Genomic DNA, 57,671 nt, shown 5'->3' on the forward strand with positions numbered 1-57,671 from the left:
TTGAAGATTAATAAGCCACTTATTGCCAGTAAAAATAAAGGTCTTCTTGACCAACTGCGAGTAGTTTAGCTGCAACGACAGGAATAAAAGAATATTCCTGCAACCCATATTTTCAGTATCATTAAGCTCTTAGACAATTTTAACGAGTAAACGGCGTATTAGTTCTCTAACAGTTCCATCTTCAGATAGTATGGCCATATTGCTAGCAGTAATCTCATAATAAAGTTTTAAAGCAAATTCATATAATCCGTATTTACGTCCAAAAGCATTATAAAGGCTGCCACGTCCTAGGCCAGTGCCCTCTACTAAGTCTTGAATACTTGTTCCAGCGTAGCCTCTTTGCCAAAAAACTTTCATAGCAGCTTCTGCTATATCATTTTTTTCAAACTCTTTTAGTCTCATCTGAAATTCTTTCTGGAATGATCATTCACTCGGATGGCTTTATAATTTTACTAACAATATGTTCATGCGTAGGCACAAGTCCTGCTTTTAAGCCAAGTGGTTTAAACACCTTATCTAACACGACCTGAGTCAGTTGACCTTTATCCTGTTCAATGACTGTTAAAGTACGCCGACTGATTCCAACCATTGCTGCATATTTTTCTTGAGATAGCCCCAATACATTTTTGCGCAAGTGGCTCAGCAGTTGCCCCAAGGTAATTTTACCGAATAAATATTGCGTATATAAATCAATGAGCAATTGCTGACGGTCAAGTGGCTGATTTTCCTTTTTCATAATAGTTCCCATCGACTCAATTTGGCTTCAATAAAGTCATATCCTAGACCTGGCATATCTATAATCGTTTGGGGAACACCTCTATTGATTAATTGCTGTTTGAGACCAATAAGTTTGCTCGCCAATGTTTTCAATGTACTTAAAGATATTTGTGGTTCACACCAATGTGCAAGATTTTGGCTAATACTTTCCCAGCGGTATTCCCCTCCTTCTTCATACGGACTTCCCCATGTTGTTGATCTCGTCACAACTTCTGGATCGGCTTTCATTGGGGCAAAGTCGTAAATTGGAGCAAGAAGTATTCGTCCTGATTTTTTTAAGAATGACGTATTACGGCCGTGATTATCTGAGTTACCAAAAATGATATTCAGCAAATCCCGTTGTAACCACTCACAAACGAATTGCGAAGAATCAAAGTTTTTATCTACCGATTCTAATAAGGTACAAAGCGCGTCTATGACCTCAAAATGATTCAAATGGCTCCCTGATGTTTTATTCAATACGGAATATACTGACTCAAGCCCGAATCTATGCCATTGTTGATTACGCCACTCTGTGTCAAATCTCGGCAGCCATAACGAAGGGTATTTCTGACCCTCAATCAGCTTCATCTGAGAAGTTTCAATTGTTGTAAATCCAAGTTCATTCAGGACATGATAAAAATGATATTCTGCTCTCAATATGTCACAATCTATTGCACTACGCTTATTTCGAGGGAATTTAACTAGATAATGCTGATCTGGTTCATCAAAAGAATTTTGATAAGTATCAATCCAAACTTGCTGATCCTTTGACACGCGAATTAGTAGTTTTGGAGCCTCACCTCCTGCACCAGTTGCACCGCCACTAATTGCACCCATTTGTTGTGCGTATTCGAGAAAATCAATATTTCGTTCTGTAACATCACCAGTAGTGAACTTGCGTAAGTGTAATGTTGATTCTGGATTGATTGGTGGAACTGATTCCTTAACTCTTAGATTCCCTACAGGAGCAATTGTGCCCTTTTCTAATAAAGTAAAATCTTGTTCTGCTGGCGAAAGTTTTTGCAGACCTAGATATTGCACTAAATAACGTCGAGCAGCACCAGATGGAACAATATCATCTAAAAAACTAAACCAGACTTTCGATTCATGTTGAATAAGAATCTGAACAGGAAGTGCTAAGCTACAGGCATGTTCATCTCTCTTATCTAGATAAGAAATGGCATATTCTAATTCGTAGGATAACTCACTCGCACTTGCAGAACCTTTATGTGGCTCTAATATCTTGAGTTCTGCTATATCTAGCCATTCTGTATCGAGAAGAGCTTGGATCGTTAATTTTTCCATAGATATGAATGAGCAAATATTTTCTCAAAAATATCATAAAATAAAAAAAATGAGAATATATTTGCGCATTTTTACGGTAATTTAAATTTAATGAGCAAATATTTGCTCGATCAATAGCTGCAGCTTCTTCCAATACTACAAATATAGAGCTCGTCCACATCAGACAGTACACAAAACATGTGCCTTAAGATCTCTAATAGTAGACTTGATCTGGTAATGGTTTATACGAGCGCGATCCATGGTGAAAAATGAAGCCACGTTGCTGGCGAGCGATTCTGTGAAGTAACCATTCTTGGCTTCAATGGTGAATGAACTGAATAGTTAACAATTTTATAGACACCTTGAAGTTAGATAAAATGACTAATAAACAAGGTGCTTATGAGCAGTAAAAGATACCCAGAAGAGTTCAAAATTGAAGCAGTTAATGTCGCAGAAAGTTTCTTCCAGTTATTAAAGCGGGAACGAATTAAAAAGAAAATTTACACAACTAGGTCTGAAGCGAGGACAGATATCTTTGAATATAATGAGCTGTTCTACAATTCAAAATGCAGACAAGGTTTTAACGGTCAGCGTTCTCCATTAGAGTACGAATTGGAGCAGCCAAATTTAATTGGCTACATTTATCTATTGAATACACATTCAAGTAACCGAATCGTCATTTAAAATATTTATTGAACTATCAATAACACCTTTAGCTTGTAAAGAAGCGAGTTCTTCTCGAGTTTTATACTGTAATAAAATCTTTAGCATATGTTCGGCTTTGTTGCATAAATATGTAAGCATCTGATTTAAATAAATTTAATTTTGGATCAAAAAATAATCAAAACTTTTAAAATCATATAGTTATGAAATCTTTGTGCAACAAAGCCGTTCAATGTACACAATCTCTTAGACGAAACGTACTATGTTGCAAGCTATAGCGATATGTGGATTCAACCCGGCGACCCTTTAAATGCATCTGTCTCGTTGCAATGGAAGTTTTAAGGTTATAAAAACCAGACTTGTCTCGTTATGAGTTGAGTCTGGTAGTCAGAAAATTAAGATTCTGATTAGTTTTTGAAGTATTAGCTACCTTAGTTTTCTTTAGCATTACTATGTACTTACTTCAAAAAGTATTCCCAAATGATAAATCCAAGAAAAAATCCAAGAAACGAATATAAAGTAATGATAAAGAATACAAACCAAGCTCTATTTTTTTTCAGTAAAAAGTTCATTTCCAATACCTCAACGCTCTATCTATATTCATTATTTTAAAGTTTCCTATACGAAAGGACAGATACAGTTCTTTGTGAAAAAAATATAACAGACTATAACAGATTTGCCATTTTTAAATCCCTAAAGCGATCAGACTGATATCAAGTAGTATAAAAAAGTATGAGGAGACTATTTTGCCTCCTCATGCTTCAGCAGATTAAAGGATTAAACTTTCGTTTCTTTTTTTGCATTCATCCAACGATACAACACTGGTAATAGCACCAAGGTCAATAACGTCGAAGAAATAATTCCACCAATCACCACGGTCGCCAGTGGACGTTGAACCTCTGCCCCTGTGCCTGTGGCAAGCGCCATTGGGACAAAACCTAAAGACGCTACACAAGCGGTCATTAAAACAGGCCTTAATCGCAAAATCGCTCCCTGCCAAACGGCTTCATGTAAGCGGTATTGCTCTCTTAGCTCTTTAATGAAGGTCAGCATGACCAAACCATTTAAGACGGCAACGCCAGACAAAGCAATGAAACCAATGCCTGCCGACATTGACAAAGGAATGTCTCTTAAGCACAAGAAAAGCACACCACCAGTTAGAGCAAATGGAACGCCCGTGAACACAAGCAAGCTTTCTTTGATGTTATGGAAAACGGCCATCAGCAAAATAAAGATCGTCAATAATGCCAGTGGAATCACAATCTGCATTCGAGCCTGTGCCGAGGCCAGATTTTCAAACTGACCACCATATTCAATCCAGTAACCACTTGGTAACGAATACTGCTTAAGCTGACTTTGTACTTCTGTGACAAAAGAACCTAAATCGCGCCCTTCCACATTCGCCGTGAGAATTACACGACGTTTGCCATTTTCGCGGCTGACTTGGTTGACGCCATCCATCATTTTTACAGTGGCAATATCGGTGAGCAGAATGCTGCCACCATTTGGAAGCTGTATTGGCAGTTGCGCAATCCCACTGATACTTCGGTCTTGCTCACTGAGTCGAATGACAAAGTCAAAACGGCGGTCACCCTGTAAAATTTCACCGACATTTTGTCCTCCAATGCTTGCTGATACATAGTCTTGTATGGTTTTGACACTTAGGCCATATTGAGCGGCCAAGCTTTTATCAATTTCAACATTGAGTAAAGGTAAACCCGATGTTTGTTCAACTTTAACTGCTGTACTGCCTGAAACCTGTTGAATCAATTTACTGATTTTTTCAGCTTCCGTATTTAATACTTGCATGTCATCGCCAAAGATTTTGACACCGACATCACTACGTACACCCGATATTAACTCATTGAAACGCAGTTCAATTGGCTGAGAAAACTCACTGTTGTTACCGGGCAATGTTGCTAAATAGGCCTGCATACGGCTACGCAGTTCATCGAGTGTTTCTTTTGGATTTGGCCATGCATCACGGGGTTTCAGCATGACGTAACCATCTGAAATATTCGGTGGCATCACATCGGTCGCTACCTCGGCCGTACCCGTACGCGCAAAAATAGCGTGTATCTCAGGGAATTTTTTCAGAAGTAGCTTTTCCGTATTTTCCTGAATACGAAGTGATTCTTCTAAGCCTGTGCTTGGAGAGCGCAGTTGCTGTACAGCAAAGTCACCTTCACTCAGTTGCGGTGCAAACTCACTGCCGATACGCGTTGCAAGTAATCCTGTCAACATCAACAAGCACAGTGCAAAGGTTAAAATCACCGCTTTACTGATAGGCACAGTCTAAAACCCGCTCATATCGCTCTTTTAGCCACAGCATCCAACGGCTTTCAGTTTCTTTGATGTCACCTTTAACAAAAAGTGCGACAGTCGCAGGCACAAAGCTGATCGACAAAATAATGGCCGCAACGAGTGCAAGTACAACCGTCAAAGCCATTGGATGGAACATTTTTGCTTCTACACCAGTCAGTGCAAAAATCGGTAAGTACACCACCAAAATAATCAGTTGACCAAAAATAAGTGGACGGCGGGCTTGGCGCGCTGCCAAAAACACTTCTTTAAAGCGTTCCGACTGGGTCAATGGTCGTTTGAGTAATTGCTGCGCATGGGCTAAACGGCGAATACAGTTTTCAACAATCACCACTGCGCCATCGACAATAATACCGAAATCCAATGCCCCTAAACTCATTAGGTTGGCACTGATGTTCTGCTGTGCCATACCCGTTAAAGTAAATAGCATAGACAGTGGAATAACACAGGCTGTAATTAACGCCGCACGAATATTACCTAAGAATAAAAAGAGGATCACAATCACCAAGATTGCGCCTTCAACCAAGTTCTTCTGCACCGTTTTAATGGCTTTTTCCACCAAAGTGGTTCGGTCATAAACCGTTTCTATTCTAACGCCTTGCGGTAAACTACTTTGCACCTCTTGAATTTTGGCATCTACAGCTTTAGACACCGTTCGACTGTTTTCCCCCATCATCATCATAGCGATGCCGAGTACAGTTTCTTCGCCGTTATAGGTGGCGCCTCCTGTTCGGAGGTCATGGTCAATTGAAACTTGCGCAATATCCGCAACACGGATCGGGCTGCCATTTGGGCTGGCAACTGTTGTATTTTCAATGTCCGCAAGACTGTTGAGTGTCCCCGGAACACGCACTGTGAGTTGCTGACCATTTTCCTCAATATAACCAGCACCACGGTTTTCATTATTTTCCTGTAAAGCGGTTTGTAGCTGGCTCAATGAAATATTTAACTGCTGCATACGGTTTAAGTCGGGAGCAACCACATAGGTTTTATTGAACCCGCCAATACTGTTGACCTCGGCAACCCCCGCAACACGTTGCAGTTGCGGACGAACGATCCAATCTTGGATCTCCCGCAAGTCCATCGCGCTATAAGCGGTACCATCCGCTTTTTTGGCATTCGGTTCAGCTTTAATGACCCATTGATAAATTTCACCTAAACCCGTCGAAACTGGTGACATGGTTGGGGAAACATCGCTAGGTAAATCTGCTTTGACCTCTTGTACCCGTTGATTAATCTGCTGACGTGCCCAATAGATGTCGGTACCATCCTCAAATACGATGGTGACTTGGGACAAACCATAACGTGAAATAGAACGAGTCAGCTGCAAATCTGGAATACCCGCCATTGCAGTTTCAATCGGATAGGTAATCCGCTGCTCAACCTCCAGTGCGGTAAAACCATTGGCTTGGGTATTAATTTGTACTTGCGTATTGGTAATATCGGGCACTGCATCGATCGGCAGTTTTTGATAGCTATAAACTCCGACCGCAATCCACGTGCATACAAATAGCATGACCCAAATTGCATTTTGAATAGAGAACTGAATAATTCGTTCAAACAAACCCTCAGGCTTGGGTAAATCATGATTAGTGTGCATGATCAGCCTCGCCTTTTTCTAGTTCAGACTTAAGCACAAAGCTGCCTTGACTGACATAGCGTTGTCCTGCTGTTAGGCCTGAAATCACTTCTACCCATTGAGCGTCATTTGAAGCTTGCCCAAGTTGAACGGGCTGCGCTTTCAAATGCACTTGTCCTTTTTGTTCAGCGTCGACCACAAATACCGAAGTTTGACCTTCAATGTTTTGAATAGCACTTTTATGGACGCGAAGTGCTGTATTGGAACTGGTATTGTCTAAAAAGATATTCGCCAAAACATTTGGACGTAGTTCAGCCGCTTGGCTTTTTAATTTAGCACGTACCACCAAACGTCCTGTTTGTGCATCGGCTTGAGAAGTTAAGCTTTGAATGACGGCTTGATATTTTTGCTCAGAAGCATTCGGCTTAAATGTCAGACTCTGATTGGCTTGTAACTGACCTGAGTACTGAGCAGGCAGATTAAACTCAAGCCATAACTCTTTAAATTGTTCAATCACAAAAAGCTGATCGGCCAATTGTACGTTTTCACCCACTACGATATCTTTTTGGCTAATCACACCTGAAATGGGTGCTTTAATGGCAAAACGACCATTTACCCCACCTGTTGCTCCTAGGGCGTTTAAGCGGCTTTGCACGGACTGCACAGTAATCTGTGCTTGTCGGTAAGCATTTTCTGCCCGTTGGTAGTCTTGCTTAGCAGAAATGCCCTGTGACCATAACTGCTGTTCACGTTGATAATCTTGACGTGCTAAATTCAAACTGGCTTGAGCCATCCGCAAATTGGCCTGTTGATCGATCAGCTCGGGTACAGACAGTACAGCTAAGGTTTGTCCTTTTTGTACGTTTTGACCAAGTTCAACATTCACCTGTTCCACATGCCCACCAAAGTTTGGCAAAATATGAGCTTGCTGATCGGTATTGACCACAAGCTTTCCGGGTAAAACAGTGACTTGAGATACCACACCTTGTTGAGCTGAAGCGATTTGAATGCCTTGCTCTGTCAGTTGCTGCGCTGTCAGTTGAATTTCACCTTCCTCGGCATGTCCTTTTTCTGCCTCGGGCTCATCCGTATGTTCAGATTCTTCATGTTCGGCATGCGTATGTTCATCGGTGGTTTTATCTTTTGAGCTAAACCAGATCCCTAAAGCGATGAGGAATGTAATGAGGAGCAAAAGCCCAATCATCAATGACTGTGATATTTTTCCAAATTGATTTTTTAGTTGCATATTATTGTGCTCCGCCAAAGATGAGGTCTTGTATTTGTGCTATTGAGTTTTTACTGATTTGGCTATAAGCATCTGAACTACTGATCTGCTCATAGCTAGTACCTAGGCTAAGGGCTTCTGCGCTCAATGCAGTCTGCCAAGCTTGACGTAATAACTGCAATTGCCCAAGGCGTATGCTTTGCAGTTGTAAGTTGGCTTGTTGAATGTCGGTAATGGACAGTTTTCCCGCTTTAAAACCTTGCAACGTACGTAGTTGAACTTGTTCTGCCAAAGTGGTTTGTTTGTTCATTGAACTGAACTGCTGTTTTAGTCCTTTAAGCTCATGCATGGCATTGGCGATATCTAAAATCTGCTGTTTTAACTCGCGCTGTTGCTGCTGATTCAACAGGCTTTGCTGACGCTGGGCCATCGGAATGCTGTATTGCTGACGGTTAAGAATATTCAGCGGAATATCCACGCCGACACCTAATGTGGTATCGCTACTTTCATTCGGTGCTTGACTCCGTTTCATGCCGACATTTAAGGTCGGATTGGGACGCGCCTGCACTTTTAAACTTTCAATGTTTAAATTGGACTGTTGAACGTTCAGTGCATACAGCTTTTCCAACCAACCTTCAGCAATATAGTGCTGTACTGTGGCTTCACTTTGATCTGGCCATGGCATGGTAGTCGCATTAAGTTGAATGTCGGCTTTGGTTTCGTCCCAAAGGTTTGAGAGTTGACGCTGTGCTACTTGTTCTGCCAATACCGCTTGTTGGTATAAGCGTTGCATATCCAAACTTTCGATTTGCGCACGTTCATAGTCAACCAAAGCAATACTGCCCGCCTGATAACGTTTTTTTGCACTGTCTAAATTGTTTTGACTCACTTTGAGTTGTGCTGCGTACAGCGATTTTTCAACTTGTGCCAAAGCCAACTGAGACCATGCAAATTTCACCACCAATTGGCTTTGTGCTGTCCACAGTTGTTGCTTTAACTGCCCTTGTTGGTGCGCTGTTTCTGCGAGTTTTTGATTGAGCTTACGCTGTCCAAACACATCTAAGGGCTGACTGATGGCAATACTGAGCTCTTGATCGGTATTTGAACCAAAACCATCTTGATTGATATTTAAGCTAGGATTTTGCCATAGGCCGCTGTTTTTGATGTTCAGCTCTGAAATGCTTTGACGCTGTTGCCCAATTTCACTTTGGTTTTGATAGCGCTCTACTTTTGCTAAAGCTTCATCCAAAGTCTTGACCGGTTCGGCAAAACTCCATTGCATCGCGGCTGTTGTTATGCCTACAGCAAGGGCTTGGCGTATAAACGCCTTAAATTGATTCGACATGCTTTTTCCCACTAATTTTTAGAAGAAGTGGTGGGAAATGTTTTAGGCTACCCCACCATTAGCAGGGAAAGTTCAGGAGGCGGATGTTGCCCCAATAAGTCAGGAGCTTGATAGGCATTATGCCAAAAAAATTGTGGCGGTTCTTTTATCTCAAGCGCGAGCGGCAATTGATAGTTTTTTTCTTTCGGAATAATCAAATGTGCCATTGAGGGCAAATGATCTTGATGGTCTTCACCCAATTCAAACGGATCATTTACCGTTTGAGTATGGTCATCAACACTGCTTTGCAGGTGTGGCTTATCATCAGACACACACAAGGTGGTTTGATGGTGGCCAAAATGAAAACTTTGTTGTGTCACGACTTGAGCTTTTTGTTCTTCATGGACGCAAAAAGCTGCCGCCACGTTCCAAAGACTTTGGAACATGAATAAAGCAACTAAGACGCTAAGCCACGTGGTAGAACGCATAATGTCGTACTAAAATAAAGTGACGCTATTGTAAAGCCTAGACTAACTCTAAGGTCAAGTCTTTTTAATGACTATGTTCATGTTGGTGTGGATGGCATTCATCTTCTTCAATCTGCAAAGTCACTTGCGTAATCCCATGCTCATGCCCCAATAACTCCACAGCTTGGTAGTATAAAGCTCTCGGATCTACATCAGGTGCAATCAAATGCGCTGTTAAATGCACATTTTTAGAAGTAATGGCCCAAACTTTAAGCTGATGAATGCTTTGTACACCCTCTAAAGCCAGCAAATCATTGCGTAAAGATTCGATATCAATTTCACTTGGTACACCTTCGAGCAAAATATTGATACTTTGTTTCAGTAGCACCCAAGTTCGAGGTAAAACCCAAAAGCCAATCAACACCGCAATAACGCTATCTAACCACATCCAACCTGTGAAATAAATCACCAGTGCGCCTATGATCACACCCACAGAGCCTAAGGCATCACTGAGCACCTCAAGATAAGCCCCTTTCACATTTAAGCTGTCTTGGCTGCTCGACACCAAAATTTTCATTGAAATCAGATTGATGATTAAACCCAAAGCTGCAACAATCAGCATGCCCAAGCTTTGAATTTCGGGTGGCTGACTAAAACGCTGGTAGGCTTCATATAAAATGTAAATCGCCACTACAAACAACATCATGGCATTAAACAAAGCTGCCAAGATTTCAAACCGTTGATAGCCAAAAGTACGTTTATCATCGGCAGGCTTTTTCCCAATTTTGATGGCTGCTAAAGCAATGGCTAAAGCAGCGGCATCGGTAAACATATGCGCTGCATCGGACAGTAAGGCCAAGCTTTGCGTGATAAATCCTGCAACCACTTCCACAATTAAGAAGGTAAATGTCAAGGCAAGTGCAATGGTTAATTTCTTGGCATTTTTTGCAGTCACTTCAACATGACTGTGATCATGGTTATGAGAACCACTCATGTAGGACTCCTTATCATTTTATTTAACGGAATGCTTCACCATTGAAATCGAAGCTTTTTTTAATTTAAAAATTACTCGATTTAGCATACTCGGTTAAAACGATAAAATCATCTTTCATGTGAATACGTCTTTATTTGCGGCGTCTTTTTCCTGTCAAAAAGTTCATGGCCTGCGTATAGCCTGTTGGTGTAATACGCTGTACCAGATCGATAATTTTGGCATCTGTTCCAATTAAGACTCGGCGCTCATCTTTTTTCACAGCCTTTAAAATAGCCTGTGCTGCGACATCTGGCGGGGTTTTAAGCATTTTATTGAAAGAACGACTGGCACGCTCTGGGTTCATACCCAGCGCACGAATACTGTCACTCATTCGAGCACTATTGGCGATATTGGTACGTATACCACCTGGGTGAACACAAGTTGCACTAACGCCACAGTCTTGCAAATCTAACTCTTGACGTAGTGCCTCGGTAAAACCACGGACAGCAAACTTTGTCGCATTATAGGCACTTTGGGTGGGCTGAGCAGTGAGCCCAAATAAACTTGAAATATTCACAATATGCCCAGAGCCACTTTGTTTTAAATAGGGTAAAAAAGCTTTGGTTCCATACACGACACCCCAAAAATTGATGTTGAAAATCCACTCGGCATCTTCATAGCTTAAGCCTTCAACAGTACTCGCTAACGCGACCCCTGCATTATTAAAAACTAAATTGACCTGACCGAAGTCTTGCTGACACTGCTTTGCCCAATCCTCTACTGCCTTACGGTCTGAAACATCCAGTTTTGTGAGCGTGACTGAAACAGGATAATCTTTGACGTGATTTAAGGTTTCAGCCAAACCTTGTTCATTGACATCACTGAGTGCCAAATGTGTACCTTGTTTAGCCAGTTGAATCGCCAACTGCTGCCCAATGCCTGAACCTGCGCCTGTGATCGCTGCCACTTTATTTTCAAAATTTTTCATAATACTCTCTAAATATAGTGTTCTAAATATCGTTTTGCACTTAAACGTCATGCTGAAGGTTCAAGTACTCTAGTCTACGCAGACAAGGTGCTATTTTAGTTAATGTACAAAAATTACAGTCATGAATGAAATGATCATTTCTAATGATTCAGTATGTATAGAATTCATGAGTGGTATTTTAAATATAAGATTATTTTTATTTTTTTTGTATTTTTAAGTGATAGGACTCTAAAAACTAACGCAAGTTAATGATATCTGCATACTGTGTCCCCCACAGGTTTAAAATATAACAGTCATGAGCAATTCTGCTTCATCTGTTATATTTTTTTAATCTTGTTTTGTATCTGTTTCATCAGTCGTTTGCTTTACATAATGTACTCATCACCTCAGTTGAGTGCAGTAACCATGAAAGATCTAGACTCAAAAAAACCAGCAAAATATGCAGATAGTTCAATTTCAGATAAAGCATTTAAAAACATGATTATCTGGTTCGCGATTTACTGTGGGCTTTTTTGTATAGGTGTGATTTTCTTTGTCGGTGCAGATCAAAACTACCTTCTTCAGTAAAAATCTGAAGCTTGTTGCACTAATATCAACATCTAAATTTTGGCTACAGAATTAAATCTCACGAGAAAAACACACTTTAGAGATTAAACCTAGACATGGGTTTAGTCTCTATTTTTTGAGTTGAAGACTAGTAAAACGGCAGTTAAATTATATTTTGAATGGCTAATGTCATTACAAAAGAATGACATTAGCTATGTGAAGATCAGACTTCAAGCCCAAATCACTAAAAACGCTGCAATCACCACCAATACAATACCGAGATGTTCAGCACGTGCCAGCTTTTCTTTAAAGAAGTAGGCTGAAATCAACATACTAAAAATAATCTCAACCTGCCCCAAAGTTTTTACAATGGGCACTGACTGCATACTCATGGCACTAAACCAACCCAGTGACGCCAAAAAACTACATAAGCTGACACGAAATGTAAGTCTTATACGCTGCCACATGGCCCATAATGTTGCACGGCGAAATATACCCAAATACATTAAAAGTAAAAAGCACTGTGTCGCAATCACCATTAAAAGCACCCAAGCAGCACGGTGAATAAAGGGTAAATTATCTAGTTCTAAACTTGCCTCACGTACCAAGAGCGAGGTAATGGCAAAACATAAACCACTACCGATACCTATACATAAGGTTTGTACTGAAAAATCAGAAAAGCCCGGCCCTTTAGACATTAAAAATACCGCAAAGCCTCCCACAGCAACCCCAAACCAGCCTAAAAGGCTTAAATGATCGGATAAAAAGAGCACGGCAATAATCGCGGCAAGTACTGCTTCACTTTTAGCAAGACCCACTCCAATTGCATAATTTTTTTGCTTAAAAAGTTGCACCATCAATGCTGTTGCTGCAATTTGGCTCAACGCCGCAATAAGCACATAGATAGCAAAACGGAGATTGAAATGGACGGAATCTGTCACAGGTTGGAAATGGTAAAGACAACTGATGTAAAGCAGTGCTAAAGGTAAAGCAAAAATGAACCGCGCTAGAGTCACTCCATAAACATCAACAGTTGTACTGAGTTGCTTTTGAAAAGCGTTGCGCCAAGCCTGCATAAAAGCGGCCATAAGCGTAAAAAGAATCCATGTTATTGTCATCAAGTACTCTATATACAGTTACTTACCTCACCTAATGTAACCCGTTGATGACAACACATGTGCTTTATTTTCATGACTTATTCTTATGTGACAAATAACTTAAGTTCTGATGAAACTTCGACTATTGCATTACATGTGCAACATCTCCTCAAAAATTAGAATTGAGCAAATTAAACAATAAGGCATAAAAAACCGAAGGTGTTATCCTTCGGCTTCTATGTGAAATTTTACTTCAAGTATTAGAAGTTATAAATCGCAACCAAGTTCACACGGTTGTCTTCACCTTTTTTACTACCATTTGCCGCAGGTGCAAACGCTTCACGCTCACCGTAGACATACTCTACCCCAAGGCTAACAGGCTGAACTGGGCTATAGAATAAATTACCCCATGCTTGCCATAAGTTTTTATTGATTTTGGTATCATCAGCTACAGCATCAAGGTAGTCCTGATTTTTATCAAAAGTCATATAACCATAAGCCAAAGTACCACGTAATTTGTCATTAAACTTCTGTGTTAAACCGACAGTAATTGAGTCAAACTCACTTTGTTCAATACTTGTGCCTGTTGCAACTACGCCAGGGTTAGTAAAGGATACAAAGCTGCTATCGCCTTTAACATGGTAGTAGTCGGCTTTCACAGAAGTCACAGGGGTGATGTCAAATTTGGCACCAACACCTACGCCATACGCCCACTCTTCTTGATTTTGAATGCGTTTTTCATGCGCCATTGCACGCCCACTGACTGAAAGAGCATCATTAAACTTATGATTCAGTCGTCCTGTAAATGCTGGCATACGTTGGCTCATGCTGGCATCTTTCGGGTCTTCCACTGCCGCGACTAAGTTAGTATTTGGCGTGAATTTATGGGTATAACGCACTTGAGGTGTACGTTTAATTGAAGCACCCACATAAGCCAAAGCATCAATCGTTTCAGGGATGTAGTCTGGAGTCGCAAAGTTTGACCACGTTTGACCAATTAGCCAGTTACCATAGTTTAAATACGCATGACGAATACGTAAATTATCAAGGTTTGCGCCGCCTAAAAAGTCGACCTCAATTTTGGCATTTAAGTTCTGATCGGCGACTGGCGCTTTAAAGTCCAAACCTAATCGCGTTGCTGAAAGGGTTGATCTTAACCGATCGCTATTTTCAGCATTTCCTTCTAAAGGTACGCTATTGATTTGGTTATAGGGCATATCACGAGCGCCACCTTCAGCCTGATACGATGCGTCCGCGCGGACATTACCGTATAAGTTGAACTCTGCCCCACCTTTGGTCAAACCTAAACCCGTTTTTTCAACCGTTTTTGGCGTCGTCAACACTTGACGTTCAACAGCGCTCAATTGAACAGCTTGCTGCTGTTGTTGCTGAGTATTCTGTTGAAGCATTTGTTTTAACGCATTAATTTCATTTCTAAGTTGCTCAATCTCTGCCGTGGTATTGGTTTGTGCATGTAATGCTGCACTACTTAACATCGATAAAGTGACAACTAAAGCATTCTTCTTAAATTGTTTCATTTAACACGGGTCCTGTGTATTTAAGTCTGTCCTGACTTTTACTCTTTAATATTTAGCTCTATTTTTCATCGCTGTTTTCTAACGCAATGCATTTTTTTTAATACTTTAAAATGAAACTTTTTATCGCATTAAAAATCGCGTTAAAAAACAACTTATAAAAAGCAAATTGATTTTAACAGTTCATACAGTTTTTGAAATGAGCCTACTACTAATGCACTAGACTCATGGGTTCAATATTCTTTAATTTGCTGTCGATTTGACTGCATCAAACACTTGTTTTGATTTGGTTTTTTCACCATCTACGGATACTTTTAAGTTGACCATAAACACTGCCAAAGCTGCAATCACACCAGGTATCGCAATCACGAGAAAATTCATTTGATGTGGCAACTCAAAAGTTAACAATGCACCTGTCAGTACAGGCCCAACAATTGCGCCAATGCGTCCAATGCCTGAAGCCCAGCCCATACCTGTAGAGCGCACAGCAGTTGGATAGAACTGTGCGACAAAGGTATACAGTAGAATTTGTGAACCAATAGTTGCTGCGCCTGCAATCGCAATTAAACCGTACAGCACCATTTGTGGACTGTTGAAACCGAGTAGAATCAGTGCAATAGCACCCAAGGTGAACATCGTCGTTAAAACTGGTTTTAAGTGGAAACGGTCTGCGAGCGCACCACCGCCAATCGCTCCAACCATACCGCCAATATTTAAAGCAAATAAGAAAATCATACTTGCACCAAGCGAATAGCCCGCTTGAATCATCAGTTTTGGTAACCAGCTTCCAAGCGCATAGACCATGAGCAGGCACATAAAGAATGCCACCCAAAACATCATGGTGCTAAAGGTACGACCTTGTTGGAACAATGCTTTTAATGGAGCGTCATCACCAGCAACAGGTTCATTAAGTTTAAATGTCGTTTCTGGCTGAATTGCTTGCTCCGGTGCAATTTTTTGTACAATTTCACGGACTTTTTCAGTTTCACCCTTTTTAGTCAGGAACATTAAAGACTCAGGTAGAAACTTCCAAAGAATCGGCAAAGCCAAAAATGGAATGATGGCGATATAGAACATGATTTTCCAACCATAGTCTGTTACCAACCATGCACCCAGTAAAGCTGAGGTCATGCCGCCAATAGCATAGCCACTGAACATAACCGCAACGAGTGTGCTACGAATACGCTTCGGAGCATATTCAGTCATGAGTGCGACCACGTTTGGCATCACCCCACCAATGCCAAGTCCCGCAAGAAAACGTAAAATTCCAAACTCGATAGGATTGCTTGCAAATGCGCCTAGAAAAGTGAAGCCACTAAAAATAGCCACACAAATCATAATGGTCTTTTTACGGCCCAATTTGTCAGACAACGTACCAAAGCTCATTGCACCGAACATCATGCCAAACAATGCTGTACTCGCAAGTAATCCTGCTTGTACTGCACTGAGTCCCCACTCTTGCATCAGAAGTGGCAGTGCCACGCCATAGATGACTAAATCATAACCGTCAAAAATAATAATCAGTAGACACCAAATGAGTACACTCCAATGAAAGGGCGTAAATTTGGCTTCATCGACCACCGTGTTGATGTTAACTGGATTTGTATTCACTTTAAGCCTCCTGCTTGCGAATGTTTGTTGCTGTGCACATTGCAGCAAAAGTAGCTTTCTTGTCCAAAACCGAATAACTCTATATTTATACCTTTAAGGTCGGTTAAGGTTTTTATTGTTTTAAATAAATAGCTTATATAACCAATGATTGCAGCGAGAGACAGAAAATAAGCAAAACCAAGCGAAAATGACTATAAAAAAAGCCATCCCCAAGGATGGCTTAAATGACTGATTTTAAAATGTAGACTTTAAAAGTATCGTGAAATTTAAACCCCAAAGTTTAGATAAATGCACGGTCATATTTGATCGCTTCAAGGTCATAGACCTGATAAATACAATCAAATAATGAACGAATGTCCTCACTTTCATCCATGGAACGAATGGCTAGAAAAATGGGGCTAGTCGCTGCATCATCTAAGATTGGAATATAGTTCAAATGCGGCAGTTGAATGGTTCGTGCACTTTCAGGAACCACACAAATTCCTTCTCCAGCGGCAACTAACCCCAGTGCCAATTGTATTTCACGGACTTCTTTTAAGTGTTTAGGTTCCAGTCCATATTCTGAAAACAGCCCTTGGACTTGAGTAGAAAAGTTTGGCTTGGGGTGACTTGGATAAAGAAATAAGTTCTGATCGACCAAGTCCGACAGGTACACACCTTGTTTTTGCACCGTCAAAGGATGACTCGAATGTGCCGCCAACATCAACGGCTCTTCACGCAGTAAAATCCGACGTACAGCAGGATCCGAAATACGTAAACGTCCAAAACCAACATCAATCCGCCCTTCTTTTAAGGCCTGAATTTGATCTTTGGTGCTCATTTCAATCAATTCTATTTTTAAATGCGGCTGCTGTTGGCGAAATAAATACACGATTTTTGGCAACAACCCATATAACAACGATCCCACAAAGCCCATGGTCACCGTTTTTTCAACCAAACCTACACGCTGAGTCATAGCTTTGACTTCTTCGGCATTAGACAAAAGTTTAACAGCGTGTTGATAGAAGAATTGTCCTACTTCGGTGGTTTTGAGTGGACGGCTGCCACGTTCAAATAATTGCACGCCCAATTCAGCCTCCAGGTTTTGTATCTGGCGGCTTAAAGGAGGCTGTGCAATGAATAATTTTTCAGCAGCTTTGGTAAAACTCTGCTCTTCTACAACAGCTACATAGTAGCGGAGGTGTCTCAATTCCATGACTATTTATACCTTTAAGATATATTAAAATGCTAATTTGATCTTCGACAGTTCATATTTATTCTTTTAAGGTATATCAAATCAGGTACACAACGCAAGGCTGCGCAGAGTTAAGATGTATAAATCTATAGAAACCTTACTCGTCGAAATCCCCACTATTCGCCCACACAAAATGGCGGTAGCGACTATGCAAACGCAAACGCTTGTCTTGGTGAAAATCAGCACTGAAGATGGCTTTGTCGGTTGGGGTGAAGCGACAACAATTGGCGGACTGGGCTACGGTGAAGAAAGCCCAGAAAGTATTAAGACCAATATTGAAACTTATTTTGCACCTTTATTGAAGTCCCTTAAAGCTCAAAACATCGCACAAACCATGCGTGCTTTGAAAAAGAATATTAATGGCAACCGTTTTGCCAAATGTGCAATTCAAACGGCTCTACTCGACATCCAAGCGCAACGTTTAGATTTACCCCTTTCTGAAGTATTGGGTGGCCGCTTACGTGACAGCTTACCTGTACTTTGGGTATTGGCATCTGGTGACACTGAAAAAGATATTGCTGAAGGCCGAAAAATGATTGAGGCAAGACGCCACAATATTTTCAAACTTAAAATCGGTTCACGCCGTGTAGAAGAAGATGTTGAACATGTTCTTGCGATTAAACAAGCACTGGGTTCAGACATTTCTATCCGTGTCGATGTGAACCGTGCATGGTCTGAGCTAGATGCGATTAAAGGCATTCAACTCCTACAAAATGGTGGTGTTGACCTGATTGAACAGCCCTGTGCAGTCGACAACATTGATGCGATGCAGCGTTTAACACGACGTTTTGATCTTGCCATCATGGCGGATGAATCGCTCATGGGACCAAGCTCAGCCTACCGTTTAGCCAAAACCAATGCGGCCTCTGTTTTTGCAGTGAAAGTGGCTCAGTCTGGTGGATTAATTGAAGGTCATGAAGTCGCGAAGATTGCCAACTTAGCAGGCATTGATTTGTATGGCGGAACCATGCTTGAAGGTGCCGTCGGCACGATTGCTTCGGCACATTTGTTCTCGACCTTTGAAAATTTAGCTTATGGCACCGAGCTATTCGGCCCACTGCTGTTAACCCAAGATATTTTAAAAACCCCACTTCAATACACTAACTTCGCCTTGCATTTACCCCAAGGCAAAGGACTAGGTATTGAACTGGATGAAGACAAGATTGATCAGCTACGCCGCGCTTAAGCGACGTCTTAACCGTTTAGGAGTTATACATGCTTTTTCACGTACGTATGGATGTAAACATTCCACTGGATATGCCTGCTGAAACTGCCAGTGAAATTAAAGCAGTCGAAAAAGCATATTCGCAAGAGCTACAAGCTCAAGGCAAATGGCGACATATTTGGCGTATTACAGGTCAGTACTCAAACATCAGCATTTTTGATGTAGACAGCAATGAAGAGCTACACAACATTTTGCAAGGTTTACCCCTGTACCCATATATGAACATTGAAGTGATGCCTTTGAACCGACATCCATCGTCTATTCGCGAAGATGATCGTTAATTGAAAAAAGATTTTATGCAATTTAATCACTGGAACGTAGTGAATATTCCAGTGAAAGAAATTAACAAGGAACGTGGCAGCTAAGCTTTTCAACCTATTCATAAAGCTAGCCACCACACAGCAAACATACTTAAGGAGCAATAGTATGAATCGTCAACAGATTGATGCATTAGTCAAAACAATGAATGTGGATACAGCAACCGGTTCTGTAGACGCGCGTACTCAACAAATTGTGGTTCGCCTATTGGGTGACTTATTCCAAGCGATTGAAGACTTAGATTTGAGCCAAACTGAAGTTTGGAAAGGTCTTGAATACTTTACGGATGCAGGCCAAGCCAACGAGCTTGGTTTACTTGCGGCTGGTCTTGGCCTTGAGCACTATCTCGACTTACGTGCAGATGAAGCCGATGCCAAAGCAGGCATTACAGGCGGAACACCACGTACCATCGAAGGTCCTTTATACGTGGCTGGCGCACCTGAATCGGTTGGTTTTGCGCGTATGGATGATGGTTCTGAAGAAGGCAAAATTCCGACTTTAATTATTGAAGGGACAGTGACTGACACTGATGGCCAGATTGTTGAAGGTGCAAAAGTTGAAGTGTGGCATGCCAATAGCTTAGGCAACTACTCTTTCTTCGATAAGTCACAATCAGACTTCAATCTACGTCGTTCAATCATGAGTGACCAAGATGGTAAATACGTTGCTCTCACCACGATGCCTGTTGGTTATGGTTGCCCACCAGAAGGGACAACTCAATTTGTATTGAACAAGTTAGGCCGTCACGGTAACCGCCCTTCGCACGTACATTACTTCGTTTCTGCGCCAGGCTACCGTAAGTTAACCACCCAATTCAACATTGAGGGTGACCAATACCTATGGGATGACTTTGCATTTGCAACACGTGAAGGCTTAGTGGCTACCGCTGTCGATATTACCGATGAAGTTGAAATTGCACGCCGCGGTTTAACAGGTCCATTCAAACACATTCAATTCAATGTTGAACTGGTGAAAGACCAAGCGGCTGCACCATCAACTGAAGTTGAACGTCGTCGCGCTAGCGCTTAATTACCCTTGGAACCGAAATAGCCACTGCAAAGTCGCATTTCGGGGACTTCCTCACTTTTGGAAAGTCGGAGAACGGACATGCCACGTATCCCAGTTATTAATACTAGCCATCTTGATCGTATCGACGAATTACTTGTCGACAACTTTGAAACAGGCGAATTCAAACTTCATCGTTCAGTGTTTACTGATCAAGCCCTTTTTGACCTAGAAATGAAGTATATCTTCGAGGGTAACTGGGTTTACTTGGCACACGAAAGCCAAATTCCAAATAACAACGACTATTACACGACGTATATTGGCCGTCAGCCGATTCTGATTGCACGTAACCGTAATGGTGAACTCAATGCCATGATCAATGCCTGTTCACACCGTGGTGCACAGCTTTGTCGTAATAAACGTGGCAATAAAGCAACCTATACTTGCCCTTTCCACGGTTGGACATTTAACAACTCAGGCAAGCTTTTAAAAGTTAAAGATCCAGCAGATGCAGGTTATTCAGACTGTTTTAACCATGAAGGTTCACATGATCTGAAAAAAGTTGCACGTTTTGGCAACTATAAAGGTTTCTTGTTCGGTAGCTTAAATCCGGATGTTCCCTCTTTAGAGGAATACTTAGGCGAAACCAGTAAAATCATTGACATGATTGTGGATCAGTCTGAACAAGGTCTCGAAGTTTTACGTGGTGCATCTACCTACACTTATGAAGGCAACTGGAAACTAACTGCAGAAAATGGCGCAGATGGTTATCACGTTTCTGCGGTGCACTGGAACTATGCAGCGACCACTCAACAACGTAAAGAAAAACAAGCGGGTGACAACATCCGTGCCATGAGCGCAGGCGCTTGGGGTAAACAAGGCGGTGGTTCATACGGTTTTGACAATGGTCACATGCTGCTTTGGACACAATAGGCGAACCCAGAAGACCGCCCAAACTTCCCGAAAGCCGATGAATACTCTGAAAAATTTGGCGAAGCAATGTCGAAGTGGATGATTGAGCGCTCACGTAACCTTTGTCTTTATCCGAACGTCTATTTGATGGATCAATTCGGTTCACAAATTCGCGTACTGCGCCCGATTTCAGTCAATAAAACCGAAGTCACGATTTACTGTATCGCGCCTGTAGGTGAAGACACGGAAGCACGTACGCGCCGTATTCGCCAGTACGAAGACTTCTTTAATGCCTCAGGCATGGCAACACCAGATGATTTAGAAGAATTCCGTGCATGCCAAGCGGGCTACGCAGGCATTGAACTGGAATGGAATGATATGTGCCGCGGTTCAAAACATTGGATTCATGGTCCAGATGATGCTGCCAATGAAATTGGTCTAAAACCAAAACTTTCAGGTGTCAAAACTGAAGATGAAGGCCTCTACCTTGCACAGCACCAACACTGGTTAGACATGATGAAAATTGCAATAGCCAATGAAAAAGCACTGGCTGTTGAAACTGCAAATGAACAAGGAGAAGTGGCATGAATGCTCCTACAACACTTAATACCGTTAGCATCGAACAAATCAGTCAGTTTCTGTATCAAGAAGCACGCTTTTTAGATGATGAACAATGGGACGATTGGCTTGCATGTTATGCCCCTTCAGCATCGTTTTGGATGCCTGCATGGGATGACGACGATACCTTGACTACAGATCCTCAGTCTGAAATTTCACTGATTTACTACCCAGACCGCCAAGGTTTAGAAGACCGTGTGTTTCGGATTAAAACTGAACGCTCTTCTGCGACCATGCCAGACACACGTACCTGTCACAATGTGAACAATATCGAAGTGATTGAGCGTGATGGCGACAAAGTTACCGTCCGTTTTAACTGGAATACACTGAGCTTTCGCTACAAAACCAGTTATAGCTACTTTGGTATGTCACGCTATGAAATCGATTTTTCAGGTGAAAAACCACAAATTTTAAGCAAATACGTAGTACTGAAAAACGATTACATCAACCAAGTGATTGATGTTTATCACCTCTAAGTTTTAGCCACACATCCTTAGTATGCTTTCAGCCAAATGGAGTTTTGGCTGAGAGTTCCAAGTTTCAACGTTTTTAAAGGATATTCAGCCATGTCAAACCACAATGTTGCACTTCAATTTGAAGATGGCGTAACGCGTTTTATTACCGTGACTCAAGGTGAGTCTTTATCAGATGCCGCTTACCGCCAAAAAATTAACATTCCGCTAGACTGCCGTGATGGTGCATGTGGGACTTGCCGCGCTTTTTGCGAATCTGGTAGTTATGACATGCCTGAAGAGACGTATATTGAAGATGCGTTAACACCAGAAGAAGCGGAACAAGGCTATATTCTGGCTTGCCAATGCCGTCCGACCTCGGATGCTGTATTCCAAATTCAAGCTTCATCTGAAGTCTGCAAAACCGAAATCCACCAGTACCAAGGCACTTTAGTCTCTGTCGAAAATTTATCAGAATCGACCATTACTTTTGATATTCAGTTGGATGAAGGTCAACCTGACATTCACTTCCTTGCTGGTCAATATGTCAACGTCGGCATTCCAGAGACAGCAGAAACGCGTTCCTATTCATTTAGCTCGAAACCGGGCAACCGTTTAACGGGCTTTGTGGTACGTAATGTGCCGAATGGCAAAATGAGTAGCTTTTTAAGTCGTACTGCTAAAGCGGGCGACAAAATGACTTTTACTGGTCCCTTTGGTAGCTTCTACTTGCGTAATGTGGTTCGTCCTGTTGTTATGCTTGCGGGCGGTACAGGTATTGCCCCTTTTATGTCAATGCTGCAAATCTTAGAAGAAAAAGGCGCTGAACACCCTGTTCGTTTGGTGTTTGGTGTTACCAATGACTTCGACTTAGTTGCTTTAGAACAGCTCAATGCCCTCCAAGCCAAACTCCCATGGTTTGAATACCGTACCGTGGTTGCAAGTCCAGACTCTGCGCATGAGCGTAAAGGTTATGTGACTGGGCACATTGACAATGAATGGCTCAATGGCGGTGATGTTGATGTCTACCTTTGTGGTCCAGTCCCTATGGTCGATGCTGTTCGTGGTTGGTTAGATAGCGAAGGTGTAAAACCTGCAAACTTCCTGTTTGAAAAATTCTCTGCAAACTGATTGGGGCCACTTATCATGTCTGATCGTCAAAGATTTTTAAACAAAGTAGTGATTGTGACTGGTGCCGCTCAAGGCATTGGTCGCGGTGTTGCACTCCAAGTGGCGGATGAAGGTGCGCAAGTTGTCTTAGCCGACTTATCTGACTATGTCGATGAAACATTAGCAGAAATTGAAGCACATCAAGGCGATGCAATAACAGTCAAAGCCAACCTTGAAACCTTCGCAGGTGCTCAAAGTGTTGTAGACAAAGCACTTGAAGTCTATGGCCGTGTCGATGTGCTCATCAACAACGTCGGCGGTGCAATTTGGATGAAACCTTTTGAAGAGTTTTCTGAAGAAGAAATCATCAAAGAAGTGAATCGCTCATTATTTCCAACGCTGTGGTGTTGTCGTGCAGTTTTACCTGAAATGATTAAAAATCAGAAAGGTACAATTGTAAATGTGTCTTCTATTGCGACTCGTGGCATTAACCGTGTGCCCTATTCGGCATCCAAAGGTGGGGTTAATGCTCTTACTGCAGCACTTGCTTTTGAACATGCCAAAGATGGGATCCGAGTGAATGCGGTTGCTACAGGTGGAACCGAAGCACCGCCGCGTAAAGTGCCGCGTAATACAAATCCACTGTCTGAAAATGAAAAGTCGTGGATGCAACAAGTGGTCGATCAAACCATTGACCGTAGTTTTATGAACCGTTATGGCACGATTCAGGAACAAGTGAATGCAATTGTATTCCTTGCTTCAGATGATTCGTCATATATGACAGGTACAGTTGTTCCTGTCGGCGGTGGCGATCAAGGCTAATTGATCGTTACATTATTTTATATACAGGATCATGTCTGCATGGAGGCAAATGAATGGCTACCCTGTTTAAAACCTTGAAAGAAGATTGGTCTATTTCCGCCACTGTCGCAGGATTTTTGGCCGTGCTGATTTCCTATTCAGGACCACTCATTATCTTCTTTCAGGCTGCGCAACACGCTCAAGTTTCCCCGACCATGATGATTTCATGGATTTGGGGTATTTCTATTGGAGCAGCCGTGGCAGGGATCTTTCTTTCCATTAAGTTCAAAGTCCCTGTGATTACAGCATGGTCTGCGCCAGGTACGGCTTTATTGGTCACCCTGTTCCCGAATATTAGTCTGAATGAAGCTGTAGCCGCTTATATCACCTCAGCTGTGGTGATTTTTCTGATCGGGATCAGTGGTTACTTCGATAAATTATTGAAATGGATTCCGCAGTCAGTAGCCGCGGGAATGATGGCAGGTATTCTATTTCAGTTTGGTTTAGGTCTATTTAGTGCCACTAACAGTATGCCGATTATTGTGTTTAGCATGCTGTTTGTCTTTTTAGTCGCAAAACGAATTTCACCGCGCTATAGCATGCTTTGGGTACTGCTTTCAGGTGTAGCCTTGAGCTTTGGGATTGGTGAAATGAATGCGGTGAGTTTAGATTTCCAACTTGCTATTCCTCAGTTCATTAGCCCTGAATGGACTTGGCACTCCACCTTAAACCTTGCCCTGCCTCTGATTTTAGTCAGTCTGACGGGACAGTTTTTACCGGGCATGGCCATCATGAAACTGAGTGGTTATGACATGCCAGCTAAGCCAATTATTACGACCACCAGTATTGCATCTTTAGCTGTTGCATGTGTCGGCGGTATCACCATTGTTTTAGCGTCGATTACGGCTGCACTGTGTATGGGCAAAGATGCGCATGAGTTAAAAGAAAAACGCTATATCGCAGGCGTTGCTAACGGCATTTTCTATATTTTAGGTGGTTTGTTTGCAGGCAGTATCGTTCTGCTCTTCAGCTTGCTACCGAAAGAGCTTGTTGCCGCTTTGGCTGGTTTGGCCTTATTGGGTGCAATTTCAACCAATATTGCTGTAGCCATGAAAGATGAATCTCAAGGAGATTCTGCCCTCATTACTTTTTTAGCTACAGCTTCAGGTATGCACTTTTTGGGGCTAAGTTCCGTTTTTTGGGGCATCGTCATTGGTTTAACTGCGCATCTGATTTTAACCAAACGCAGCCCTGATGTGTCAGCTTTAGCTTCAACTCCAAGCTCCAATCCAAGTTCTAAAAGTTAATAGGTACGCTGTGCCTAGGACAATATTATGATTGATAAAAGTTCAGCTTCTTTAACAGAAGCACTTTCGCAAATAAAGGATGGCTCAACCATCATGATCGGTGGTTTTGGCACCGCAGGACAACCTGCTGAACTAATCGATGGCTTAATTCAACTCGGTATCAAAGACCTCACTATCGTTAGCAACAATGCTGGCAATGGCGATTATGGTTTAGCCAAGCTCCTCAAAGCGGGTGCTGTGAAAAAAGTCATTTGTTCGTTCCCGCGTCAGTCCGACTCTTGGGTCTTCGATGAACTCTATCGTGCAGGAAAAATCGAATTGGAACTGGTGCCTCAAGGCAATTTGGCCTGTCGTATTCAAGCCGCAGGCATGGGACTCGGCGCAGTGTTTACCCCAACTGGCTACGGCACCTTATTGGCCGAAGGCAAAGAAACCCGTCACATCGACGGTAAAGATTATGTACTGGAATATCCAATCAAAGCCGACTTTGCTCTGATTAAAGCGCAGCAAGGCGACCGTTGGGGCAACTTGGTTTACCGCAAATCGGCACGTAACTTTGGCCCGATTATGGCCATGGCGGCAGGTGTAACCATTGCGCAAGTTTCTGAAGTGGTGGAACTGGGGGCCTTAGACCCTGAACACATCATCACCGCAGGTATTTTTGTTCATCACGTGGTACAGGTTCAACCTGAACCCGTTGCTGTGTAATCGGGAGAGCATCATGAGCTATCAAAAACTCAGCCGTAACCAAATTGCAGAACGTGTCGCACAAGATATCCCCGATGGTGCTTATGTCAATTTAGGCATCGGTTTACCGACCAAGATTGCCAGTTACCTGCCTTCAGACAAAGACGTGTTCCTACATTCTGAAAATGGCTTATTGGCTTTTGGTCCACCACCAGCCGCAGGTGAAGAAGACCCTGAACTGATCAACGCAGGGAAAGAATATGTGACCATGCTGCAAGGTGGTAGCTTTTTCCATCATGGTGACTCTTTTGCCATGATGCGGGGTGGTCACTTAGATATCGCGGTGCTTGGCGCCTTTCAAGTGGCAGCCAATGGTGACTTGGCTAATTGGCATACCGGCGCACCGGATGCGATTCCCGCTGTCGGTGGTGCGATGGACTTAGCCGTCGGTGCTAAGAAAGTGTTTATCACCACGGATCATGTCACCAAACAAGGTGAACCAAAGATCGTGGCTGAACTGAGCTACCCAGCAACAGGCTTGAAATGTGTCGATCGCATTTACACCGACCTGTGCGTGATTGATGTCACTGCTGATGGTTTAAAAGTGCTTGAGAAAGTCGACGGTTTAAGCTTTGCAGAATTGCAGGCGATGACGGGTGCTCCATTAATTGATGCAACACAGGGATAATTAATCCCTCCCGACCTCCCTTTGAAAAGGGAGGAGTTTCCCTCTTTAGTAAAGGGGGATTAAGGGGGATTCACAGGACAAGATTAAGAATGAAAAACGCTTACATTATTGACGCAATTCGTACCCCATTTGGCCGTTATGCCGGTGGTTTAGCCCCAGTTCGTGCTGATGACCTGGGTGCATTCCCAATTCAAGCCTTGATGCAACGTAATCCTAGCGTGGACTGGAAACAGGTAGATGATGTGATCTACGGCTGTGCCAACCAAGCGGGAGAAGACAACCGGAATGTCGGACGCATGTCTGCACTGCTTGCAGGCTTACCTGTCGAAGTTCCAGCCACAACGGTGAATCGCTTATGTGGCTCATCACTCGATGCGATTGCCATGGCAGCGCGTGCAATTAAAGCCGGCGAAGCAGATTTAATCATCGCAGGTGGTGTGGAAAGTATGTCTCGTGCACCTTTTGTGATGGGTAAATCAGAAACCGCATATGGCCGTAGTCAAAAGATTGAAGACACCACTATGGGCTGGCGTTTTATTAATCCTAAGCTTAAAGCGATGTATGGTGTAGACACCATGCCGCAAACCGCGGAGAACGTAGCACAACAATTTAATATTGATCGAGCAGATCAAGACCAGTTTGCCTTGGCGAGTCAACAGCGCACCGCAACCGCGCAAGCTCAAGGCTTTTTTACACATGAAATCATCCCTGTGAATATTGCACAGCGTAAGGGTGATCCAATTGTGATCGACACCGATGAACATCCACGTGCATCGACCACACTAGAAGGTTTGGCAAAACTGAAGCCAGTTGTGACAGCAGAAGGCACTGTCACTGCGGGGAATGCATCAGGCATCAATGACGGTGCGGCTGCTGTACTGATTGCTTCGGAACAAGCGGTTGAACAGTACCAACTTAAACCGCGTGCCAAAATTATTGCTTCAACAGCAGTGGGTATAGAACCACGCATTATGGGCTTTGCACCAGCACCTGCCATCAAAAAGTTACTCAAACAAGCCAATCTGACATTAGAGCAGATAGATGTGATTGAGCTGAATGAAGCCTTTGCAGCACAGGCACTGGCTGTTACCCGTGATCTCGGTCTGGCAGATGACAGCACCCAAGTGAATCCGAATGGTGGTGCGATTGCGATTGGTCATCCACTCGGTGCATCGGGTGCACGTTTAGTCACCACAGCTTTAAACCAGTTAGAACAAACGGGTGGCACCTATGCGCTATGTTCCATGTGTATTGGTGTCGGTCAAGGCATTGCAATGATTATTCAGCGGGTTTAACCCTTCTTATGATCTGACGTGGTGTTTCTGCTCATAACACTTTTTGTTGATAACAACAGTGGAAACACTCAAAATTTTTAATGAATTAAGGAAAAGCATATGCCAAGGTTTACTTCAAACAATGCCGAAATTCACTATCAGACCTTTGGTGACCCAAAAAATCCTGCGATCGTTTTTTCAAACTCGCTAGGCACAAACTTCAACATGTGGAAACCACAAATTACTTTTTTCCAGAAAAACTATTTTGTGATTTGCTATGACACTCGCGGGCATGGCCAGTCTTCCGCACCTCAAGGGCCTTATGATATTGAACAACTTGGTCTAGACCTGATACATTTATTGGACCATTTAAACATTGAGAAAGCCATTTTTTGCGGTATCTCAATGGGCGGACTTACAGGTCAGTGGTTAGTTATTCATAAACCTGAACGTTTTCACCGTGCCATTGTATGTAATACCTCAGCCAAAATTGGCAATGAACAAGCATGGAATGATCGCGCGTCGTTAGTACGTACCCAAGGTTTAGAACCAATTGCATCAACGGCTGCGAGTCGTTGGTTTACCGAACCCTTTATCCAAAGCAACGCAGCAACTGTAGCAGCGCTTTCAAACGACTTAGGTGCTGGCAGCCCAGAAGGTTATGCGAGTTGCTGTGAAGCTTTGGCTAAAGCGGATTTACGTGAAAAACTCGAAAGTATTCACGTCCCTTTACTTGTGATTGCTGGGCGTAAAGACCCCGTAACAACAGTCTCAGATGCACAGTACATGGTGAATCACATCCGAAGTAGTGCCCTATTTGAAATCGATGCCTCTCATATTTCAAATATCGAACAGCCCAAAGCCTTCAATCAGGCCATCTTAGACTTTATTGCTTAATGCTCTAGATCTGATCCAATAACAGCCCAACATGGGCTGTTTTTTTTCTTACCTATTTAAAGAAAGAGATAGGAATGCGTAAAACTCAGCATTAGAAATATGCTGGCTTTGGCTCATTCTATTTTTCCTCTTAAAATCATCAAAACTCAAAAATTGTATATAAAACAAACTGAAATTATTATGGTTTCAAAATCATATCTTCAGAATTTCACTTATTGCCAATCCTAAACTCACTAGATCCCATCATGTAAAGCCGAATCTACACAGCTAAAATGAGCAAAATAGCCAATCGTTTTCTTTTATAAATTTTCTTGCATAGTAAAATTCCATACGCAATAGGAGGATATTTTTTCAATACATTCTGCTACTCAGCAATTTTTCTACAGTCTTTTGCTTATTTAACGGCAAAATTTCTCAACCAAGAGGATGCTGAAAAACACCGTTAGAAACCTTAATTATCCACTTACTATTTCAAGTTTTTCAGTTTTTTCTAAAAGATCATGGCATCAGCTAGATAAACGTTAACAACAGACAAAAACGTCCATCTACATTTTAACGTAACAAGTTGATGTTTTAATTAATGAAAGTGATATTTTTCAAGTTCAGTATTGATCCAATAAAGCTTAGCAACTGAATTGATCATGGTCGTCAAGCCAACCAAAAGAGCTGGAATAAATTGATCAGATCATGTACAGATACAAACCATATCAAACTTCAGCTTTATTTTGATATACAGTTTAGTTACATAAGAAATGATCTAGATCTCATGTAGAGTGAGCTACCGACTAAGAAGTCTGAGTTGACCTCTTTTCAGGACTCGAGTTGCACCTGTGGCACAAAACGGAAACAAATCTGCTGCTTTTGGTCAATTTGGCTTACAATGTAAAAAAGAGTAATAATCCGAAAATTTGTAATCTTTTAACATTGCCAATTCCTTGCAAAATTTACATTATATTGCCGAAGTTTGGCACTAAGCATCTACGTCAATTCAAACAAACTATAAAAAAAATGTAGAACTTTATGCCATAATACGCAAACTTTGCAGCCATCTTGCAAAGATTTATTGCAATTTATAAATGGAGCAAGCTAAATGAGTTCGACCATTTTGGTTATTCATGGACCGAATCTAAATTTGCTAGGAAAGCGCGAACCAGAAGTCTATGGTTCTCTAACGCTGAACGACATCAATCAGCAACTCATTGCACAAGCTGAAAATGCTTCAATTTCTCTCGACACTTTCCAAAGTAATTGGGAAGGTGCCATTGTCGACCGTATTCATCAAGCCCAAGCTGATGGCGTCCAATTTATTATTATTAATCCAGCTGCACTCACGCATACCTCTGTTGCTCTACGTGATGCCCTGCTTGGTGTAGCCATCCCATTTATTGAAGTTCATTTATCGAATGTTCATGCGCGCGAAGCGTTTAGACATCATTCATATTTATCAGATAAAGCCGTTGGCGTTATTTGTGGCTTAGGTACTCAAGGTTATAGCGCTGCGCTCAATTACGCTCTCACTAAAATTCAACCCTCTATGCAATCATAATTAGGAATACTGTCACATGGATATTCGTAAAATCAAGAAACTCATCGACCTGATGATTGAATCTGACTTACAAGCGATTGAAGTTAAAGAAGGCGATCAATCGATTGCATTAACTCGTCGTAGTCCAGTTGTTGCAGCTGGTGCTCCTGTTGCTATGGCAGCTCCTGTTGCTCAAGCTCCAGCGGCTAAAACACCACGTGGTGCTGTAGAAACATCTCCAATGGTTGGTGTGTTTTACGCGGCTCCAAGCCCAGGTGAAGCGCCATTTGTTAAAGTCGGTCAAACCATCACTGCTGGTGAAACACTTGGTATTATCGAAGCAATGAAAATCATGAACCCGATTGAAGCAACGCAAAGCGGCGTGGTTGAAGAAATTTTAGTGAAAAACGGCGAAGTGATCCAATTCGGTCAACCATTATTCCGCTACCGCGCGTAATAGACGGGGACTTATAATGTTGCAAAAAGTTTTAATTGCAAACCGTGGTGAAATTGCCCTGCGCATCACCCGTGCCTGCAAAACTTTAGGGATTAAGACTGTAGGGATCTATTCAGATGCCGACAAAGACTTAATGCACCTACGTTTTGTAGACGAAGCAGTATGTATTGGACCAGGTGCGAGCAGTGAAAGCTACTTGAACATTCCTGCCATTATTACAGCAGCTGAAATTTCAGGTGCAGATGCCATTCACCCAGGTTATGGCTTCTTATCAGAAAATGCTGAATTTGCTGAAATTGTAGAAAATTCTGGTTTTATTTTTATTGGACCACGCCCTGAACACATCCGTTTGATGGGTAACAAAGTTTCTGCAATTACTGCAATGCGTAAAGCAGGTGTTCCAACCGTTCCAGGTTCTGCAAATGCTGTTACACCGCAAAATGCGCTGGCTGAAGCTAAAGAAATTGGCTTCCCATTGATCGTGAAAGCTGCTTCTGGTGGTGGTGGCCGTGGTATGCGTATTGTAGAACGTGTCGATACCCTACTTGAATCCGTTCAAGCTGCACAGCGTGATGCTGAAATGTGGTTTGGCGATGACACGGTGTATATGGAACGTTTCCTACAAACACCTCGTCACGTTGAAGTTCAAGTTCTTGCTGACGGTAATGGCCACGCGATTCACCTGTATGACCGCGATTGTTCTTTACAGCGCCGCCATCAGAAAGTGTTAGAAGAAGCGCCAGCGCCAAATTTACCTGAACAAGCACGTGCTGACATTTTAGAAGCTTGCGTAAATGCTTGTAAATTAATGCAGTACCGCGGTGCAGGTACATTCGAGTTCTTGTTTGAAGATGGTGAATTCTTCTTTATTGAGATGAATACACGTGTTCAAGTTGAGCACCCTGTAACTGAAATGGTGACAGGTATCGACATTATTGAACAACAGCTCCGCATTGCTGGTGGCTTAGGTCTTGAAATTGAACAAGATCAAGTTGAAGTCAAAGGCCATGCGATTGAATGCCGTATCAATGCTGAAGATCCAACGACCTTCTTACCTTCACCGGGTAAAATTGAGAATTTTTATGTGCCAGGTGGTGCAGGTATTCGTCTTGATTCACATATCTATCAAGGCTATAGCATTCCGCCATACTATGACTCGATGATTGCGAAGCTGATCGCACACGGTAAGGATCGTAAAACATCACTTGCACGCATGCGCCAAGCGCTTGATGAAATGATTTTGACCGGTATTAAAACCAATATTCCATTGCATAAAGATTTGATTCTTCAAGATGAAAAATTCTGTGAACAAGCAATGGATATTCACTACCTTGAAAAGCACCTGTTAAAGCAAATTGAAGGTAATCAAGACAAATAATTGCCTTGATCCTTAAATAAAAACCGCGATAAATCGCGGTTTTTTATTTATAAAACAATTAATTAAGGTAATACGCGACGTAGTGTTGCAAAGCATTGTTGTGCTTTATCATTGGCACAAAAATTAATGGTCGATGGACTTTGCCATTTCACAAAATACTGAGACATTTCTCCAGTCTGATCTTCTTGAGACCCAGAGCAATCCACTTGGTTATTGTCAAATTTGACTTGCAAAATCAAAGCAGGCAGTTGCACATTTTTATCGGTAGATGGCTGGTAATCATAAATTCCCGTAGACCATTCTTCCCCACTTTTAATCACAACATCACTATTACTTTTAAAATTATAGTATTCAACGCATTTACGATTATTTGGAATTTCCATTCCCCATAAGCCCACAATTTCAGGGCGAGTCGTTACACGAATATTATTTTGATTTGATGCTTGAGTATCCTCAGCCTGACTAGGCGTATTTGCCATAAGCACTGATGAAGTTAACATGAATAACATGCCGAGTAATGTTTTTTTCATACAAGCCATAATGTTTTTAAGCGTCTCACTAAATTAGCATATTTTGATTCAAAACATCATTTTATAACCATTTCATAACAATCTATTTTTTGTTATGGGTTGCAATCTTAATTTAACAAAACGATTTATTGTTAGCACTAGATAAATCCTACTTTCAGAATCGAAAAAAGACCGCTTAAGCAGTCTTTTTTGTATGTCGTGATATTTGAATTTAAGCTACCGGTGCCAGTGTAAACAGCACCTGACCTGTTTTTACCGTTTGCCCTTTTTCAATGGTAATGGTTTCAACCTTCATCCGCTCAGGTGCAATAATGGGAATTTCAATTTTCATGGCTTCAATCACGGCCAAAGTTGCCCCTTCTTCCACAATGTCTCCAGAGGTACATTCAATTTTCCAAATAGAACCCGGCATATGCGACTCGACTGCACAGCCACCTTCAGGAATTTGAATTTCACTGTCGTCTAACACCGCATCTAGACTTTCAGAAACATGTTCAGCCAAACCAGCCTCATGCCAGCGACGGCGTTCCTCTTCAAAGTTCGTTTGCTGTACCGCTTTAAAACTTGAAATGGATGCTGCATTTTCAATGAGGAAGTCATTGTATTCTTTTAGATTTAAAACCCCATCTTCTACACGAAGCTTTAAGCGCCCCGCTTTAAAGTCTTCCCGCATTTGCATCAGTTCTGTTTCAGACACTTCATAAAATTTAATTTGATCAAAGAAGCGCAGTAGCCATGGTTTTCCTTGTTCAAAATCTGGATTTTTGCGGTAACGACTCCACATTTGGGTTGTACGCCCAACAAACTGATAACCGCCCGGGCCTTCCATGCCATAGACACACATATATGCGCCACCAATGCCGACTGCATTTTCAGGCGTCCATGTACGTGCAGGATTATATTTGGTGGTCACTAAACGATGACGTGGGTCCAGTGGCGTTGCCACAGGTGCACCCAAGTACACATCCCCCAAACCCATCACCAAATATTTGGTGCTGAATACGACATCCTTCACCGCTTGCTTTGAATCTAGACCATTGATACGACGAATAAACTCAACATTGTCAGGACACCACGGCGCATCTGGACGTACTGTTTGCATATAACGTTCAGTCGCCAACTGAGTTTGTGAGTCCTCCCAAGCCAAAGGCAAATAGACTGTGCGCGACGGGACTTCCATTGCGGTCACATCAGGCAATTCACTTTCTGCTTGCTGTAAAAGGCCCAATAAATGTTTTTGATCTAGCACCATTGAATCAAAATGAATTTGCAGCGAACGAATACCCGGTGTTAAGTCTATAATCCCTTCGATTCTTTGGTCTTTAACCCATTGCATTAAAGCATGAATACGGAAGCGTAAATTGAGATCTAAAACCAACTCTCCATATTCAACCAACAGATAACTATTACCTGCAGGACGATAAGTCACATCAGGTCTAGCGTTCTCACCTTTTAAAGTCGCTAAAACGGCATCTGATAAGGTCTCCATTTCAGCATGAAAGCTTGGAGAAAATTCTACGTTTTCAGTCGTATCTGCGGTTAACGCTGCGCTATATTTTTGATTCAATACTTGTGCTTGATCATAAGAAATTGGGATAAATTTAACTTTATCACCCGCTTTGAGCTGACCAATTTTCCATAGTTCTGAGCTGACCACCACCGCAGGACAAACAAAACCGCCTAAGCTTGGACCATCAGGCCCTAAAATAATTGGCATATCTCCAGTGAAATCAATCGCGCCAATGGCATAAGCATTATCATGAATATTCGAAGGATGTAGTCCTGCCTCACCACCATCGGTACGTGCCCATTCAGGTTTTTCACCGACTAAACGAATGCCTGTACGACTTGAGTTAAAGTGAATTTCAAATTCTTGCTCAAAGAAGCGCTCAATATCGCGTTTGGTGAAAAAGTCGGGCGCTCCATGTGGTCCATACATCACTGCAATTTGCCAAGTCTGGCTAAAGCTCGGCACCTGCGCTGCACCAAGTGCAACGGTTTCTACTGAAGTATAAGCCGTAATGGGCAACATATCTCCAATGAGTAAATTGCGTCCTGCATGACCACCAAACTGACCTAAAGTAAAAGTCGCTTGCGAGCCTAAATAGGCAGGTACATTGAATCCGCCTTTAATACCAATATAACTGCGACAACCTGTGGTGATTTTACCTGTTTTAAGAATTTGCCCTTTTTTAACATTAAGGGTCTGCCACATGGCAACGTCGACACCATCCAATGTCGCAAGCATGTCGCCACCCGTAATCACGATTTGGCTGTCACAATGGAATTTTAAAGTTGGGCCTTGTAATGTACATTCGAGCCCTGCGGTATTAAATGGATTTCCCAATAGTTGATTAGCAACATTTAACGATAGTGGATCAATCGCACCTGATGGTGGCACTCCAACATCCCAGTACCCCAAACGACCATTGACGTCTTGTATTGACGTTTGAATACCAGACTGTAATACCTCAATTTTTTGAGTTTTCCACTCAAAAGTATTTAAGAAACGTGTAGTCTGTGTCCCTGCTTTAAACACTTCACAGTCAATAATGTTTTGTAAATACTCAAGATTAGTTTCAATTCCTGCTACTGATGTTTTTACCAAGCTGTCACTCATGGCCTGAATTGCACTTTCACGGTTCTCGCGGGTCACAATGATTTTGGCAATCATCGGGTCATAAAAGGAAGACACGTTTGAACCTGTTTCTACCCATGTTTCATTACGCGCTTGCGGATCAAACTCGACATAAGTCAATAAGCCAGCACTGGGTTGAAAGTTCTTAATTGGATCTTCAGCATATAAACGGACTTGGATCGAATGGCCTTTAGGTGCAAGCATCTCTGTTGGCGCAGTCCAGTCACCACTACCTAAAGTGACCATCCATTCCACAAGGTCTACAGCAAATACTTGCTCGGTCACGCCATGTTCAACTTGCAACCGCGTATTCACCTCCAAGAAGTAGAATTGCTGGGTGTCAGTATCCATCACAAATTCAACCGTACCTGCCGAACGGTAATTCACCGACTGCATCAATTCAACGGCAACAGCTTGAATATAAGCACGTTGTTTATCATTTAAATGTGGTGCAGGAGTTTCCTCAATTACCTTTTGGTTACGGCGCTGTACTGAACAGTCCCGCTCTCCCAAAGCCAGAACCAAACCTTGACCATCACCAAAAATTTGGACTTCAATATGACGCGCATTTTCCACAAACTTTTCTAAATACAAACCTGCATCTTTAAAGTTCGCTTGCGCCAAATAAGATACCGTTGCATAAGCATCTTTAAGCTCTGCTTCATTCCACACCAAACGCATACCAATACCGCCACCACCTGCGGTACTTTTCAGCATCACGGGATAACCGATACGATTCGCCTCTACCAATGCTTCCGCTTCATCTGCTAAAAGTTGGCTCCCCGGTAACAATGGCACGTTCGCCTGAATGGCAAGTTCGCGCGCAGTATGCTTTAAGCCAAAACTACGCATTTGCGCAGAATTCGGCCCTAGAAACACAATGCCCTGTGACTCACACAAATCACAAAACTCCGCATTTTCAGACAGGAAACCATAGCCTGGATGAATGGCTTCTGCACCTGCTTCTTTCGCAACCTGTAAAATTTTTTCAATATTTAAATAACTTTGACTGGCTGGGCTATCCCCAATAAATACCGCTTCATCAGCCAAAGTCACATGTAAGGAATCACGGTCTGCTTCTGAATACACCGCAACAGACTGAATGCCTAAATTCTTTAATGTACGAATTACTCGGCAGGCAATTGTCCCACGGTTGGCAATGAGAACTTTTTTAAACATGTTGATTACTCCTTGCCATCACGTACAATCAGTTGAATTTTGGTCGGGTTGTAGGCATTACATGGGTTGTTCAGCTGTGGGCAGTTAGAAATCAGCACGATGAGATCCATCTCTGCTTGAATTTCAACATATTTACCCGGCGCCGATATTCCATCGTCAAACTTGAGATGCCCATCACTACTCACGGGTACATTCATAAAGAAGTTAATATTCGGCCCAATATGACGAACATTCAGTCCATGCTTTTTCGCGATTGGGTGCAAAGCTAAAGCTGTCATAAAGTTATTACGGCAACTGTGCATCGGAAATGTGTCGTGTGCATAACGTACGGTGTTACTTTCACATGAACAAGCACCGCCTAAGGTGTCATGACGACCACAGTTATCATCATGGATCGTTGCGATTTTGTTGCCATAGTTGGTATATAGAGCTGTGCCTTTTTCGAGATAAATCTGCTGATTAATGGCTAGAGTATCGGTTGCGCTGTAACGTTCTTCAGGATTGTTCGCAGAAATCAATAAAGTATCGACTGCTTGGTTGCCTTCGAGGTCAATAATGCGGAAATACTGCCCTTTCTGGACTTCACCCATCCATGCTTCGCCCGCTGGACAGATTTCATTTAAAATGGTTTGATTAAATGCTTGTAAACTGGTCATGCGTATTCTCCTCGGGCTTAAGCAGCATCAAATGCGTAATAACGTGCGTTGTTTTGAAAACCGCGTTGGTTTTGTGGGCATGAATCACGACAGACATCGTGTACTGCTAAAGCGGAGGCTTTGAATAAGCGCATTTGAATATCGGCTGGCTGATACTTTACTGCTTGGCTTAAACCATGTGGCGCAGCAGATAAGAACACCAGACAGTCCATCTCAAAACGCAGTTCAATAGTTTGATGGGTATTATCGACATCGATATAAGATAAGTTGCCTGCATCATCAGGACGAATCTTAGAGAATAGGTTGACCGTAGCTGACAGGTCGGCTTGACCTAATGAGAACTTGGTCATTTCAAGTAACAGACTGTCGCGTCCACTCCGATACATCTCATTTCGTACATCTTGAAAAGTTTGAGTGCCGAATTGTTTTTGAATTTGTTCTGTGCGACTTGGACCACACAGGGCATCATTCCAACCATGATCATCGTGAACAATTGAGGCCATCACCCGACCTAAGTCTGAATACAACACATGTCCTGTACTTAGAAATGCTGTGTGCTGTGCCTTTAAGCTATCGGGCATATTAAAGCGTTCGAGTTTGTCTTCGCTGTTGACACAGAAAAGTGAAACGTTGGCTTGTGCTCCCAATGCTTGGAACTGTAAAACGGTGCCGCGTTGAATACGCCCAGACCAGTGATGCCCACCCGGTAAAAGTTCAGTCCATAGTGCGTTATCGTCGTGATAAGTTATTGTGCTCATGCGCCTCTGCCTAAATCGTAACTGTTTACCTCCCGGGCTTTTATCCCTCCGTGTAGCTCTTTCGAACCGTGAACTCTCGGTCGCAGACATACATAAAATAGATATGTATCGGAACCCTAGATCACTCTTTCAGATTAGACGATGCAAAGGCTGTGCCAATTCAGTATTACGATTTTTAAACTTCGTAATACTATTTATGAGCAATAAATGGGCACTTTAGATTTCAAGCACGCATATTTTCGCTATGCGCACTAAAAAGCATCAAATTTTAAGAATTACTTCATTAAAATTTCATGGAACATGTGACGCAGCCACTGATGACTGGTTTTATGATGACAAGACATATGCCAATACTGTTTCACCCCATAACTTGGGAAGGCAATTGGTGCATTGAAGATCTTTAAATTGCCACGTGAAAGCAGCACTTCACTTAAATAATACGGGACTGTCGCAATTGCATCGGTTTCTTGTACCACCAAGCCTACCCCTAAATAGCTCGGTAAACGCATTAAAATGTCACGTTTTAGTTCTAAATTAAGCAGTTCGTTTTCAATATGGTAATGTCCCATACCCGCATCAATATCGATATGTGACTCAGCCAAATACTGCGCTGTGCTGATACTGTCACCTGTCAAACGCGGATGATCTTTGGCGGCAATCACCACATAATACTGCTCGAACAGTTGCTGTTGATAAAAGCCATTTTCCAATTGAGGTAAAAAACCCAGCGCCAAATCAATCTCACCATTTGCCATTTGATAACTGGTTTCAGAGGTGATCGGACGGATATTCAAACGAATATGCGGCGCATGTTTCTTTAAATATTGCGAAATTTTCGGCAATAACACCAAATGCGAAACATCGGTCATGGCCAAACTAAACTGTTGCTGCGAAGTGGCTTGGTCAAAATCAATCGTAAAGTTATTGATGATTTCAACCTTGTTTAAAGCCTCACTGACCAACGGAAACAGCTGTTTCGACAGCTCAGTTGGCACCATTTCATTGCCAATCCGTAAAAACAGCGGATCATTATAATGTTGGCGAATTTTATTCAGAATGTTACTCACCGTCGGTTGACTCATTTCTAAATGATCAGCCGCCAGTGACACACTTTTAAACTTATAAACGTAAAAAAAGATACTGAGTAATTTACAGTCCAGTTCAAACACGAAAAAAATGTTCCTTATATGCATGTGATGGTAGACGATCCATCATCTACTCATTATAGCGATGATCCAATGCTCAAAACTTACTTTTACAGGCATCTAGGTCTAATATCAGACATTTCAGCAATAAAAGAACATTAATTATACTTTTAGCTGTACTCAACAATCGATGCTTTCCCTGAAAAGTTATGTCGCATGATCTGCATGTATTTTACAAAATCAAAAAGGCCCGAATCAATCGAACCTTTGATGAAATCAACCATGCCGAATTATAGCTATTTAAAATATTTTCTTCACAGGCATAGCTAAGAATATTACAGTTTTAGTCCAGCAGCTCGACGGCAATAGCAGTCGCCTCACCACCACCAATGCATAAAGCAGCTACACCCTTTTTCCCACCAGTACGTTTCAAAGCATGCAGTAAAGTCACGATAATACGTGAACCAGATGAACCCAATGGATGACCAAGTGCACAAGCGCCACCATTCACATTGACTTTTGCTGGATCTAAATCAAATCCATCAATGGCAAGCATTGTGACCATCGCAAATGCTTCATTGACTTCCCACAGATCTACATCACTCGCAGACCAGCCTGCTTTGGCTAAAACTTTCTCAATGGCACCTACAGGGGCAATGGTGAACTCAGATGGATGCTGGGAATTACTTGCATAAGCCACAACTTTTGCCAATGGCTTAAGACCACGTGCGTCAGCAACTTCGGATGAAGTTACAACCAATGCCGAAGCACCATCCGAAATAGAACTCGAATTTGCCGCAGTAATCGTACCGTCTTTTTTAAATGCCGGACGTAAAGTTGGAATTTTATCAACTTTGGCATTGAGCGGCTGTTCATCTTGATCAACCACAACATCGCCTTTGCGGCTACTCACCGTCACAGGCACGATTTCATCTTTAAAGAAACCACCTTGAATCGCAGCAACAGCTTTATTTAAAGAACCAATGGCATATTGATCTTGCTGCTCACGGGTATAGCCTTTTTTATCTGCCATTTCTTGAGCAAGTACACCCATCGACAGACCTGTTTCAGCATCCTCTAAACCTTCTTGGAACATGTGATCGGTTGTTTTACCATGCCCCATACGGTAACCCGCGCGTGCTTTTTCAAGTAAGTATGGCGCATTTGACATCGACTCCATACCACCAGCCACCACAATCTCAGCTGAACCCGCTTTAATCGCATCAGCCGCTTGCATGACGGCTTTCATACCAGAGCCACAAATTTTATTGATGGTTGTTGCACCCGTTGAGTCAGGTAGGCCCGCCATACGCATTGCTTGACGTGCAGGGCCTTGTTTTAAACCTGCTGGAAGTACACAACCAAAGATCACTTCATCGACATCGGTCGGCTGTAAGCCAGAACGGTTTAACACTTCTTTAATTGTCACCGCACCCAGTTCAGGCGCGGTACAGCTCGATAGTGAACCTTGAAAACCACCCATTGCTGTACGTACACCGTCTACAATAACAATCATTTTCTATTTCATCCTTTTTCGCGGTTTACTTACTTTAAGCCCAATTAAAAGGCTTAAAGACATTCCCTATCTATTTTTTCATATTACAAAGGGGTTAATCGTTTCAGATCTTATTTTAATGTTTTTCATAGTGCTACCGTCTCAAAGCGAGTCATCTATAAAGACATTAAAATAAACACACGTGAATAAGACATCGATCCATACGACAGATGATCTATTTATCAACCCGCACTGCATTCGAGGCTTGAGCACTAAAGGTTCTCGTCTCTAAGAACACAGTGGCTATACTGACAATAGTGTAAAAATCACGAAAAAGGAATGCAATGGCCCAAATTTGATCTCTAGAGATCAAATTTATTGACAACAAAATGCGAAAATGTACCTGTATTTATTTCTATTGTTGAACAAGTGGATATTTTTAAAACGATTGTAGTAATATCCAAGACCTTAGTTGAATTTTTATTTTCAACCAAGTTCAATAGCCTCTCTATAGTTCTCATGGAATACACTGGAATAAGCCAATGACTTCAGTACGCCAACAAAATTTTCTATTACGCAAAGAGAAAATTTTAGCCATGGCTGAGACTTTATTATTAGACAATAATCAAGACATCACCTTAAGCGAATTAGCAACGGAACTCGATATTGCGAAGGGTACGATCTACAAGCATTTCAAAAGTAAAAATCAACTTTATTTAGAGCTGATTATCTTGAATGAAACTCGCCTGCTAGAGATTTCTCAAAAGCATAACAATGATATTAAAACGTATGTTTCCGAATACATGCTTTATAATATGTTGAACTCGAATCGTACGATTTTACTGCACGTTATTGAAGAACGTTTAACCAATAACGAACGTAAACTCAAAGAACTTTTTGAGAAGCTCTATCAAATACGTGAACAACGTATTATCGAAATTAAAGACATGACCTCTGACTATTTAAAGTCTTTAGACAGCGCTATGTCCATTCGTGACTATTTATCTTATGTATGGACAGTGACCTATGGTGCATCATTGTTACTCAATTCAACGCATTATCAAAAATCAATCGGTTCTCGTGAGCGTCTGATTAAACTGTATGTCAACCAAGCCCTCATGACACCTGATAAAATTTCACACGCAGCCCTTTAAGCTTCTAAACGGTATAAAAAAGCTAAACATTTTATGTTTAGCTTTTTTTTCATACATTTAATTAGTCTGCGGAAATATCTTCAAACAAAACTGAAGATAAATAACGTTCACCACCATCAGGTAAAATCACCACAATGGTTTTACCTGCATTTTCAGGGCGTACTGCAAGTTCAGCTGCTGCTGCCATCGCGGCACCACTTGAAATACCCACCAAAATACCCTCTTGACTTGCTGTTTTTCGCGCCCAATCAATTGCTGTTGCAGCATCAATTGGCATTACTTCATCGACCAAGTCGAGGTCTAAGTTTTTAGGAATAAAGTTAGCGCCAATGCCCTGAATCTTATGTGGTCCAGGCGTCAAAGTTTCACCACGTTTGGTTTGACCAATAATCGGCGACTCAGCAGGTTCTACCGCAACTGAGTACAGTGCTTGTTTTTTTACTTTTTCAAAATAACTTGAAATCCCTGAAATCGTACCGCCCGTCCCGACACCTGCAACTAAAATATCAACTTTACCACCTGTTGCTTCCCAAATTTCTGGGCCAGTCGTTGCTTCATGAATAGCTGGGTTTGCTGGGTTTTCAAACTGTTGTGGTAAAAAATAAGTGTCTGGATTTTCATCCAACAAACGCTGTGCTTCTTCTACCGCACCGCGCATCCCTTTTGCAGGGTCGGTGAGAACCAAGTTCGCACCCAAAGCTTTCATCACTTTACGACGTTCGATACTCATGCTTGATGGCATAGTCAGGGTTAACGCATAACCTTTTGCAGCAGCAACAAATGCCAAAGCAATGCCTGTATTGCCACTGGTTGGTTCGACAATGTGCATTCCCGCTTTCAGCACACCGCGTGCTTCCGCATCCGCAATCAGCGCAGCCCCAATACGACATTTTACTGAAAATGCAGGGTTACGGCTTTCAACTTTGGCTAAAACGGTGGCTGGACTTTGTATAATTCGGTTAATACGAACCAATGGTGTGTTACCAATCGCTTCTGCATTATTACTATAAACCGCTATCCCTAAATTATTAGGCGTTGGAAAAGCTGAGTCAGTACTCATACCAATGTTTCCTATGTTGTTTTTAATGATCCACTCATTATCATACCCTGATTTTTAAATGCAAACTGACATTTGGTCGGGCTTATGTTTTTATTTGATAAATAAATCACTTAAACAGAAAAAGCATGAGTTTTCCCATGCTTTTCTCCCGCGCGACCAGCTTAAACGAGCCTTACACTATTCCACTTTTCTAACTGTGTAACGGCCGCGCTAAAATCTACTTGTGCAGCCTGTTCTCGATCTGTTTTTAAGAACAGTTCTTGTGTCACTTGAAAAACAGGTGTTTTCATCTGTCCTTCTTTGACCAGATCCATCGCAATACCAATGTCTTTTTGCAACAGGTTTAAAGCAAATGTTTTTTGAAAAGTGCGGCTCAAAATTTTTTGCGCCATCACCGTTTCAGACATGGTACTTTTACCACTGGAGTGATTGATACAACTCAATGCACCAGCCAAGTCAACGCCTTGATACTTCAATATGGACAAACCTTCAGACAGGGCCCATAAGTGTGTTGCCATGAGTGTATTGTTCACCGCTTTGACCGCAAAGCCAGCACCACTTTCCCCAACGTATTCAATCAGCCCTGCAAATGCCTGAATAATAGGTTTTGCCCTTTCAAATCCAGCGATATTACCACCCACCATAACCGTCAAAGTACCGCGTTCAGCGCCAATCGTTTGACCCGAAACAGGCGCATCTAAGTAAGTTACTCCACGTGCTGCCAAATCAGTGGAAATTCGCTGCGCAGACTCAGGCACGCCACTGGTACAATCCACCCATAAACTTCCAAATTTGGGTGGATGTAACGCAATTAAAGCCTCAACATCTGCGCTGGTCGGTAAGCTTGAAAATATCACATCTGCTTGCACTGCTTGTTGGAGTTCAACGTGAAAAGTACCAAAAGTTTGCGCATGTGAAGCAGCTTTTTCTGCTGTGCGATTCCACACCCAAACAGTATGACCCAGTTTTGGCAAATGGGAGGCCATGTGCCAACCCATTGCCCCAAGTCCTATAAATGCAATATTCAGACTCAAAATGTACTCCTAACTGTGTGCAATAGTGCTATTGATTTGATCATCCGACTTTTCTACGACTGGCTCTTTCTCACTGCCTCGGTTCAAGAAAAGATTAAGCAGAATGGCTGCTAGTGTTGCAGTGCCAATACCACCTAGGTCAAAACTACCAATTTGTAAGCTGTAATTACCAGTTCCCATAATCAGACACACTGCACCAATCATTAAAGTACTGTTCTTGGTGAAATCAATTTTGTTATCGACCCAAATTTTTGCGCCAGCAACGGTAATCAAACCAAAAACCACAATGGATGCACCACCCAAGAGTGCAACGGGAATTGTGCTAATCACTGCGCCAAACTTTGGCGAAAGCCCCAGTAAAATCGCAAATACGCCTGCAAAAACAAAGATTGTGGTTGAATAAACTTTAGTGACTGCCATCACCCCAATGTTTTCAGCATAGGTGGTCATCCCTGTGCCCCCAACTGAAGCAGACAGTGTGGTACATACCCCATCTGCAAAGAAACCGCGCCCCATATAAGGAGACAAATTTTTACCCGTCATCGCCGACACAGCTTTGAAATGTCCTAAGTTTTCCGCCACTAAAATAATCGCAACGGGTGCAATCAACATCATGGCGTTTACATCAAAGGTTGGGCTGTGGAAAGTTGGTAAACCAAACCATGCTGCTTGACCGACTTTTGCAAAGTCAATTGCAGTGCCAAAACCCATGACATTAGTGAGTAAAAAATAAACAAAATAGGATGCAACTAAGCCTAAAAGTAGCAGTAAACGGCGCACCATACCTTTGGTAAATACAGCAATGACACTGATACAAATAATCGTGATTAACGCCATCCAAGAGTCAAACTGATTGGCTGACACACTTTTGATCGCAACAGGTGCAAGGTGTAGACCAATAATCATCACGATGGCGCCTGTCACAATAGGTGGCATCAACTTTTCAATCCATGCCGTACCAGTACGTATCACAACTAAACCGATTAACGCATACAGCACCCCACACGCAATGGTTCCACCCAGTGCTAAAGAAAGATTTGGGTTTGCTCCAACACCTGTATAACCCGTAACTGCAACCACTGCACCAATGAAGGCAAAGCTGGACCCCAAATAGCTTGGCATACGTCCACCGGTCATGAGGAAGAAGAGTATCGTACCCATGCCTGTAATGAAGATCGTTAGATTCGGATCAAAGCCCATCAGCAATGGGGCAAGTACGGTTGCGCCGAACATGGCAAAAGCATGTTGCAACCCCAAAATAATGCTTTTTCCTGCGGGCAAGTATTCATCTGTTTGCACAGGCGTTGTATCTAAATCGCCTTGATAAGGCTTAAATTTTGGAAACCACGATTCTTTTGTTTGCATGGGTTTCCCCTCCTTGTAAAAGTAGGAATTTTTGAATTAGCACATTGGTAATGGCTCACAGTAACCACGGTTAAAATACATCAGCGCATTTAGTCCATAACTTTGCTTCATGGCTTTGACTTGACAAAACAACACATCGTGACTGCCTACAGACATAGTTTGTACCACTTCACAATCAAAGCTCACCAAGGCATCCTCCAATACAGGTGCATTGGTCAAAAGTGTGGACCATGTGCCCTGAGCAAAACGTTCAGGCATTGGAGTTTTCCCCCCAAACAAATTAGATAAATGTTGTTGCTGACTCGACAACGTGTTTACACATAACACTTGATTGCTTTTAAATGTCTCAAACACAGAGGCTGAACGGTTTAAACACACCAACAACGTTGGCGGTGTATCGGTCACACTGCATACTGCCGATGCAGTAAAGCCTGCCTGACCCGCCCCCCCATCTGTTGTAATCACATTGACCGCAGCTCCTAGATTCGCCATACCTTGACGAAATGTGTGTTGATCCAACATCGCCTCACCCATTGCTTCTGGTGCTTTATGATTCAGCAAGGTTTCAACTTGATCTTGATTCATCAGTTTTGAATTCATCGTATTCTCCATGCCCTAAAAAAATCGTATATCAGGGCATCAAAATTTGATTATTCCACTTAAGCCACATGTGCAACCGAAGCGATTTCAACCAAAGCCTCTGGCTTGACCAGTCCAGTCTGTACGCAATAGCGTGCAGGTTTATCGTTTGGAAAATACTCGGCATATACAGCATTAATCGCGCCATAATCGGCCCAATCTTTCACAAAAACATGATTAAAAGTGACGTCATCCATTGTGCCACCTGCGGTTGCAAGGATTCGTTTAATGGTTTCTAAAATATGTCGAGTCTGTGCTGCTGCATCACCAACGTGAACAACGTTGTTGTGTTCATCAAAGGCCAAGGTGCCTGATACATAAACGATATTGTCAGCCTTAGTTGCAGGTACAAATGGTGCAAGTGGTTTCGCTGTGCCTTCAGGCACAATAATTTCTTTAGGCATGAGGTTTCCTCTATCTTTCGTATGTATGACTTATGCTGTTTTTGCCAGTGTTTGACTGCTTGAAGTTTGAAAGGTATTCACAAAACTTTGTGTATCAGACACCCAACCAAAAAAGGTTTTGATGTTATAGAGACTTGCTTCTTGCACCTCGATAGGCCCAGCTTGATAGCACGCATCTTTAAGAGCGACTCCAAAATACTCCAAGAAAAAACCATCCCTTAAAGTCGACTCGACACAGACATTGGTCGCAATACCGACAAAAACTAAATTTCGGATTCCTCGCACCCGCAACATACTGTCCAACGCAGTATTAAAGAATCCACTATAGCGAGGCTTTTCTATGACTAAATCTTGTGGTTCAGGCTTGAGTGCATCAATCAACTCAAAATCCCAACCACCTTTTGCCAGTAGTTTTCCCTGCAGCTCTGGATTTTTGCGCATGGTTTTTAAAGCATTCGACTTATGGAAGTTTGGTGAATCACTCCCTCCTGCTTCACGGTACTGGTCATCCCAACCATTTTTAAAGTAAATCACCTGAATGCCAGCTGCATGTGCAGCAGTAATGGTTTTTTGAATGTTTTCAACCACAGGTTTGGTTTTAGATACATCAAACCCGGCCAAGTCCAAATAGCCACCTACTGAGGTATAGGCATTTTGCATATCAATCACAATCAATGCCGTGTGCTCAGGTGCTAAAGCAATATGTTCAGGTTCTGCTTTTAATGTTTTTGCTTGCAGACTTTGTTTAGTAAATTCTGTACAGACTATAGAGTCATTCATGCGCTTTTCTCCAAAACAACGCGTGGCGCATCCGCTTCAACCACGATATGTTCACGGCATTTCATCAAAGGTTGTATACGCTGACCAAAGTCTTCGACTCCTTGTACAAAATCATCAAAGGTAAGCAAAATACCTTCAGTCCCCTGAATTTCACCAATTTCATCCAACATTTGTGCAACATGTTCAAACGAACCGACTAAAGTTCCCATATTGATATTCACAGGCGAAACCGAAGATGCCATTTGGCGAATATTGGTATCTGTTCCAGATTTGGTATCTTTACCTCCTTGGTTGATCAGCCAATTAATCGCCTCCATATCCGCACCAGCGTTATATGTTTGCCATTTCGCATGCGCCTCTTCATCGGTTTCTGCAGCAATCACCATAAACAACACATAGGTTTGCACGTCACGCCCTGTTTTATCGGTTTGCTGTTTTAAACGCGCATTGATTTCTGCATAGGCAGTCGGTGTATTTAGCCCTTTACCGAAAACAAAGTTGTAATCGGCATATTTGGCAGAAAACTCAAGCCCTGTATCCGACTGGCCCGCACAAATAATTTTCATATCCGCTTGTGGACGTGGGCTCACACGGCAGTCCTGCATAGTAAAATGCTCTCCTTTAAGATCTGAACGACCTGTCGCCCAGAGTTCACGCAAAATTTCTACATATTCAGAAAGATATTCATAGCGCTGTGCAAAATACTCATCTCCTGGCCACATCCCCATTTGCGTATATTCGGGTGCTTGCCAGCCTGTCACGACATTTAAACCAAAACGACCATTTGAAATAGAATCAATGGTTGACGCCATACGTGCCACAATTGCAGGCGGCATCACCAACGTCGCTGATGTTGCATAGATTTGGATTTTACTGGTCACCGCAGCGAGCCCAGCCATCAAGGTAAATGTTTCTAGGTTATGATCCCAAAACTCTGTTTTCCCGCCAAAGCCACGCAGTTTGATCATCGACAAAGCAAAGTCAAAACCATAATACTCAGCACGTTGAACAATTTTTTTATTTAGTTCAAATGAAGGCATGTACTGTGGCGCGGTTTCAGAAAGCAGCCAGCCATTATTTCCAATTGGGCAAAATACACCTATTTTCATCTCGTTCATCCTCTACACTTATTTCATTATTTGCAGAACATCAAAGGCTAAATACAGCAAGACTTTTAACCTTTAGTTTGATAAAAATATATTTGCACAAGCCATGCCAACTATTATTTATTATTATTTTTCAATATATTAAATAATTTTACTTAATTTTATTTTTTACCAAAAAGTAAAATTAGTTTTTATTTTATGCACTATCTCTGTGAGGAGTGATCAATGATTGTGCGGTAAATGATCCAAACTAGAGTTTTTATATTTTTAGCCCAAATAAAAAAAGTGTATAGATTTTAAAACCTATACACCTTCACTTTATAAAGCAAAATTAAACAATCAATAATCTAAACTAAACTTTCCTGTACGGTTAAAAAGCCCAACATTTCCTTATTCATCAGTACTGTTTCGGTTACAGTCGCTGCATGAGCGCCCTGCTTTAAAAGAGTCAACTGTGCATGCGGAAACAACCGTTTTAGGTTTTGTGAGCGTTGGTAAGGCACAAGGAAATCATCTTGGTTCGCAATCAAATGCATCGGTATGTTTTGCAAAGCCTTTTTTATCTCCTCGCTCAGTCCAAAGTCCATTAAAGCACTTAGCCGTCGCAATACATTTTCATGCGGTGGAAAGTTTTGAATTTGAAACTGTTCTTGCTTTTGAATACTTTCTATATTTGTTGAAATCCAAGCTGGTGGATATAAAAACAAGGCCTGTGCTTTGACATAAGCCTCTGTGCCTGCACATGTTAAAAGATTAATTCGGGTTTCAAAGCATTTATAGGTATGCGCATCTAACGTGTCCCAACCATTTAAAATCGTGATTGACAACACCTGATACTCGGTCGATTGGCACAAGTAGGCTAACTCCGCACCAATAAAACCACCTAGTGCATGACCGATAAAATGAAAGCGTTGAATATGTTGTTGCTTTAAGATCAGAAAAAGCTGCTGCCCCAAATCGCGTATGCAATAATTTGGTTTTAATAATGTACTGTTTTCATGGCAACCTTCTTGATCGTAAGTTAGGACATGAAATTTGGTTTGTAGGTCTTGAATTTGTGGCTGCCAAAACTGCGCATGTCCACCTAAACCCGACGACAAAACCACATATTCAGCGTCTTCTATATGGGATGGAAAAATTTGTACATTCATCTCAAAGTTTACTTTTTGGTCAAAAATATTATCTAGCAATAATTATGCCTTTTAATAAATGTTTGTATTTTTTAAATTTATAATGATTTTTTAAAAAGCTCTGTAATTATGATTTTAATGCCCTCTATATGATAAAATATTCAAAGCTTATTATAAATAATCATAAAGAATGAGTTTTTGATTTAAAAAATCGGCTTAAATTATATAAATATCTAGAACTTAAGCAACATTTTGAATAACTAATTTTGATGTAAACATTCAGTATATATAACTTTAGCTAATATTTTATTTCACTAAAAGCCATGCATATTGGACTTGAAAAGACAGCATTATGAACGGCTTGGTTTTATACTAAGCGCACAGTTGTTTTGTTTTATGAGTAGGTTTTAAATGAACACAGGACTTGAAATAACGTCTATGCGCGACTCTGCTGAAGTTGTTGTAAGTATTTTAAAATCTCTAGCCAATACTGATCGTTTATTAATTTTGTGTCATTTGTCGCAACAAGAACTTAATGTTTCTCAAATTGAAGAAATTACCGACATCAAACAGCCGACTCTTTCGCAACAATTAATGATGTTACGTAAAAGTGATGTGGTAAATACGCGCCGTGATGGGAAGCAAATTTATTACTCCATTAAAGATGAACGCATGATTGAAGTTTTAAATACTTTGTATAGCTTGTACTGCCCAAAACCACGCCTCTAAACTAAATCACTGCGATATTTTCTGTTCTATGAAAACGAATGCTAAGACTTCTTAGCATTTTTTATGCATAATATATCTAAATTTGTGATTTAGATTTTTTTATGTCTGATTGGAATCGTCGTCTAAGCCATTATCTCCCCGCATGGCAGTGGCTTAAGCACTATGACACGCCTACGTTTAAGTCAGATTTACTTGCATCTTTTATCGTCATTGCCATGTTGGTTCCTCAAGGCATGGCCTATGCCATGTTGGCAGGCTTACCACCAATCACTGGGCTCTATGCCAGCATTATCCCAATGATTATTTATGCCAGCGTTGGCGGCAGCCCTACACTTTCTATTGGCCCTGTTGCCATCATTTCGATGATGACCTTTGCAACTTTGAACTCGATGTTTGAGGTTGGTTCACCTGTTTATATACAAGCGGCATGTTTATTAGCACTAATGGTCGGTATCATTTCCCTGCTGTTGGGTTTATTTCGCTTTGGTTTCCTCATTCAACTGATTAGCCACCCCGTCATCCAAAGTTTCATTATTGCATCTGCTTTGCTGATTGCTTTGGGTCAGTTGAAGTTTATTGTCGATCTACCTTTAAAAGCCAATAATATCCCCGAGTTTGTGATAAGTGTTTGGCAATACATCAGTTTGACTCATATAGGTACGCTGCTGTTTGGACTGTGCGCAATCGTATTTTTAATTTATGTACCAAAGCTGCTGAATACTAATACCTTAAAAGGTTGGTTCGGATCGACCGTATTACTTTCGCGTACTATTCCTTTATTTTTAGTGGTTGCCTCGATTGCCTTGGTCTATTTTTTCCAACTGCAGACGCTTGGAATCAAAACCGTCGGAATCATTCCATCTGGTATGCCTCCACTCGATATGCCGTATTGGAACGGGACTTTAGTTCTGCAACTTTTGCCAGGTGCAACCATGATCGCGATGATCAGTTTTGTTGAATCACTTTCCATTGCTCAAGCCACTGCTTTACAAAACCGAAGTCAACTCAACAGCAACCAAGAACTTATCGCTTTGGGGTTAGCCAATATCAGTGCAGGTTTCAGTTCGGCCTTTCCTGTAACAGGCAGCCTTTCTCGTACTGTCGTTAATGCAGATGCAGGCGCTCAGACCCCTATGGCTGGTGTGCTCTCTTCGCTGTTGATTATTGTAGTGAGCTTATACTTTACAGGTTTCTTTCAGGACCTTCCTTTAGCCATTCTGGCTGCAACGATTATCGTCTCGATATGGAAACTTGTAGACTTTAAACCCTTCATCGAAGCATGGAAGTATTCCAAAGCAGATGGTATCGCGATGTGGATTACCTTTTTTGGTGTTGTCTGTATCGATATTTCAACTGGCCTGATCATTGGCATGATCTCAACCTTTATTTTGTTGCTTTGGCGGATTAGCCGGCCACATATTGCTGTGATTGGCTTGGTCGAGGGGACGCAACATTTTCGCAACGTTGAACGCCATCAAGTTCAGACGACGGCACAAGTACTGTCAATGCGTATAGATGAAAGCCTAACCTTCTTAAATGCCAACATATTGAAAGGTGAACTGATCAATGCCGTGAGCCAACAACCTAAGTTAGCCCATGTGGTGATTAATTGCTCCAGTGTGAGTAGTATCGACTTGAGTGCTTTAGAAATGTTGGAAGATATTAATCTAGAATTGGCCAAGCAAAACATTCAGCTGCATTTGTCCGAAGTTAAAGGCCCTGTGATGGATCGACTGCAAAGCTCAAAACTATTGAAATATTTGAGTGGGAATGTCTTTTTAACTCACTATCAAGCCATTCAGACCCTTTCACCTCAACTGCTTAAAACTTCATAAGAGACAGAATGCCTGCTTGCACTTTTTCAATATAGTGAGAAATATCAAGCAGGCATTTATGATAAAAATCCATTAAATATGTCGTTTTTATGAATTAAAATGAATAATAAAAACTGGAATTACAATAACTTAATTTTTATATTTAAATATTTTTCAGTCAGTTAGCAAATTAGGTATAAAATGGCGCACTTAAAATCCGTATTTTGTCCTCGTAATTTCAACAAGGCGCCTCTATGTTTTCTGTTTTAGCGCGAATGAGTCTAGTTACTCGAATTATTATTGCCATTATTTTGGGTATTGGTGTAGCCCTTGTTTTCCCAGGCGTTGCACCTTATTTGAGCCTGCTAGGCGACTTATTTATTAAAGCGTTAAAATCTGTCGCGCCTGTACTTGTATTTGTCTTGGTTCTTGCTTCTATTGCAAATTTTAAAGTAGGTCATAGTGCGAATCTACGTCCTATCATCATCATGTATGCAGTGGGTATGTTACTAGCGGCTTTTGCAGCAGTTGCAGTCAGCATCGCTTTCCCAAGTACTTTGTTCTTAAACTTACCTGCGAATACTGACTTGCAACCGCCAAGTAGTTTGATTGAAATCTTTAAGAACCTACTGCTGAGCTTTATTGCTAACCCTGTAACTGCCATTAGTGAAGCAAACTTCATTGGTATTTTAGCGTGGGCTGTGGCCTTGGGTGCTGCGTTCCGTCATGCCAAAGACTCCACCAAAGATTTACTCAATGATACTGCACACGCAGTAAATAGCGTGATTCGTTTGGTGATTAACTTTGCGCCTATCGGTATTTTCGGTCTAGTGGCGGTAACCTTTGCAGAAACAGGTTTAAGCACATTAGCAAGCTATGCACACTTATTGGCGGTCTTACTCGGCACAATGGCTTTCGTTGCCTTAGTCATCAACCCGCTTATGGTTGCTGTGGTAACACGTAGCAATCCATATCCTTTGGTATTTCAGTGTTTACGTGAAAGTGGTATCACTGCTTTCTTCACACGAAGTTCTGCTGCGAACATTCCTGTGAACTTAGATCTTGCAAAACGTTTGGGTGTTGCTGAATCTACAGCGAGTGTAGCCATTCCACTCGGTGCGACCATTAACATGGCCGGCGCCTCAGTGACTATTACCGTGCTTACACTGGCAGCAGTCAATACACTAGGTCTTAATGTTGACTTTACCACCATGATGATTTTATCTGTGCTTGCAACAGTTTCAGCTTGTGGTGCTTCTGGTGTCGCAGGTGGTTCTTTGCTGTTGATCCCTGTTGCGTGTGGACTGTTTGGTATTTCATCTGATATTTCAATGCAAGTGGTTGCAATTGGTATGGTGATTAGCGTACTACAAGACTCTACTGAAACCGCGTTGAACTCATCAACTGACGTATTATTTACTGCAGCAGTTGACCGCGCTTCAAAATAATATATTGTACAATCAGTATATTATTTCTTTTTTGAAGTTATGCCATTTCAACACTTACCACTTTGGATTCAACTGGGGGCATTCTTTCTTGCAGTAAATGCAGGAATGATTAATGTCTTAGGACTGGTGACTGTTTTACACCAGTCTGTTTCCCATATGACTGGTAATGTAAGTGTTTTGGCGATGTCACTTGTACATTGGCAACCCGAAAGCATTTTATATTTGCTATTAGTAACTGTCTGCTATGTCATCGGTTCATTTTATAGCGGTGTAATTCTGGGAAATAGTCACTTTCGATTGGGACGCCGCTATGGCGTACCACTCACGTTAGTGGCTTTTTTTATTTTCCTATGTTGGTTCTTTCTGCCTTATTTTCCGCGCTATGCTTTACTCTGGGCCTGCGTCGCAATGGGTGTGCAAAATGCCATGGTGAGCCATTATAAAGGCACTATCATCCGCACCACACATTTATCGGGTGTTCTTACCGACCTCGGCTTAGCGCTTGGTTATCGTGTGCGCGGACTCGTGGTTGAGCATCGGCGTGTAGTTTTACATCTTTTGATTTTAAGTGGCTTTTTGATCGGCGGACTCTGTGCAAGTTGGATGTATCCCTATTTAAAACTCAATTCTTTTTTAGTTCCAACAGCATTAAGCTTGATCCTTAGTGTTGTATATTGGATCATTTACTTTCGTTATCGTCGTTTTTAAACGCAGTTGTGGAATTCGCTATGGTAAAAAATGCATTACAGGCTCAGTTACTCAAAGCCGGTTTAGTTGACAACAAAAAGGCCAAAAAACTTTCTAAACAAGCAGTGCATGAGCAAAGAACAGGTCAAAGCAGTGAAGCTGAGATCAAGGCAAAAATTGCACAAAACAAACAGCAAAAACAGGCCAAAGATCAAGCCATCGAACTTGAGAAGAAAGCGATATTGCAAGAAAAAGAGCTCAAAGCGACGATCATTCAAATGATCACGCAGCATAAAATCCGGGATACCGATGGTGACGTGGCCTATCAGTTTATTGATGATGGCAAAATCAAAAAACAATATATCAATCAACAAATTTATAATGCCTTGGTTGCTGGTAGCCTCGTGATTGCACGTGATCATGAAAGTTATGCCTTCTTACCTAAAGCTTTAGCTGATCGTATTAATGCCAAACTTGAAGGCTTTATTATCGTAAATACCTCAGAGAAAAATGAGGCAGTCACCGATGAGGAAGATCCATACGCTGCGTACGTGATCCCTGATGATCTCATGTGGTAATTTGAACCATCAGAAGCTTCCATATAGGAAGCTTCTTTTTTCCTAGTTCATTATAAAACTAATTTACCATTTCATTGGCCTGACATATCCCGCGACCATCAACGAGCTATACTTCACGACATCCAAATAATGACTTAAAAGCGGAATCTAAGAGAGTAAATAAACAAGTCGTTGATAACATGTATAAACTTAGTGACACAATTTGCTTAATTCATATAGCTGATTACACTATTTGCAGTGTTTTAATCAAAAGAAGATCGCATTTTGGATAATTTTCATTTCATACAGAGTTTAAAAGACTGGTCAGATCAGTATCCTTGGATCGAAATGCTGACAGGATTCTGCATACTCATTCTAGTGACTATACTGGCGTATATTATTGCCAAGCATGTTGTCGTTCGTGGTATTCGGCATCTCATCACTAAGCTAAAATTTGCCAATCACGACATCATGTCGCAGCATAGCGTGATTCGTCGAATTGCGAACATTGTCCCAGCAATCGTCATTATGAATGGTATTGTTACCGTTCCTCACCTATCTGCGAAAATGGTCAGCTTTGTCCAAATGGCGGCACAGGCCTTTATTTTCTTAACCATTGCGCTCGCGATTGGTGAATTACTGAATATCTTCAATTTGGTTTATCAACGTAATCCAAAGTCTAGAAATAAACCCATCAAAGGCTATTTACAGCTGATCAAACTGATTATTTTCATCGTTTGTGGTTTGATGATCTTAGGCACCTTCCTGAAAAAAGATGTCTTCACCTTGCTAGCGGGCTTCGGTGCTATGGCAGCAGTGCTGATGTTGGTCTTCCAAAACACCATTTTGTCTTTGGTGGCTTCTGTTCAGATTTCATCCTATGACATGGTGCGTATTGGAGATTGGATTGAAATGCCATCTCTGAATGCAGATGGCGATGTCATTGATATGTCATTACATACCATCACCGTACAGAACTTTGATAAAACCTTTACCACGATTCCAACCAACAAATTGGTCACAGATACTTTTAAAAACTGGCGTGGTATGTCACAGGCAGGCGTACGTCGTATCAAACGCTCACTTTATATTGACCAAAGTAGCGTTCACTTTATGTCTGAAGCAGAACAAAGCAAACTTAAAGAGTTCTTATTATTAGACCAATATCTAGATCACAAGAGTACAGAGCTGGTTGAGTTTAATCAAAAACTGAGCAATACATCTCCCTGCAATCAGCGACGTTTAACCAATATCGGTACCTTCCGTGCGTATGTTGAGTTGTACCTTAATCAGCATCCGAATATTTCAAAACACCAGTCTTTAATCGTACGTCAGTTACAACCGACTGAAAAAGGCTTGCCGCTGGAAATTTATGCATTTAGCAATCAAATTGCATGGAAAGACTATGAAGCGATCCAGTCGGATATTTTCGATCATTTAATTGCCATTCTTCCCGAATTTGGTCTCAAAATTTACCAAGCACCTTCGGGATATGACATGCAAATCGCACTGTCAAATCCGTAATTTTTTCACTCTGGTATGCTAAAACCATTCTAGTTTTGGCATACCCAGAGTCTTAAAAACGAAGAATAAGCATTTCAACATACGGTCTAAATTACTAGTTTTAGAATAAAAATTATGAAAATACATAACATTAGACTTCTTGCGTTAGTCAAAATTTAAACAGCCCAAAGCTACATTTTATAAGGTTTTAGCCAATTCAAAAATTAGGTAAAACGATACTTTCGCAAGAGGTTTATTAGTTCTGAAGGGCTTTGTTGCACAAAGATTTCATAACTATATGATTTTAAAAGTTTTGATTATTTTTTGATCCAAAATTAAATCTATTTAAATCAGATGCTTACATATTTATGCAACAAAGCCGTTCTGAAGTAAATAAGTTATTTATGATGTGTATTATGTAAGTTAATTATGTGAAATATACTTCAATATCACAATACCAACCTTTTCTTTCATTAAATTAGCCACTCCATTTCACTTTATAAGACTTTCTAAAATGAATACTTTAAATAAATCTTTATGTGCCGCCCTTTTAGCTGTCGCAGCAGCATCTTCTTTTGAAGCAGAAACTCAAGTCGTAGAAACCACTCAAGCTGCTATTGCAACTGAAAATGCAGTACCTGCTTCAGAAGCTGCGGCATCTGATGGGGTTGCGACATCATAAGTTCAAGCAAACTAATGCTTTAAGCATCTTGGGGGATTCATCTCGTTGAATTCCCTTTTATCACGCTTCTCTATATCAGACTTTTATATCTATTCATCTACCTTTCATGCTATCAATACTGCTACAACCACGTTTAGTCTCTGGCAATTTACACAGACGACTGAGGTATTTTCATGCTAAAATTTTCAAATTCTGCTTATTTATAAAACAAGTCATTAACTCATAAATGACTTATTTTTTTGAAGGTTTTATTCATGTTCAAATGGTTTGAAAAACGTGTTGATCCCTATCCAGACGAAGGTTTAAACCAACCTTTACCGACCACGTTCTTTCCGTTTGTATGGCAGGCCGCTAAAGGTGTGCGTGGCTATTTGTTGATCTTAGTTTTATTCACGGCTGGGGCTGCCAGCTTTGAAGCTTTGTTTTATGCCAAAATTGGTGACTTAGTGAACTGGCTCAGTAAAAGCCAGCCAGAAACATTTTTAGCAGAACATGGTTCAAATTTAGTCCTTTTATTCTGTATTTTATTGGCCAATATTTTATTTGCCAGTTTACAGTCGATTATTAAACATCAAATATTATTTAGCACTTTTCCGATGCGTCTGCGCTGGCGCTTTCATAATTTACTGCTGAAGCAAAGCCTCGACTTTTTTCACAATGATTTTGCAGGAAGACTCTCCGCAAAAGTCATGCAAACTGCACTGGCAATACGTGAGTTCTGGGTTATTTTGGGTGACATGTTGGCTTATGTGCTGATTTATTTTGTCACAGTCAATCTCGTGCTTGCCGCTATCTCCCCGCTCCTAATATTACCTTTACTGGTCTGGTTGGCGTTGTTTATCTGCGCAGCATATTACTTCATTCCACGTTTGAGTAAAGTTTCAAATGAACAGGCTGATGCCCGAGCTGTGATGACT

Annotated in this window: 51 protein-coding genes, 3 pseudogenes and 1 riboswitch (1 of these 55 running past the window's edge); of the genes and pseudogenes, 26 read left to right on the forward strand and 28 right to left on the reverse strand. The window is 41.6% G+C overall.

What is annotated here, in order from left to right; translation table 11 throughout:
* Nucleotides 1-129: 129 nt before the first annotated feature.
* Genes ACF8FD_RS14690 through ACF8FD_RS14700 form a run of 3 tightly spaced genes read right to left on the reverse strand, consistent with a single transcriptional unit; the run spans nucleotide 130 to nucleotide 2,064 of the window.
* On the reverse strand, nucleotides 130-402 hold the full coding sequence (locus tag ACF8FD_RS14690; protein ID WP_234304946.1) for a TetR/AcrR family transcriptional regulator: 273 nt from the start codon (nucleotides 400-402) through the stop codon (nucleotides 130-132).
* A 25-nt stretch (nucleotides 403-427) separates the two neighbouring features.
* Entirely contained in the window at nucleotides 428-748 is a 321-nt protein-coding gene (locus ACF8FD_RS14695; protein WP_392453535.1) for a helix-turn-helix domain-containing protein, read from the reverse strand.
* Nucleotides 733-2,064: a type II toxin-antitoxin system HipA family toxin gene (locus ACF8FD_RS14700; protein WP_234304944.1), complete on the reverse strand. Its 1,332-nt coding sequence runs from the start codon at nucleotides 2,062-2,064 to the stop codon at nucleotides 733-735. The genes ACF8FD_RS14695 and ACF8FD_RS14700 overlap by 16 nt, the downstream gene beginning before the upstream one ends.
* 426 nt (nucleotides 2,065-2,490) lie before the next feature.
* Between ACF8FD_RS14700 and ACF8FD_RS14705 the strand changes: the two are divergent.
* Nucleotides 2,491-2,727 (forward strand): annotated as a pseudogene (locus tag ACF8FD_RS14705) (IS3 family transposase); the annotation flags it as partial.
* A 437-nt stretch (nucleotides 2,728-3,164) separates the two neighbouring features.
* On the opposite strand, the gene ACF8FD_RS14710 reads toward ACF8FD_RS14705, so the two are convergent.
* From ACF8FD_RS14710 to ACF8FD_RS14740, 7 genes and pseudogenes are all read right to left on the reverse strand, one after another.
* Entirely contained in the window at nucleotides 3,165-3,278 is a 114-nt protein-coding gene (locus tag ACF8FD_RS14710) for a hypothetical protein (protein ID WP_010326689.1), read from the reverse strand.
* 205 nt (nucleotides 3,279-3,483) lie between these two features.
* A pseudogene (locus ACF8FD_RS14715) lies at nucleotides 3,484-6,628 on the reverse strand (efflux RND transporter permease subunit).
* Nucleotides 6,618-7,853 (reverse strand): efflux RND transporter periplasmic adaptor subunit, encoded by a 1,236-nt coding sequence (locus tag ACF8FD_RS14720; protein WP_279679107.1) that lies wholly within the window; start codon nucleotides 7,851-7,853, stop codon nucleotides 6,618-6,620. Before ACF8FD_RS14720 ends, ACF8FD_RS14715 begins: the two are co-directional and overlap by 11 nt.
* Nucleotide 7,854: 1 nt before the next feature.
* Nucleotides 7,855-9,177: a TolC family protein gene (locus ACF8FD_RS14725; protein ID WP_279679108.1), complete on the reverse strand. Its 1,323-nt coding sequence runs from the start codon at nucleotides 9,175-9,177 to the stop codon at nucleotides 7,855-7,857.
* 47 nt (nucleotides 9,178-9,224) lie between these two features.
* A complete protein-coding gene (locus ACF8FD_RS14730; protein WP_234304942.1) occupies nucleotides 9,225-9,644 on the reverse strand; it encodes a cation efflux protein, CzcI-like in 420 nt (139 codons plus the stop codon).
* 64 nt (nucleotides 9,645-9,708) lie between these two features.
* Nucleotides 9,709-10,617: a cation diffusion facilitator family transporter gene (locus tag ACF8FD_RS14735; protein WP_279679109.1), complete on the reverse strand. Its 909-nt coding sequence runs from the start codon at nucleotides 10,615-10,617 to the stop codon at nucleotides 9,709-9,711.
* A gap of 130 nt (nucleotides 10,618-10,747) precedes the next feature.
* Nucleotides 10,748-11,584 (reverse strand): SDR family oxidoreductase, encoded by an 837-nt coding sequence (locus ACF8FD_RS14740; RefSeq protein ID WP_279679110.1) that lies wholly within the window; start codon nucleotides 11,582-11,584, stop codon nucleotides 10,748-10,750.
* A 405-nt stretch (nucleotides 11,585-11,989) separates the two neighbouring features.
* On the opposite strand from ACF8FD_RS14740, the gene ACF8FD_RS14745 reads away from it, so the two are divergent.
* Nucleotides 11,990-12,151, forward strand: coding sequence for a hypothetical protein (locus ACF8FD_RS14745; protein WP_004979714.1), 162 nt, complete (start codon nucleotides 11,990-11,992; stop codon nucleotides 12,149-12,151).
* Nucleotides 12,152-12,360: 209 nt separating this feature from the next.
* Here the strand turns inward: ACF8FD_RS14745 and ACF8FD_RS14750 are convergent, their stop codons facing one another.
* The 4 genes from ACF8FD_RS14750 to ACF8FD_RS14765 all read right to left on the reverse strand — a co-directional run bounded on the left by ACF8FD_RS14750 (nucleotide 12,361) and on the right by ACF8FD_RS14765 (nucleotide 17,568).
* Nucleotides 12,361-13,248: a DMT family transporter gene (locus ACF8FD_RS14750; RefSeq protein ID WP_279679111.1), complete on the reverse strand. Its 888-nt coding sequence runs from the start codon at nucleotides 13,246-13,248 to the stop codon at nucleotides 12,361-12,363.
* 239 nt (nucleotides 13,249-13,487) lie between these two features.
* Entirely contained in the window at nucleotides 13,488-14,765 is a 1,278-nt protein-coding gene (locus ACF8FD_RS14755) for a DcaP family trimeric outer membrane transporter (RefSeq protein ID WP_183176022.1), read from the reverse strand.
* 240 nt (nucleotides 14,766-15,005) lie between these two features.
* Nucleotides 15,006-16,373: an MFS transporter gene (locus ACF8FD_RS14760; RefSeq protein WP_010326682.1), complete on the reverse strand. Its 1,368-nt coding sequence runs from the start codon at nucleotides 16,371-16,373 to the stop codon at nucleotides 15,006-15,008.
* Between the two features lie 280 nt (nucleotides 16,374-16,653).
* Nucleotides 16,654-17,568, reverse strand: coding sequence for a LysR family transcriptional regulator (locus ACF8FD_RS14765; RefSeq protein ID WP_279679112.1), 915 nt, complete (start codon nucleotides 17,566-17,568; stop codon nucleotides 16,654-16,656).
* Nucleotides 17,569-17,683: 115 nt separating this feature from the next.
* Between ACF8FD_RS14765 and ACF8FD_RS14770 the strand changes: the two genes are divergently transcribed.
* The 15 genes and pseudogenes from ACF8FD_RS14770 to accC all read left to right on the forward strand — a co-directional run bounded on the left by ACF8FD_RS14770 (nucleotide 17,684) and on the right by accC (nucleotide 32,261).
* On the forward strand, nucleotides 17,684-18,793 hold the full coding sequence (locus ACF8FD_RS14770; RefSeq protein ID WP_279679113.1) for a muconate/chloromuconate family cycloisomerase: 1,110 nt from the start codon (nucleotides 17,684-17,686) through the stop codon (nucleotides 18,791-18,793).
* Between the two features lie 29 nt (nucleotides 18,794-18,822).
* On the forward strand, nucleotides 18,823-19,113 hold the full coding sequence (gene catC, locus ACF8FD_RS14775; RefSeq protein WP_005399484.1) for a muconolactone Delta-isomerase: 291 nt from the start codon (nucleotides 18,823-18,825) through the stop codon (nucleotides 19,111-19,113).
* Between the two features lie 145 nt (nucleotides 19,114-19,258).
* Nucleotides 19,259-20,179 carry a catechol 1,2-dioxygenase gene (gene catA, locus ACF8FD_RS14780; RefSeq protein ID WP_279679114.1) on the forward strand — a complete coding sequence of 307 codons (921 nt, stop codon included), beginning with the start codon at nucleotides 19,259-19,261 and terminating at the stop codon, nucleotides 20,177-20,179.
* 78 nt (nucleotides 20,180-20,257) lie between these two features.
* Nucleotides 20,258-21,655, forward strand: a pseudogene (benA, locus tag ACF8FD_RS14785) (benzoate 1,2-dioxygenase large subunit).
* A complete protein-coding gene (gene benB, locus ACF8FD_RS14790) occupies nucleotides 21,652-22,161 on the forward strand; it encodes a benzoate 1,2-dioxygenase small subunit (protein WP_004979732.1) in 510 nt (169 codons plus the stop codon). The pseudogene benA and the gene benB overlap by 4 nt, the downstream one beginning before the upstream one ends.
* 90 nt (nucleotides 22,162-22,251) lie before the next feature.
* A complete protein-coding gene (benC, locus tag ACF8FD_RS14795) occupies nucleotides 22,252-23,268 on the forward strand; it encodes a benzoate 1,2-dioxygenase electron transfer component BenC (RefSeq protein WP_279679115.1) in 1,017 nt (338 codons plus the stop codon).
* 15 nt (nucleotides 23,269-23,283) lie between these two features.
* Complete coding sequence (gene benD / locus ACF8FD_RS14800) at nucleotides 23,284-24,069, forward strand: benzoate diol dehydrogenase BenD (RefSeq protein WP_279679116.1); 786 nt, start codon at nucleotides 23,284-23,286, stop codon at nucleotides 24,067-24,069.
* A 53-nt stretch (nucleotides 24,070-24,122) separates the two neighbouring features.
* Entirely contained in the window at nucleotides 24,123-25,355 is a 1,233-nt protein-coding gene (benE, locus tag ACF8FD_RS14805; RefSeq protein ID WP_279679117.1) for a benzoate/H(+) symporter BenE, read from the forward strand.
* A 27-nt stretch (nucleotides 25,356-25,382) separates the two neighbouring features.
* Nucleotides 25,383-26,063 carry a 3-oxoacid CoA-transferase subunit A gene (locus ACF8FD_RS14810; protein WP_279679118.1) on the forward strand — a complete coding sequence of 227 codons (681 nt, stop codon included), beginning with the start codon at nucleotides 25,383-25,385 and terminating at the stop codon, nucleotides 26,061-26,063.
* 13 nt (nucleotides 26,064-26,076) lie between these two features.
* Nucleotides 26,077-26,730 (forward strand): 3-oxoacid CoA-transferase subunit B, encoded by a 654-nt coding sequence (locus tag ACF8FD_RS14815; protein ID WP_279679119.1) that lies wholly within the window; start codon nucleotides 26,077-26,079, stop codon nucleotides 26,728-26,730.
* Between the two features lie 89 nt (nucleotides 26,731-26,819).
* The gene (gene pcaF, locus ACF8FD_RS14820) at nucleotides 26,820-28,025 is read left to right on the forward strand and encodes a 3-oxoadipyl-CoA thiolase (RefSeq protein ID WP_234304930.1); all 1,206 of its coding nucleotides are present in this window, start codon (nucleotides 26,820-26,822) and stop codon (nucleotides 28,023-28,025) included.
* Between the two features lie 99 nt (nucleotides 28,026-28,124).
* Nucleotides 28,125-28,901: a 3-oxoadipate enol-lactonase gene (gene pcaD, locus ACF8FD_RS14825; RefSeq protein ID WP_234304929.1), complete on the forward strand. Its 777-nt coding sequence runs from the start codon at nucleotides 28,125-28,127 to the stop codon at nucleotides 28,899-28,901.
* A gap of 1,090 nt (nucleotides 28,902-29,991) precedes the next feature.
* Entirely contained in the window at nucleotides 29,992-30,447 is a 456-nt protein-coding gene (gene aroQ, locus ACF8FD_RS14830) for a type II 3-dehydroquinate dehydratase (protein WP_234304928.1), read from the forward strand.
* Between the two features lie 16 nt (nucleotides 30,448-30,463).
* Nucleotides 30,464-30,883, forward strand: coding sequence for an acetyl-CoA carboxylase biotin carboxyl carrier protein (gene accB / locus ACF8FD_RS14835; RefSeq protein WP_004979753.1), 420 nt, complete (start codon nucleotides 30,464-30,466; stop codon nucleotides 30,881-30,883).
* 16 nt (nucleotides 30,884-30,899) lie between these two features.
* Nucleotides 30,900-32,261, forward strand: coding sequence for an acetyl-CoA carboxylase biotin carboxylase subunit (gene accC / locus ACF8FD_RS14840; protein WP_005399493.1), 1,362 nt, complete (start codon nucleotides 30,900-30,902; stop codon nucleotides 32,259-32,261).
* Nucleotides 32,262-32,323: 62 nt separating this feature from the next.
* On the opposite strand, the gene ACF8FD_RS14845 is transcribed toward accC, so the two are convergent.
* The 6 genes from ACF8FD_RS14845 to ACF8FD_RS14870 all read right to left on the reverse strand — a co-directional run bounded on the left by ACF8FD_RS14845 (nucleotide 32,324) and on the right by ACF8FD_RS14870 (nucleotide 40,683).
* Complete coding sequence (locus ACF8FD_RS14845) at nucleotides 32,324-32,791, reverse strand: hypothetical protein (protein WP_010326667.1); 468 nt, start codon at nucleotides 32,789-32,791, stop codon at nucleotides 32,324-32,326.
* A 211-nt stretch (nucleotides 32,792-33,002) separates the two neighbouring features.
* Nucleotides 33,003-36,608 (reverse strand): urea carboxylase, encoded by a 3,606-nt coding sequence (uca, locus tag ACF8FD_RS14850; protein WP_279679120.1) that lies wholly within the window; start codon nucleotides 36,606-36,608, stop codon nucleotides 33,003-33,005.
* A gap of 5 nt (nucleotides 36,609-36,613) precedes the next feature.
* Nucleotides 36,614-37,264 carry an urea amidolyase associated protein UAAP2 gene (locus tag ACF8FD_RS14855; protein WP_234304926.1) on the reverse strand — a complete coding sequence of 217 codons (651 nt, stop codon included), beginning with the start codon at nucleotides 37,262-37,264 and terminating at the stop codon, nucleotides 36,614-36,616.
* Between the two features lie 17 nt (nucleotides 37,265-37,281).
* Nucleotides 37,282-38,022 carry an urea amidolyase associated protein UAAP1 gene (locus tag ACF8FD_RS14860; protein WP_234304925.1) on the reverse strand — a complete coding sequence of 247 codons (741 nt, stop codon included), beginning with the start codon at nucleotides 38,020-38,022 and terminating at the stop codon, nucleotides 37,282-37,284.
* A 27-nt stretch (nucleotides 38,023-38,049) separates the two neighbouring features.
* Nucleotides 38,050-38,153: riboswitch (guanidine-I (ykkC/yxkD leader) on the reverse strand.
* 144 nt (nucleotides 38,154-38,297) lie between these two features.
* Nucleotides 38,298-39,191, reverse strand: a complete 894-nt coding sequence (locus tag ACF8FD_RS14865) for a LysR substrate-binding domain-containing protein (protein ID WP_004979763.1) — start codon at nucleotides 39,189-39,191, stop codon at nucleotides 38,298-38,300.
* Between the two features lie 319 nt (nucleotides 39,192-39,510).
* Nucleotides 39,511-40,683: a thiolase family protein gene (locus tag ACF8FD_RS14870; RefSeq protein ID WP_234304924.1), complete on the reverse strand. Its 1,173-nt coding sequence runs from the start codon at nucleotides 40,681-40,683 to the stop codon at nucleotides 39,511-39,513.
* Nucleotides 40,684-41,204: 521 nt separating this feature from the next.
* Here ACF8FD_RS14870 and ACF8FD_RS14875 point away from each other — a divergent pair.
* Entirely contained in the window at nucleotides 41,205-41,816 is a 612-nt protein-coding gene (locus ACF8FD_RS14875; RefSeq protein WP_004693224.1) for a TetR/AcrR family transcriptional regulator, read from the forward strand.
* 61 nt (nucleotides 41,817-41,877) lie between these two features.
* On the opposite strand, the gene cysK is transcribed toward ACF8FD_RS14875, so the two are convergent.
* The 8 genes from cysK to rutD all read right to left on the reverse strand — a co-directional run bounded on the left by cysK (nucleotide 41,878) and on the right by rutD (nucleotide 49,355).
* Entirely contained in the window at nucleotides 41,878-42,876 is a 999-nt protein-coding gene (gene cysK / locus ACF8FD_RS14880; RefSeq protein ID WP_234304923.1) for a cysteine synthase A, read from the reverse strand.
* A 161-nt stretch (nucleotides 42,877-43,037) separates the two neighbouring features.
* Entirely contained in the window at nucleotides 43,038-43,874 is an 837-nt protein-coding gene (locus ACF8FD_RS14885) for an NAD(P)-dependent oxidoreductase (protein ID WP_392453562.1), read from the reverse strand.
* Nucleotides 43,875-43,919: 45 nt separating this feature from the next.
* Nucleotides 43,920-45,275 carry a pyrimidine utilization transport protein G gene (gene rutG, locus ACF8FD_RS14890; RefSeq protein ID WP_234304922.1) on the reverse strand — a complete coding sequence of 452 codons (1,356 nt, stop codon included), beginning with the start codon at nucleotides 45,273-45,275 and terminating at the stop codon, nucleotides 43,920-43,922.
* A gap of 36 nt (nucleotides 45,276-45,311) precedes the next feature.
* Complete coding sequence (gene rutF / locus ACF8FD_RS14895) at nucleotides 45,312-45,809, reverse strand: NADH-dependent FMN reductase RutF (protein WP_228128112.1); 498 nt, start codon at nucleotides 45,807-45,809, stop codon at nucleotides 45,312-45,314.
* Nucleotides 45,810-45,934: 125 nt separating this feature from the next.
* The gene (gene rutC / locus ACF8FD_RS14900) at nucleotides 45,935-46,318 is read right to left on the reverse strand and encodes a pyrimidine utilization protein C (RefSeq protein ID WP_234304921.1); all 384 of its coding nucleotides are present in this window, start codon (nucleotides 46,316-46,318) and stop codon (nucleotides 45,935-45,937) included.
* Nucleotides 46,319-46,348: 30 nt separating this feature from the next.
* Nucleotides 46,349-47,098, reverse strand: a complete 750-nt coding sequence (gene rutB / locus ACF8FD_RS14905) for a pyrimidine utilization protein B (protein ID WP_004979785.1) — start codon at nucleotides 47,096-47,098, stop codon at nucleotides 46,349-46,351.
* Nucleotides 47,095-48,207 carry a pyrimidine utilization protein A gene (rutA, locus tag ACF8FD_RS14910; protein ID WP_279679122.1) on the reverse strand — a complete coding sequence of 371 codons (1,113 nt, stop codon included), beginning with the start codon at nucleotides 48,205-48,207 and terminating at the stop codon, nucleotides 47,095-47,097. Before rutA ends, rutB begins: the two co-directional genes overlap by 4 nt.
* 344 nt (nucleotides 48,208-48,551) lie before the next feature.
* Nucleotides 48,552-49,355, reverse strand: coding sequence for a pyrimidine utilization protein D (gene rutD / locus ACF8FD_RS14915; RefSeq protein WP_279679438.1), 804 nt, complete (start codon nucleotides 49,353-49,355; stop codon nucleotides 48,552-48,554).
* Between the two features lie 390 nt (nucleotides 49,356-49,745).
* On the opposite strand from rutD, the gene ACF8FD_RS14920 reads away from it, so the two are divergent.
* The 8 genes from ACF8FD_RS14920 to ACF8FD_RS14955 all read left to right on the forward strand — a co-directional run.
* Complete coding sequence (locus ACF8FD_RS14920) at nucleotides 49,746-50,063, forward strand: helix-turn-helix transcriptional regulator (RefSeq protein ID WP_004693230.1); 318 nt, start codon at nucleotides 49,746-49,748, stop codon at nucleotides 50,061-50,063.
* A gap of 101 nt (nucleotides 50,064-50,164) precedes the next feature.
* Nucleotides 50,165-51,898 carry a SulP family inorganic anion transporter gene (locus ACF8FD_RS14925; protein WP_279679437.1) on the forward strand — a complete coding sequence of 578 codons (1,734 nt, stop codon included), beginning with the start codon at nucleotides 50,165-50,167 and terminating at the stop codon, nucleotides 51,896-51,898.
* Nucleotides 51,899-52,131: 233 nt separating this feature from the next.
* Nucleotides 52,132-53,325 (forward strand): serine/threonine transporter SstT, encoded by a 1,194-nt coding sequence (sstT, locus tag ACF8FD_RS14930; RefSeq protein ID WP_087013031.1) that lies wholly within the window; start codon nucleotides 52,132-52,134, stop codon nucleotides 53,323-53,325.
* Nucleotides 53,326-53,364: 39 nt separating this feature from the next.
* Nucleotides 53,365-54,033 carry a YoaK family protein gene (locus tag ACF8FD_RS14935; protein WP_234304916.1) on the forward strand — a complete coding sequence of 223 codons (669 nt, stop codon included), beginning with the start codon at nucleotides 53,365-53,367 and terminating at the stop codon, nucleotides 54,031-54,033.
* Between the two features lie 20 nt (nucleotides 54,034-54,053).
* Nucleotides 54,054-54,590 carry a DUF2058 domain-containing protein gene (locus tag ACF8FD_RS14940; RefSeq protein ID WP_234304915.1) on the forward strand — a complete coding sequence of 179 codons (537 nt, stop codon included), beginning with the start codon at nucleotides 54,054-54,056 and terminating at the stop codon, nucleotides 54,588-54,590.
* Between the two features lie 264 nt (nucleotides 54,591-54,854).
* A complete protein-coding gene (locus ACF8FD_RS14945) occupies nucleotides 54,855-56,093 on the forward strand; it encodes a mechanosensitive ion channel family protein (RefSeq protein ID WP_178928691.1) in 1,239 nt (412 codons plus the stop codon).
* Between the two features lie 493 nt (nucleotides 56,094-56,586).
* Nucleotides 56,587-56,754: a hypothetical protein gene (locus ACF8FD_RS14950; RefSeq protein ID WP_178928687.1), complete on the forward strand. Its 168-nt coding sequence runs from the start codon at nucleotides 56,587-56,589 to the stop codon at nucleotides 56,752-56,754.
* Nucleotides 56,755-57,008: 254 nt separating this feature from the next.
* Nucleotides 57,009-57,671, forward strand: partial view of an ABC transporter ATP-binding protein gene (locus tag ACF8FD_RS14955; protein ID WP_234304914.1) — the 5' portion only. Its footprint extends 1,188 nt past the window's final position; 663 of the gene's 1,851 nt are visible here — the first part of the coding sequence; it begins with the start codon at nucleotides 57,009-57,011; its stop codon lies off the right edge, out of view.

The sequence above is a fragment of the Acinetobacter sp. TYF_19 genome, assembly GCF_043105125.1.
Lineage (GTDB): Bacteria > Pseudomonadota > Gammaproteobacteria > Pseudomonadales > Moraxellaceae > Acinetobacter > Acinetobacter johnsonii.

What these genes read in the sequence shown, in the direction of transcription:
- ACF8FD_RS14690 (WP_234304946.1), bottom strand. Translation starts at nt 402, where the DNA reads ATGAGACTAAAAGAGTTTGAAAAAAATGATATAGCAGAAGCTGCTATG.
- ACF8FD_RS14695 (WP_392453535.1), bottom strand. Translation starts at nt 748, where the DNA reads ATGGGAACTATTATGAAAAAGGAAAATCAGCCACTTGACCGTCAGCAA.
- ACF8FD_RS14700 (WP_234304944.1), bottom strand. Translation starts at nt 2,064, where the DNA reads ATGGAAAAATTAACGATCCAAGCTCTTCTCGATACAGAATGGCTAGAT.
- ACF8FD_RS14710 (WP_010326689.1), bottom strand. Translation starts at nt 3,278, where the DNA reads ATGAACTTTTTACTGAAAAAAAATAGAGCTTGGTTTGTATTCTTTATC.
- ACF8FD_RS14720 (WP_279679107.1), bottom strand. Translation starts at nt 7,853, where the DNA reads ATGCAACTAAAAAATCAATTTGGAAAAATATCACAGTCATTGATGATT.
- ACF8FD_RS14725 (WP_279679108.1), bottom strand. Translation starts at nt 9,177, where the DNA reads ATGTCGAATCAATTTAAGGCGTTTATACGCCAAGCCCTTGCTGTAGGC.
- ACF8FD_RS14730 (WP_234304942.1), bottom strand. Translation starts at nt 9,644, where the DNA reads ATGCGTTCTACCACGTGGCTTAGCGTCTTAGTTGCTTTATTCATGTTC.
- ACF8FD_RS14735 (WP_279679109.1), bottom strand. Translation starts at nt 10,617, where the DNA reads ATGAGTGGTTCTCATAACCATGATCACAGTCATGTTGAAGTGACTGCA.
- ACF8FD_RS14740 (WP_279679110.1), bottom strand. Translation starts at nt 11,584, where the DNA reads ATGAAAAATTTTGAAAATAAAGTGGCAGCGATCACAGGCGCAGGTTCA.
- ACF8FD_RS14745 (WP_004979714.1), top strand. Translation starts at nt 11,990, where the DNA reads ATGAAAGATCTAGACTCAAAAAAACCAGCAAAATATGCAGATAGTTCA.
- ACF8FD_RS14750 (WP_279679111.1), bottom strand. Translation starts at nt 13,248, where the DNA reads ATGACAATAACATGGATTCTTTTTACGCTTATGGCCGCTTTTATGCAG.
- ACF8FD_RS14755 (WP_183176022.1), bottom strand. Translation starts at nt 14,765, where the DNA reads ATGAAACAATTTAAGAAGAATGCTTTAGTTGTCACTTTATCGATGTTA.
- ACF8FD_RS14765 (WP_279679112.1), bottom strand. Translation starts at nt 17,568, where the DNA reads ATGGAATTGAGACACCTCCGCTACTATGTAGCTGTTGTAGAAGAGCAG.
- ACF8FD_RS14770 (WP_279679113.1), top strand. Translation starts at nt 17,684, where the DNA reads ATGTATAAATCTATAGAAACCTTACTCGTCGAAATCCCCACTATTCGC.
- catC (WP_005399484.1), top strand. Translation starts at nt 18,823, where the DNA reads ATGCTTTTTCACGTACGTATGGATGTAAACATTCCACTGGATATGCCT.
- catA (WP_279679114.1), top strand. Translation starts at nt 19,259, where the DNA reads ATGAATCGTCAACAGATTGATGCATTAGTCAAAACAATGAATGTGGAT.
- benB (WP_004979732.1), top strand. Translation starts at nt 21,652, where the DNA reads ATGAATGCTCCTACAACACTTAATACCGTTAGCATCGAACAAATCAGT.
- benC (WP_279679115.1), top strand. Translation starts at nt 22,252, where the DNA reads ATGTCAAACCACAATGTTGCACTTCAATTTGAAGATGGCGTAACGCGT.
- benD (WP_279679116.1), top strand. Translation starts at nt 23,284, where the DNA reads ATGTCTGATCGTCAAAGATTTTTAAACAAAGTAGTGATTGTGACTGGT.
- benE (WP_279679117.1), top strand. Translation starts at nt 24,123, where the DNA reads ATGGCTACCCTGTTTAAAACCTTGAAAGAAGATTGGTCTATTTCCGCC.
- ACF8FD_RS14810 (WP_279679118.1), top strand. Translation starts at nt 25,383, where the DNA reads ATGATTGATAAAAGTTCAGCTTCTTTAACAGAAGCACTTTCGCAAATA.
- ACF8FD_RS14815 (WP_279679119.1), top strand. Translation starts at nt 26,077, where the DNA reads ATGAGCTATCAAAAACTCAGCCGTAACCAAATTGCAGAACGTGTCGCA.
- pcaF (WP_234304930.1), top strand. Translation starts at nt 26,820, where the DNA reads ATGAAAAACGCTTACATTATTGACGCAATTCGTACCCCATTTGGCCGT.
- pcaD (WP_234304929.1), top strand. Translation starts at nt 28,125, where the DNA reads ATGCCAAGGTTTACTTCAAACAATGCCGAAATTCACTATCAGACCTTT.
- aroQ (WP_234304928.1), top strand. Translation starts at nt 29,992, where the DNA reads ATGAGTTCGACCATTTTGGTTATTCATGGACCGAATCTAAATTTGCTA.
- accB (WP_004979753.1), top strand. Translation starts at nt 30,464, where the DNA reads ATGGATATTCGTAAAATCAAGAAACTCATCGACCTGATGATTGAATCT.
- accC (WP_005399493.1), top strand. Translation starts at nt 30,900, where the DNA reads ATGTTGCAAAAAGTTTTAATTGCAAACCGTGGTGAAATTGCCCTGCGC.
- ACF8FD_RS14845 (WP_010326667.1), bottom strand. Translation starts at nt 32,791, where the DNA reads ATGAAAAAAACATTACTCGGCATGTTATTCATGTTAACTTCATCAGTG.
- uca (WP_279679120.1), bottom strand. Translation starts at nt 36,608, where the DNA reads ATGTTTAAAAAAGTTCTCATTGCCAACCGTGGGACAATTGCCTGCCGA.
- ACF8FD_RS14855 (WP_234304926.1), bottom strand. Translation starts at nt 37,264, where the DNA reads ATGACCAGTTTACAAGCATTTAATCAAACCATTTTAAATGAAATCTGT.
- ACF8FD_RS14860 (WP_234304925.1), bottom strand. Translation starts at nt 38,022, where the DNA reads ATGAGCACAATAACTTATCACGACGATAACGCACTATGGACTGAACTT.
- ACF8FD_RS14870 (WP_234304924.1), bottom strand. Translation starts at nt 40,683, where the DNA reads ATGATTGTTATTGTAGACGGTGTACGTACAGCAATGGGTGGTTTTCAA.
- ACF8FD_RS14875 (WP_004693224.1), top strand. Translation starts at nt 41,205, where the DNA reads ATGACTTCAGTACGCCAACAAAATTTTCTATTACGCAAAGAGAAAATT.
- cysK (WP_234304923.1), bottom strand. Translation starts at nt 42,876, where the DNA reads ATGAGTACTGACTCAGCTTTTCCAACGCCTAATAATTTAGGGATAGCG.
- ACF8FD_RS14885 (WP_392453562.1), bottom strand. Translation starts at nt 43,874, where the DNA reads ATGGGTTGGCACATGGCCTCCCATTTGCCAAAACTGGGTCATACTGTT.
- rutG (WP_234304922.1), bottom strand. Translation starts at nt 45,275, where the DNA reads ATGCAAACAAAAGAATCGTGGTTTCCAAAATTTAAGCCTTATCAAGGC.
- rutF (WP_228128112.1), bottom strand. Translation starts at nt 45,809, where the DNA reads ATGGGTGAGGCGATGTTGGATCAACACACATTTCGTCAAGGTATGGCG.
- rutC (WP_234304921.1), bottom strand. Translation starts at nt 46,318, where the DNA reads ATGCCTAAAGAAATTATTGTGCCTGAAGGCACAGCGAAACCACTTGCA.
- rutB (WP_004979785.1), bottom strand. Translation starts at nt 47,098, where the DNA reads ATGAATGACTCTATAGTCTGTACAGAATTTACTAAACAAAGTCTGCAA.
- rutA (WP_279679122.1), bottom strand. Translation starts at nt 48,207, where the DNA reads ATGAAAATAGGTGTATTTTGCCCAATTGGAAATAATGGCTGGCTGCTT.
- rutD (WP_279679438.1), bottom strand. Translation starts at nt 49,355, where the DNA reads ATGAATGTACAAATTTTTCCATCCCATATAGAAGACGCTGAATATGTG.
- ACF8FD_RS14920 (WP_004693230.1), top strand. Translation starts at nt 49,746, where the DNA reads ATGAACACAGGACTTGAAATAACGTCTATGCGCGACTCTGCTGAAGTT.
- ACF8FD_RS14925 (WP_279679437.1), top strand. Translation starts at nt 50,165, where the DNA reads ATGTCTGATTGGAATCGTCGTCTAAGCCATTATCTCCCCGCATGGCAG.
- sstT (WP_087013031.1), top strand. Translation starts at nt 52,132, where the DNA reads ATGTTTTCTGTTTTAGCGCGAATGAGTCTAGTTACTCGAATTATTATT.
- ACF8FD_RS14935 (WP_234304916.1), top strand. Translation starts at nt 53,365, where the DNA reads ATGCCATTTCAACACTTACCACTTTGGATTCAACTGGGGGCATTCTTT.
- ACF8FD_RS14940 (WP_234304915.1), top strand. Translation starts at nt 54,054, where the DNA reads ATGGTAAAAAATGCATTACAGGCTCAGTTACTCAAAGCCGGTTTAGTT.
- ACF8FD_RS14950 (WP_178928687.1), top strand. Translation starts at nt 56,587, where the DNA reads ATGAATACTTTAAATAAATCTTTATGTGCCGCCCTTTTAGCTGTCGCA.